At 64.0% G+C, this 55,933-nt stretch carries 60 protein-coding genes and 1 pseudogene (2 of these 61 cut by a window edge); 20 read left to right on the top strand and 41 right to left on the bottom strand.

Annotated features, from left to right (window positions below):
• From HKW67_RS17470 to HKW67_RS22840, 8 genes are all read right to left on the bottom strand, one after another.
• Positions 1–444: the 5' end (the start) of a xanthine dehydrogenase family protein molybdopterin-binding subunit gene (locus HKW67_RS17470; RefSeq protein ID WP_171226610.1), read on the bottom strand. The gene continues 1,713 nt to the left of window position 1, outside the view; only the first 444 of its 2,157 coding nucleotides appear in the window; its start codon is at positions 442–444; its stop codon lies beyond the left edge, outside the window.
• Positions 441–932, bottom strand: a complete 492-nt coding sequence (locus HKW67_RS17465) for a (2Fe-2S)-binding protein (protein ID WP_171226609.1) — start codon at positions 930–932, stop codon at positions 441–443. The genes HKW67_RS17470 and HKW67_RS17465 overlap by 4 nt, the downstream gene beginning before the upstream one ends.
• A 65-nt stretch (positions 933–997) precedes the next feature.
• Positions 998–2,044 carry an amidohydrolase family protein gene (locus HKW67_RS17460; protein ID WP_206044474.1) on the bottom strand — a complete coding sequence of 349 codons (1,047 nt, stop codon included), beginning with the start codon at positions 2,042–2,044 and terminating at the stop codon, positions 998–1,000.
• A 53-nt stretch (positions 2,045–2,097) separates the two neighbouring features.
• Entirely contained in the window at positions 2,098–2,595 is a 498-nt protein-coding gene (locus HKW67_RS17455; protein WP_171226607.1) for a hypothetical protein, read from the bottom strand.
• 30 nt (positions 2,596–2,625) lie between these two features.
• Positions 2,626–2,925, bottom strand: a complete 300-nt coding sequence (locus tag HKW67_RS17450) for an HIT family protein (protein WP_171226606.1) — start codon at positions 2,923–2,925, stop codon at positions 2,626–2,628.
• A 117-nt stretch (positions 2,926–3,042) separates the two neighbouring features.
• Positions 3,043–3,546 (bottom strand): hypothetical protein, encoded by a 504-nt coding sequence (locus HKW67_RS17445; protein WP_171226605.1) that lies wholly within the window; start codon positions 3,544–3,546, stop codon positions 3,043–3,045.
• Positions 3,547–3,713: 167 nt separating this feature from the next.
• Positions 3,714–3,848: a hypothetical protein gene (locus HKW67_RS22555; protein WP_269141201.1), complete on the bottom strand. Its 135-nt coding sequence runs from the start codon at positions 3,846–3,848 to the stop codon at positions 3,714–3,716.
• 143 nt (positions 3,849–3,991) lie between these two features.
• Positions 3,992–4,372 (bottom strand): carboxypeptidase-like regulatory domain-containing protein, encoded by a 381-nt coding sequence (locus HKW67_RS22840; RefSeq protein ID WP_171226604.1) that lies wholly within the window; start codon positions 4,370–4,372, stop codon positions 3,992–3,994.
• A gap of 640 nt (positions 4,373–5,012) precedes the next feature.
• On the opposite strand from HKW67_RS22840, the gene HKW67_RS17435 reads away from it, so the two are divergent.
• Positions 5,013–5,441: a hypothetical protein gene (locus HKW67_RS17435; protein ID WP_171226603.1), complete on the top strand. Its 429-nt coding sequence runs from the start codon at positions 5,013–5,015 to the stop codon at positions 5,439–5,441.
• Positions 5,442–5,826: 385 nt separating this feature from the next.
• Here the strand turns inward: HKW67_RS17435 and HKW67_RS17430 are convergent, their stop codons facing one another.
• The 3 genes from HKW67_RS17430 to HKW67_RS17420 form a co-directional block, all read right to left on the bottom strand.
• Positions 5,827–6,102: an Ada metal-binding domain-containing protein gene (locus HKW67_RS17430; protein ID WP_171226602.1), complete on the bottom strand. Its 276-nt coding sequence runs from the start codon at positions 6,100–6,102 to the stop codon at positions 5,827–5,829.
• Positions 6,103–6,289: 187 nt separating this feature from the next.
• Positions 6,290–6,877 carry a hypothetical protein gene (locus HKW67_RS17425; RefSeq protein ID WP_171226601.1) on the bottom strand — a complete coding sequence of 196 codons (588 nt, stop codon included), beginning with the start codon at positions 6,875–6,877 and terminating at the stop codon, positions 6,290–6,292.
• Complete coding sequence (locus HKW67_RS17420) at positions 6,867–7,412, bottom strand: RNA polymerase sigma factor (RefSeq protein ID WP_206044473.1); 546 nt, start codon at positions 7,410–7,412, stop codon at positions 6,867–6,869. Before HKW67_RS17420 ends, HKW67_RS17425 begins: the two co-directional genes overlap by 11 nt.
• Before the next feature lie 237 nt (positions 7,413–7,649).
• On the opposite strand from HKW67_RS17420, the gene HKW67_RS17415 reads away from it, so the two are divergent.
• The gene (locus tag HKW67_RS17415) at positions 7,650–9,176 is read left to right on the top strand and encodes a transposase (RefSeq protein WP_171226600.1); all 1,527 of its coding nucleotides are present in this window, start codon (positions 7,650–7,652) and stop codon (positions 9,174–9,176) included.
• Positions 9,177–9,433: 257 nt separating this feature from the next.
• Here HKW67_RS17415 and HKW67_RS17410 read toward each other — a convergent pair whose 3' ends face one another.
• From HKW67_RS17410 to HKW67_RS17345, 13 genes and pseudogenes are all read right to left on the bottom strand, one after another.
• Positions 9,434–9,724: a type II toxin-antitoxin system RelE/ParE family toxin gene (locus HKW67_RS17410; RefSeq protein ID WP_269141419.1), complete on the bottom strand. Its 291-nt coding sequence runs from the start codon at positions 9,722–9,724 to the stop codon at positions 9,434–9,436.
• Between the two features lie 8 nt (positions 9,725–9,732).
• The gene (locus HKW67_RS17405) at positions 9,733–9,951 is read right to left on the bottom strand and encodes an addiction module protein (RefSeq protein ID WP_171226599.1); all 219 of its coding nucleotides are present in this window, start codon (positions 9,949–9,951) and stop codon (positions 9,733–9,735) included.
• A 164-nt stretch (positions 9,952–10,115) separates the two neighbouring features.
• Positions 10,116–10,430, bottom strand: coding sequence for a HigA family addiction module antitoxin (locus tag HKW67_RS17400; RefSeq protein WP_171226598.1), 315 nt, complete (start codon positions 10,428–10,430; stop codon positions 10,116–10,118).
• Between the two features lie 12 nt (positions 10,431–10,442).
• A pseudogene (locus HKW67_RS17395) lies at positions 10,443–10,723 on the bottom strand (type II toxin-antitoxin system RelE/ParE family toxin).
• Between the two features lie 140 nt (positions 10,724–10,863).
• On the bottom strand, positions 10,864–11,094 hold the full coding sequence (locus HKW67_RS17390) for a BrnA antitoxin family protein (RefSeq protein WP_171226597.1): 231 nt from the start codon (positions 11,092–11,094) through the stop codon (positions 10,864–10,866).
• Positions 11,091–11,384 carry a BrnT family toxin gene (locus HKW67_RS17385; RefSeq protein WP_171226596.1) on the bottom strand — a complete coding sequence of 98 codons (294 nt, stop codon included), beginning with the start codon at positions 11,382–11,384 and terminating at the stop codon, positions 11,091–11,093. The genes HKW67_RS17390 and HKW67_RS17385 overlap by 4 nt, the downstream gene beginning before the upstream one ends.
• A gap of 625 nt (positions 11,385–12,009) precedes the next feature.
• Positions 12,010–12,813 (bottom strand): carboxypeptidase-like regulatory domain-containing protein, encoded by an 804-nt coding sequence (locus tag HKW67_RS22470; RefSeq protein ID WP_230981187.1) that lies wholly within the window; start codon positions 12,811–12,813, stop codon positions 12,010–12,012.
• A 2,401-nt stretch (positions 12,814–15,214) separates the two neighbouring features.
• Positions 15,215–15,634 (bottom strand): M23 family metallopeptidase, encoded by a 420-nt coding sequence (locus tag HKW67_RS17370; protein WP_171226593.1) that lies wholly within the window; start codon positions 15,632–15,634, stop codon positions 15,215–15,217.
• 454 nt (positions 15,635–16,088) lie between these two features.
• Positions 16,089–16,508, bottom strand: a complete 420-nt coding sequence (locus tag HKW67_RS17365) for a hypothetical protein (protein WP_171226592.1) — start codon at positions 16,506–16,508, stop codon at positions 16,089–16,091.
• A gap of 1,087 nt (positions 16,509–17,595) precedes the next feature.
• Entirely contained in the window at positions 17,596–18,288 is a 693-nt protein-coding gene (locus tag HKW67_RS17360) for a carboxypeptidase regulatory-like domain-containing protein (RefSeq protein WP_206044472.1), read from the bottom strand.
• 71 nt (positions 18,289–18,359) lie between these two features.
• The gene (locus tag HKW67_RS17355) at positions 18,360–18,497 is read right to left on the bottom strand and encodes a hypothetical protein (RefSeq protein WP_171226590.1); all 138 of its coding nucleotides are present in this window, start codon (positions 18,495–18,497) and stop codon (positions 18,360–18,362) included.
• A 142-nt stretch (positions 18,498–18,639) separates the two neighbouring features.
• Positions 18,640–19,092, bottom strand: coding sequence for a hypothetical protein (locus tag HKW67_RS17350; RefSeq protein WP_171226589.1), 453 nt, complete (start codon positions 19,090–19,092; stop codon positions 18,640–18,642).
• A 183-nt stretch (positions 19,093–19,275) separates the two neighbouring features.
• Entirely contained in the window at positions 19,276–19,890 is a 615-nt protein-coding gene (locus HKW67_RS17345) for a hypothetical protein (protein WP_171226588.1), read from the bottom strand.
• A gap of 262 nt (positions 19,891–20,152) precedes the next feature.
• Here HKW67_RS17345 and HKW67_RS17340 point away from each other — a divergent pair, with 262 nt between their 5' ends.
• Positions 20,153–21,112, top strand: coding sequence for an IS110 family RNA-guided transposase (locus HKW67_RS17340; RefSeq protein ID WP_171226587.1), 960 nt, complete (start codon positions 20,153–20,155; stop codon positions 21,110–21,112).
• Between the two features lie 185 nt (positions 21,113–21,297).
• On the opposite strand, the gene HKW67_RS17335 is transcribed toward HKW67_RS17340, so the two are convergent.
• The 4 genes from HKW67_RS17335 to HKW67_RS17320 form a co-directional block, all read right to left on the bottom strand.
• Complete coding sequence (locus HKW67_RS17335) at positions 21,298–22,842, bottom strand: M28 family peptidase (RefSeq protein WP_171226586.1); 1,545 nt, start codon at positions 22,840–22,842, stop codon at positions 21,298–21,300.
• 253 nt (positions 22,843–23,095) lie between these two features.
• Positions 23,096–24,316 (bottom strand): NHL repeat-containing protein, encoded by a 1,221-nt coding sequence (locus HKW67_RS17330; RefSeq protein WP_206044471.1) that lies wholly within the window; start codon positions 24,314–24,316, stop codon positions 23,096–23,098.
• A gap of 270 nt (positions 24,317–24,586) precedes the next feature.
• The gene (locus tag HKW67_RS17325) at positions 24,587–25,057 is read right to left on the bottom strand and encodes a hypothetical protein (RefSeq protein WP_171226584.1); all 471 of its coding nucleotides are present in this window, start codon (positions 25,055–25,057) and stop codon (positions 24,587–24,589) included.
• 1,092 nt (positions 25,058–26,149) lie between these two features.
• On the bottom strand, positions 26,150–27,088 hold the full coding sequence (locus tag HKW67_RS17320) for an integron integrase (protein WP_343212857.1): 939 nt from the start codon (positions 27,086–27,088) through the stop codon (positions 26,150–26,152).
• A 187-nt stretch (positions 27,089–27,275) separates the two neighbouring features.
• Between HKW67_RS17320 and HKW67_RS17315 the strand changes: the two genes are divergently transcribed.
• A complete protein-coding gene (locus HKW67_RS17315; RefSeq protein ID WP_171226583.1) occupies positions 27,276–27,746 on the top strand; it encodes a hypothetical protein in 471 nt (156 codons plus the stop codon).
• Positions 27,737–28,321: a VOC family protein gene (locus tag HKW67_RS17310; RefSeq protein ID WP_171226582.1), complete on the top strand. Its 585-nt coding sequence runs from the start codon at positions 27,737–27,739 to the stop codon at positions 28,319–28,321. Before HKW67_RS17315 ends, HKW67_RS17310 begins: the two co-directional genes overlap by 10 nt.
• A gap of 27 nt (positions 28,322–28,348) precedes the next feature.
• Here HKW67_RS17310 and HKW67_RS17305 read toward each other — a convergent pair whose 3' ends face one another.
• Both HKW67_RS17305 and HKW67_RS17300 read right to left on the bottom strand, forming a co-directional pair.
• A complete protein-coding gene (locus tag HKW67_RS17305; RefSeq protein WP_171226581.1) occupies positions 28,349–30,790 on the bottom strand; it encodes a YbcC family protein in 2,442 nt (813 codons plus the stop codon).
• Entirely contained in the window at positions 30,790–32,238 is a 1,449-nt protein-coding gene (locus HKW67_RS17300) for an NADH-quinone oxidoreductase subunit L (RefSeq protein ID WP_171226580.1), read from the bottom strand. The genes HKW67_RS17305 and HKW67_RS17300 overlap by 1 nt, the downstream gene beginning before the upstream one ends.
• 94 nt (positions 32,239–32,332) lie before the next feature.
• Here HKW67_RS17300 and HKW67_RS17295 point away from each other — a divergent pair, with 94 nt between their 5' ends.
• The 3 genes from HKW67_RS17295 (at position 32,333) to HKW67_RS17285 (ending at position 36,567) form a co-directional block, all read left to right on the top strand.
• On the top strand, positions 32,333–33,241 hold the full coding sequence (locus tag HKW67_RS17295) for a LysR family transcriptional regulator (RefSeq protein ID WP_171226579.1): 909 nt from the start codon (positions 32,333–32,335) through the stop codon (positions 33,239–33,241).
• A 76-nt stretch (positions 33,242–33,317) separates the two neighbouring features.
• Complete coding sequence (locus HKW67_RS17290) at positions 33,318–33,902, top strand: ECF-type sigma factor (RefSeq protein ID WP_171226578.1); 585 nt, start codon at positions 33,318–33,320, stop codon at positions 33,900–33,902.
• A gap of 34 nt (positions 33,903–33,936) precedes the next feature.
• Entirely contained in the window at positions 33,937–36,567 is a 2,631-nt protein-coding gene (locus HKW67_RS17285; protein ID WP_171226577.1) for a serine/threonine protein kinase, read from the top strand.
• A gap of 74 nt (positions 36,568–36,641) precedes the next feature.
• Here HKW67_RS17285 and HKW67_RS17280 read toward each other — a convergent pair whose 3' ends face one another.
• On the bottom strand, positions 36,642–37,283 hold the full coding sequence (locus tag HKW67_RS17280; protein ID WP_171226576.1) for a PEP-CTERM sorting domain-containing protein: 642 nt from the start codon (positions 37,281–37,283) through the stop codon (positions 36,642–36,644).
• 238 nt (positions 37,284–37,521) lie between these two features.
• Between HKW67_RS17280 and HKW67_RS22340 the strand changes: the two genes are divergently transcribed.
• Genes HKW67_RS22340 through HKW67_RS17260 form a run of 3 tightly spaced genes read left to right on the top strand, consistent with a single transcriptional unit; the run spans position 37,522 to position 39,787 of the window.
• Complete coding sequence (locus HKW67_RS22340) at positions 37,522–38,394, top strand: SRPBCC domain-containing protein (RefSeq protein ID WP_206044470.1); 873 nt, start codon at positions 37,522–37,524, stop codon at positions 38,392–38,394.
• A gap of 36 nt (positions 38,395–38,430) precedes the next feature.
• The gene (locus HKW67_RS17265) at positions 38,431–39,009 is read left to right on the top strand and encodes a phosphorylase family protein (protein WP_171226575.1); all 579 of its coding nucleotides are present in this window, start codon (positions 38,431–38,433) and stop codon (positions 39,007–39,009) included.
• Positions 39,002–39,787 (top strand): 1,4-dihydroxy-6-naphtoate synthase, encoded by a 786-nt coding sequence (locus HKW67_RS17260; RefSeq protein WP_171226574.1) that lies wholly within the window; start codon positions 39,002–39,004, stop codon positions 39,785–39,787. Before HKW67_RS17265 ends, HKW67_RS17260 begins: the two co-directional genes overlap by 8 nt.
• Before the next feature lie 10 nt (positions 39,788–39,797).
• Here HKW67_RS17260 and HKW67_RS17255 read toward each other — a convergent pair whose 3' ends face one another.
• Both HKW67_RS17255 and HKW67_RS17250 read right to left on the bottom strand, forming a co-directional pair.
• Positions 39,798–40,259: a tRNA (cytidine(34)-2'-O)-methyltransferase gene (locus HKW67_RS17255; RefSeq protein WP_171226573.1), complete on the bottom strand. Its 462-nt coding sequence runs from the start codon at positions 40,257–40,259 to the stop codon at positions 39,798–39,800.
• A gap of 116 nt (positions 40,260–40,375) precedes the next feature.
• A complete protein-coding gene (locus HKW67_RS17250; RefSeq protein WP_171226572.1) occupies positions 40,376–42,718 on the bottom strand; it encodes a catalase in 2,343 nt (780 codons plus the stop codon).
• A 33-nt stretch (positions 42,719–42,751) separates the two neighbouring features.
• On the opposite strand from HKW67_RS17250, the gene HKW67_RS22550 reads away from it, so the two are divergent.
• Positions 42,752–42,880 carry a hypothetical protein gene (locus HKW67_RS22550; protein ID WP_269141200.1) on the top strand — a complete coding sequence of 43 codons (129 nt, stop codon included), beginning with the start codon at positions 42,752–42,754 and terminating at the stop codon, positions 42,878–42,880.
• Positions 42,881–42,954: 74 nt separating this feature from the next.
• On the opposite strand, the gene HKW67_RS17245 is transcribed toward HKW67_RS22550, so the two are convergent.
• Positions 42,955–43,422 (bottom strand): MarR family winged helix-turn-helix transcriptional regulator, encoded by a 468-nt coding sequence (locus HKW67_RS17245; protein ID WP_230981186.1) that lies wholly within the window; start codon positions 43,420–43,422, stop codon positions 42,955–42,957.
• Between the two features lie 54 nt (positions 43,423–43,476).
• Here HKW67_RS17245 and HKW67_RS17240 point away from each other — a divergent pair, with 54 nt between their 5' ends.
• The 3 genes from HKW67_RS17240 to HKW67_RS17230 all read left to right on the top strand — a co-directional run bounded on the left by HKW67_RS17240 (position 43,477) and on the right by HKW67_RS17230 (position 45,725).
• Positions 43,477–43,851, top strand: coding sequence for a cupin domain-containing protein (locus tag HKW67_RS17240; protein WP_171226570.1), 375 nt, complete (start codon positions 43,477–43,479; stop codon positions 43,849–43,851).
• Positions 43,852–43,933: 82 nt separating this feature from the next.
• Complete coding sequence (locus HKW67_RS17235) at positions 43,934–45,457, top strand: amidase (RefSeq protein ID WP_206044469.1); 1,524 nt, start codon at positions 43,934–43,936, stop codon at positions 45,455–45,457.
• 7 nt (positions 45,458–45,464) lie between these two features.
• Complete coding sequence (locus tag HKW67_RS17230; protein ID WP_171226569.1) at positions 45,465–45,725, top strand: DUF3253 domain-containing protein; 261 nt, start codon at positions 45,465–45,467, stop codon at positions 45,723–45,725.
• A gap of 28 nt (positions 45,726–45,753) precedes the next feature.
• On the opposite strand, the gene rlmN is transcribed toward HKW67_RS17230, so the two are convergent.
• Positions 45,754–46,854, bottom strand: coding sequence for a dual-specificity RNA methyltransferase RlmN (gene rlmN / locus HKW67_RS17225; protein ID WP_171226568.1), 1,101 nt, complete (start codon positions 46,852–46,854; stop codon positions 45,754–45,756).
• Between the two features lie 67 nt (positions 46,855–46,921).
• A complete protein-coding gene (locus HKW67_RS17220) occupies positions 46,922–47,509 on the bottom strand; it encodes a TetR/AcrR family transcriptional regulator (RefSeq protein WP_171226567.1) in 588 nt (195 codons plus the stop codon).
• A gap of 45 nt (positions 47,510–47,554) precedes the next feature.
• On the opposite strand from HKW67_RS17220, the gene HKW67_RS17215 reads away from it, so the two are divergent.
• Both HKW67_RS17215 and HKW67_RS17210 read left to right on the top strand, forming a co-directional pair.
• Positions 47,555–47,959, top strand: coding sequence for a VOC family protein (locus tag HKW67_RS17215; protein ID WP_171226566.1), 405 nt, complete (start codon positions 47,555–47,557; stop codon positions 47,957–47,959).
• Positions 47,956–48,714 (top strand): SDR family oxidoreductase, encoded by a 759-nt coding sequence (locus HKW67_RS17210; protein WP_171226565.1) that lies wholly within the window; start codon positions 47,956–47,958, stop codon positions 48,712–48,714. Before HKW67_RS17215 ends, HKW67_RS17210 begins: the two co-directional genes overlap by 4 nt.
• 150 nt (positions 48,715–48,864) lie before the next feature.
• On the opposite strand, the gene HKW67_RS22700 is transcribed toward HKW67_RS17210, so the two are convergent.
• Positions 48,865–49,191, bottom strand: coding sequence for a four-helix bundle copper-binding protein (locus HKW67_RS22700; RefSeq protein ID WP_484494493.1), 327 nt, complete (start codon positions 49,189–49,191; stop codon positions 48,865–48,867).
• 337 nt (positions 49,192–49,528) lie between these two features.
• On the opposite strand from HKW67_RS22700, the gene HKW67_RS17200 reads away from it, so the two are divergent.
• Positions 49,529–50,113 (top strand): Spy/CpxP family protein refolding chaperone, encoded by a 585-nt coding sequence (locus HKW67_RS17200; RefSeq protein WP_171226564.1) that lies wholly within the window; start codon positions 49,529–49,531, stop codon positions 50,111–50,113.
• 231 nt (positions 50,114–50,344) lie between these two features.
• Here HKW67_RS17200 and ettA read toward each other — a convergent pair whose 3' ends face one another.
• The 3 genes from ettA to HKW67_RS17185 form a co-directional block, all read right to left on the bottom strand.
• Positions 50,345–52,015 carry an energy-dependent translational throttle protein EttA gene (ettA, locus tag HKW67_RS17195; RefSeq protein ID WP_171226563.1) on the bottom strand — a complete coding sequence of 557 codons (1,671 nt, stop codon included), beginning with the start codon at positions 52,013–52,015 and terminating at the stop codon, positions 50,345–50,347.
• A 64-nt stretch (positions 52,016–52,079) separates the two neighbouring features.
• Complete coding sequence (locus tag HKW67_RS17190) at positions 52,080–52,916, bottom strand: Type 1 glutamine amidotransferase-like domain-containing protein (protein WP_171226562.1); 837 nt, start codon at positions 52,914–52,916, stop codon at positions 52,080–52,082.
• A 38-nt stretch (positions 52,917–52,954) separates the two neighbouring features.
• Positions 52,955–54,337, bottom strand: a complete 1,383-nt coding sequence (locus HKW67_RS17185) for a M20/M25/M40 family metallo-hydrolase (protein ID WP_171226561.1) — start codon at positions 54,335–54,337, stop codon at positions 52,955–52,957.
• 118 nt (positions 54,338–54,455) lie between these two features.
• On the opposite strand from HKW67_RS17185, the gene HKW67_RS17180 reads away from it, so the two are divergent.
• A complete protein-coding gene (locus HKW67_RS17180) occupies positions 54,456–55,196 on the top strand; it encodes a cytochrome c biogenesis protein CcdA (protein WP_171226560.1) in 741 nt (246 codons plus the stop codon).
• 97 nt (positions 55,197–55,293) lie between these two features.
• The gene (locus HKW67_RS17175) at positions 55,294–55,788 is read left to right on the top strand and encodes a TlpA family protein disulfide reductase (RefSeq protein ID WP_171226559.1); all 495 of its coding nucleotides are present in this window, start codon (positions 55,294–55,296) and stop codon (positions 55,786–55,788) included.
• Here HKW67_RS17175 and HKW67_RS17170 read toward each other — a convergent pair.
• A protein-coding gene (locus HKW67_RS17170) for an OPT family oligopeptide transporter (RefSeq protein ID WP_171226558.1) crosses the window boundary here: on the bottom strand, positions 55,772–55,933 show its final stretch. Its footprint extends 2,154 nt past the window's final position; only the last 162 of its 2,316 coding nucleotides appear in the window; the start codon falls outside the window, past its right edge; its stop codon occupies positions 55,772–55,774. The two genes, HKW67_RS17175 and HKW67_RS17170, sit on opposite strands and share 17 nt — an antisense overlap.

Raw genomic sequence — 55,933 nt, 5'->3', positions numbered from 1 at the left:
CGACGCGGCTTCGACGAGCACCGCACGAGCGGCCGCGCCGGCGCGTCGCATCGCCACGTAGTTCGCCACCGTCGATCCGCTCCCGACGCTGAATTGCCGACCATACGCCGGATTCAGGTCACCCTGCACCACGGTCACCTGCTCCCACTTCACATCGAGCTCTTCGGCGATGATCATCGGCAACGACGTTTTGATACCTTGCCCCATCTCCGAATTGGGCGCGATGAGGGTGACCACGCCGCTCGGTGCGATGCTGACGAAGACGTTCGGTGCAAAGTCCGCCACGGGCGCGAGCCCGGTCGTGGGCGCCGCTTGGGCGATGGCGCTATGCTCTGCCGTGTCAAACCCGCTCGCGACCAGCAACCCCCCGCCGGCCAGCGCGCTGATCTTGAGGAACTGGCGTCGATCCATCGTCGACGTACCGGCATTCTCGTCGTGTGTCATGTGCGCTGCCCTTTGGCTGGGGTGGCGGTCGCGGCCAACTCGGCGGCGCGCTTGATGCCGGCGCGAATGCGCGTGTATGACGCGCAGCGACACAGATTTCTTGCCATCGCCGTGTCGATATCGGCGTCGGTAGGACGCGGATTGGCCTTGAGTAACGCGGAGGCCGCCAGGATCTGTCCGCCTTGACAGTACCCACACTGCGGGACATCGAGTTCGCACCAGGCATCTTGCAATGCGCGCGCCTGTGGTGTGTCGATGCCTTCGATTGTGGTGACGGTGGCCGTGCCGACGGTCGATATGGGCGTTCGACACGAGCGCGTGGGAACGCCATTCACGTGCACGGTACAGGCACCGCATTGGGCGATGCCGCAGCCGAACTTGGTGCCGGTCAGATTCAGCGAATCCCGCAACACCCACAACAAAGGCGTGTCGGATTCGACTTCCACCGTCCGCGACGCGCCGTTCACGTTGAGTGTGTACTTGCCCATATAAAGCTCCGCAAAATCGTTCAGATCATCTTCCGTAGATTCGGTCCTACGGCTTGGCGGGCCGGCTACCGCATATGATGCCGCGCGATCGCCGCCGGCGAGAGCCGCAGAAACCGCGCCGCATTGTTGTACAGAATATCGCGCTTCTGCCGCGCATTCAGAAATGGGGCCGCCTCGATCGACCGTACACCCGCGTCAATGAGGCCGGGCCACACCATCTGGTCGGAACCGAACATGATCCGGTCTCCGTACCCCGCGTCGACCAGCTCGCGCAGAAACCGGTAGAACGCCGGCCGCGCCTCCACGTTGACCGCCATACTCAGCTCGACGTACACCTGCGGATGCGTAAAGAGCAGCGCCTGAAGGTCTTCGCGAAGCGGGTACCCCGCATGCATCACATACAGGCGCAGCTTCGGGTGGCGCACCAGCACCTCCTCCAACGTCAGCGCGCTTTGGAGGCGCGCCCGAAACGCGGGCGAGCCCGTGTACGGTTCCGCCGGACCGCCGCCGCCCACGTGAATCCCCACCGGGATGTTGCGGGCTTCCGCGAAGGCCCAGTACGGCTCGAGGCGCGGATCGTCGGGGGCCATCCCTGCGTACTGATTCATCACCTCGGCGAGCACCGTGAACGCCCCGGCGTCGTAGAGCGCGCGCACCGTATCAATCGGCAGGAGCCGCGGTGCGACCCCCTCGGCGGTCGCCGCCCGCGCCGCGCCGGTGCTGGCATCAAAGCGGAGATCGAGGCCCGAGATGAACCGACCCGGCGCCGCGCGCTGCCATGCTGCGACGAGCTCCGGCGTACCGCCCAACACGCCGATCACGTTGAAGCGTGCCATGCTGGCGAGCGTGGCGCGAAGGAGCGCCGCATCGGTGGTGGGGGAAACCAGCGGCAATGAGCAGGCTGCGGGCGCCGTCGAGTCGCTCCCGAACGGGGTCCGTTGATCCCACCGTGGCATGCGGATCACCGGCGCGCATATCGGGAGCCCGGTCGCTCCATAGTGGGCGGCCTCGCGCGCATGCATGTGCATGTCGAGCACTGGCAGCCGACGCTGCGCCTCGAGCGGCCGACTGCTCGCGCTGAGCACCAGCCAGAGGCTGATGAGAGGACCCACGATCGTCCGTGCGTACACTTTCAATCCTCGGCGTAAAAGAACGACCGAACGCCTCAGCGTATGAGTGCAGCTACGCCGGCGCTAGCGGCCGTCACGCTGGCGAATACAAACGGTGCGCCCCACCAAGGGGCGCGGTTGCACTCAACCGGCGGCAGTCCACGCTCTGCACGCTTCCGCCGTTCCTGCTCAGCATGGTAGAGGACTCCCGCCATAGCTATCGCGGTTGCGACGAGCATCGCGAGCAGCACTGCGCTGAATCGCACCGGAAATGAAATCCCGGGAAATTGCGCGAACGTGAGCGAGGCGACGAACAGGATCGCGGCGTAGATAGGAAGAATGATCGGGCCACGAGTACTGAATCGATACCCCAGCACCAACCCAACTCCGCCGAGGCAACCCACGAGGATCGCACGTGCAAACAGCGGTGACCCTGCGGCAATCAGGATGCTCATCGCGAATTCCTCAGTGTGTCTAGGCGATGCTGCGGATTTGATCAGGCGCTCGGCTTTGCGCGCCTTCTGCAGGGTGCAGACAGTTTCCGGTGCCGGCAAGCGTGGCGTGTTAACAAGCCGGTTACATGATCATGAGGGAGCGGTTAACAGCGCGAGGCAGGCGACGCCATATCCATGTACGACCATGCCCACCCGCTGGGGCTGAAACACCTCCCGCATGCGGCGCCCGATGCGTTGCGCCACACGCATGATTCGCTCGGCCGTTCCGTCCTCGACGTCCGTAAAATGGTCGACATGAGCAATCGGAATTACGGTGCACTCCCCAGGCGAGGAGGGATGGATCGTCATGAACGCGATGACGATCTCGTCCCGATAGATGATGCTGGCGGGTGAAGTCCCTTCGATGATCGCGCAGAATGCACACGCCATGAGCCTCGCCGTTCTGGAAGTTTTGGATCTGCGTAACGCCTGAGTGCAGCAGTGGGCGGACGACAACCGTTGCGGCGTAGCCGACTTCGCGGCCCGCCCGTCTGCTGCAACGCTACGTTACGCGACGTCGCCGGCGCCGCCGGCTTCGGGCACACGGACGGCGAGGGATGCCGCGAGGACAATGCCCGTGCTGAGCGTCATCGCCCAAGCAGCCCAATCGAGCAAGTGCCAACGCGCGGCTCGAATCCGCAGTGCCTCGTCAACGGTATCGCTGTATCCAACCCCGACGACTGCCTCTTGGACAGGGCCCATCACAAACACGCTGAAGATACCAGCGGCGATGAAGAGGGCAGCAGCAACGAGAACAAGGCGACGTCTTGGCGTCCGCCAGTTGCCCGCGAGCGCGATGAGGAGGAGGCCGAACGTCACCGTCGGCATCACCTCCCAGAACGGGCCGCTGTTGTACCCGTACTCGCCGGCGTACATCGCCAGTGACCGAGGCGGCGCCGCCGTAACCGTCCCCACGATGACAGCGATGGCGAAGAGTTGGGCACCGGCCTGAAGGAGAGCGCCGACGACAGCTGGGATCAGCGAGAGGTTTGCGATCGTGCGTGTTCTCATGATCAAGTATGCAAGGTGAGGCGCCTGCAGTCAGGAACGCCGCCCGACGCTTTACGCTTTGCTGCAGCGCTCCAACCAAAATGCGGCCGGACGGGCGACGTGCGCCAGCACGGCGCCCGCGAGCCAGACGCCGCCTCGCGCTGCCCGCAGCAAGGGTTCGTGAGACATCAGCGACGACCACACGCGCGGACGGCGGTCACCAGCGCGAGTGCCTGCGCCGTATCTGTCGGAAGCAGGTCACCACGACGATCCTCGCTCAGTCGCGCCGGCACTCCGGTGGTTGCCGCGATTCTCGTCCCCATGACCACTCTCCCGGCGGCATCAAAGAACACCGTTGCCGTCTCCAACTCGCGTCGCCGCACGCCCGTAGCGACCGAGTGCGGAATCGCTCGCCATGGCGATGAGAAGTCCCAGTCGCGCGCCGTATGCGGGTCGCATGAAGGAGTCAGCCAATCGGCTGTAAGTCGCTCGTAAGCGCGACATTCTTCAGGTAATTGCAACTACCACTACGAACAACGCTGACGTTGTCTCGGGTCCATCTCGCGTAGCCGGGCGCCTCAACAGTGATCGAGTATGTTCCCGGCCGTTCGATGGCACCGCTATAGACGCCTCCACGCCCTATCAGCGTCTCCCGGTAGTCGCCATCCGTCAACGTCACGATCGCCCCGCTCGGTGATTGCCGTGTTCGCTGATCCAATACCGTTACCTGGATGCCAGACACGCCGATATCGACGCAATCACCTCGTGTTATCAGCGAGCATCCTGATGTCAGGATGGCAGTGATTGTCAAAGCGACGGTGGAGCGCACCACACTTCCGATTTTCATTCTTCCTCGTAGATGAAGGCCTTCCTGCTACCGCCTCGCGCTGACAGCAGTAACGATTGGTGAGACCGCTACTTCATCAGGCGCGGATTGCCACGGTCGATGAACGTCCATCGAATCGCTGCGCACCTGCACCGACTGTGTCGGCGGCGACGACCTGTCCGAATTCGTGCAGCCGGCGAAAAGTGCCGTCCACGCGCCGACTGCCGCGATGACGCTTAGCCGCTGCCCGTGCCGGTCAGCTGCACGGGGGATCGCCGACCGCAGCCGGATGCCCTTGCACCGCGACCGTCGCCGTCGCCACGAGTGACGAGTCCGCCACCGACACCGCCGTGACCGTTCCGAGAAGTAAGTAGCGCCGGCGATGTAGCGCCGGTCGGTAGGACCGCTCTCCATTGCGCTGCTTCTGGAGTGTAGTCACCGAACGCAGGCGCCGTGCCCCGAACGGCCAACCGCAACGCCTCGTCCTGACGGTGGCACAGCAGGCCTCGCTTGTCCGCTTCATGCGTGCGCTTTCCGCCCTCGCTGATCCGTAGAGGTAAAAGCGTGAGCTGCTTCACGTAGCCGCCCTGCTGAGCGCCCCGCTGGCCCTTCGCTTGCAACGGAGTATGCCAAAGGGTTCACACTCTCTGGGAGAAACAATATGAAGACTTCATTTGCAAGCGGGATGTTTGGTATCGCGGCCGCCACCGTCCTCGCTGGCTGCGGCGTCAAGACCACCACGACCAGCGTGGTGCCATCAGGAGCGATGCGGACTGCCACCTGCGAGGCCGTCGTGAAAACATACGATAGCCGCGCCGAGATTCCATCGGATTACTACGAACTGGCGTTCATTCAAGCCGAAGCCAACTCGGTGTATACGTCCGACCGGAAGATCGAGGCGACCATCATCAAGCGCGCGGCCGAAGCTGGCGCCACGGCGATCATCGCCAATCCGGTTACCGAGTCCAAGGTGGGCGTGAAGGTGCTCGGTGAGGCGCTCGGCACCGGAAGTGCAAGCTCCAAGGCATCCGCGCTCGCGATCTACTTGCCGGCCGATGCGCCGCGCGTGACGCAGATGTGCGGCCGGTAGTTCGGCGCCATCCGCTCGACAGTGTGTCCATGGCGCGCTCGCGGAAGAATGTGCTCTGCTTAGAGAACGACGGCATCAAGGGCAGGTGCGGGGTAGACGGACACGCTGCTAAGCCTGCGTAAAGCTGCGCTCCGCTGCAAACGCACGCACGCGGACCAGCAGGGCGTTCGTACGTGAGATGAAGGAGACCGTCATCCAGCGTCTGACTGGCCGTAAGGCGCAGGCGACCTGGAATGATGCGTCCCATCGATGTCGTTGATTGGAAGGTTGGTCAGCCGTCAAACGCCCCAGCTAGGCTTCGAGCGACCGCTTCGATCCGAGCGCAGAGAGGCCACCGACGATCGCGTGTCCGCTCCAGCGCACGTTCGACACCGGACGCGCTGCGCTATAAGCGTCCCGAGCGCATGGCTTCCTCAACCCAGGTGCCGTATTCGGCCTGCATGCATGTGCCACACGGTCGGTAGCCGGCCGCGATGGCCGTCGCCTCGTCTGCGAAGAAGACACGATGCTTCGCATATCCCGTCGGTAGCGAGCCGACCGCGCTCCGGCAGTCGAGGCGCCCATAGATCTTCCGCCGACGGTTCCCGCCAAGAGTGCCCGGTACCGCACTAAGCACTTCCTTTCCGTCTGGGCCAATCAGCTTGTAGTGTTTTTCGGTCATAGCCCAAAGATGAGACGGTGCTCGGGAGGTGTCCAACGCTCGCGTTCTCTTGCAGGGCCCTTCCATCAAACGCGACCCGTGAGCGCAGCGAACAGGGAGCAATCCGAAACGGCCCTGTCAAGAGCAACGCAAGGTTCGCGAGCAACGGGCAGGCGCGCACCAGAGTGCCCGATGGAGCCCGCGCGGGTCACGTCGCATCGGCGTGTAGTTGATCGAGCGTGTCGATCTCGCGCTGATAGCGCCGTGCCTGCTCGCGACCGTTGAAGAATACGCCGACCGGTAGCGCGAGGCACAGCGCCGCGAAGAGGACGGCGTCCCGGTCCCACCCCTCAATCGCGGCACTGCCCGCGAGGAAGAGCTGGAGGCCCACTGTCATGGTGAGCAAGCGGGCCCACGCCCCGCCGCCGCCATGGAACGCGCGCTGCGTTTCGAGGAGGGCTCGGTAGGCCACGATGGATGGCGTGCTGCTCATCGGCCCCGTCGCGGCTTGCGTGCTGACGACGAGCGCCCACACCTGACGGATGTACAGCGCCACCGCCAACAGCACGAGCCCCCCGCCCAGGCGCTGGAGCGGGTTCGGAAACGTGTAGAGCAGCCAGCCACACGCCAGCACGGCCAGGCTGCCGCCGCCGACGACGGCAGCGCGAGCGCGACGCATCAGGGCATCGAGCTGCCGCGTGCGCGTCCGCAGGAGTTCGCTGGACAGCGACAACGCCGGTGCCGACTGGCTTTGCCAGCGCGCGCGGGTCGTGGCCAGCTCGGATTCATCGAACATGGGGGGCTCCGGTTTGATGGGTACGGGCAAGGAACTGTTTGATGCGGCCGATCTTCGTCGCGACGTGGCCGGCCGACAGCCCGGTGATCTCGCTCATCGCTTTGGCGTCGCAGTCGTCGAGGTAGAGCAGCAAGAGCTGGCGATCGAGCGGGCGCAAGTGCTGGATGAGCAGGTGCAGGCGCTCCACCATCAGCGTCCGGTGCGCGTCGCCCTCCACGTCACTGCGGGACGCGGGCAATGCGAGCTCATCGAGGCCGACGAATCGCGCGCGCGTCCGGCGGTGTCGGATGACGTGCGTCGTGGCCACATTGTGCGCGACCCGATACACCCACGTGCGAAGAGAACATCGTGCGTCGAACCCGGCGAAGCTCCGCCAGAGCGCGAGGTGGATGTCTTGATGCAGATCCTCACGCGTGTCCGGATCGGCCTCGTAGGCCCGCGCGACCCGGTGGATCGCCGTCCCGTACGCGGCGATGGCGTGTTCGTACAGAGCCTCTTGGGTGCGCGGCATGGCGTCCGGCGGCGGCGTAGTCATATCTCTAGATAGTCACGCGACCCCGGACTTTCTCACCGCGTCGGGCTCCCTGCGGCAGCAGCGCCGTCGCCATCGCGTCCAATTCCGCGATCAACACGTCGCAATGGCATGAGTTGCTCGCCAACGAGGCTGTAGGAAAAGTCCGCGCGACGAATGTGGAAACGGAACTCTCCACGCGTCGAGCCGTTGGCCTCATAGGAAATCTGCGGTCTCTTTCGTCTCTCGTCGAGATCTGCCATGGCCCGCTACAAGCCGGTGGACACGCAGCCCAAGTTCGTCGCGATCGACCTCGCCGCGCAGCTGCTCCCTGGGACGTTCGAGCACGCGCTGCACCATCTGCTCGAGCAGGCGATTGACCTGACGCCGTTCGATGCCCGGTATCGTAATGACGTGACCGGTGCGCCGGCTTACGCGCCTGCGATGCTCCTGCGGGTCGTGCTGTTCGCCTACTCCCGGGGCATCATCAGTAGTCGCGCCATCGCGCGGGCGTGTGAGGAGCAGGTGACGTTCATGGCCCTGAGCGGCGACTCGCTCCCGCACTTCACGACCATCGCGCACTTCGTCAGCACCCTAGGCGATCAGATTACGCCGATCTTTGCGGCCGTGCTCGCGGTCTGTGATCGACAGGGGCTGATCGGGCGCGAGATGTTTGCCATCGATGGGGTCAAGCTCCCAAGCAATGCGTCCAAGCATCGGAGCGGCACGCGCGCCGACTTCGAGCGGCAAGCGGAGAAGATGGAGCGCGCCGCTGAGGCGATGCTCGCGCGGCATCGAGCGGAGGACGCACGCCCCACCAAGCCGACGCTGTCGGCGAAGGATCACGCTCGCGTGGAGCAGTTGCAGGCCGACGCAGCGGAGCTGCGGACGTGGCTCACGCGACATCCCACCGACCGACGGGGAGCGAAGGGTGCCGTGCGCAAGAGCAATCGCACCGACAACGAGAGTGCGAAGATGGCGACCGCAAAGGGTGTCATTCAAGGCTACACCGGGGTCGCCACGGTGGATCAGGCGCATCAGATCATTGTAGACGCGCAGGCACATGGCACCGGCGCGGAACAGGAGCTGCTCGTACCGGTGGTCATGGCCACCGCTGTGCTGCGCACACCAGACACGCTCATCACGGCGGATGCCGGCTACCACAGCGAGGCGAATCTGCAGGCGCTCGCGCGCGCTGAGGTGCCCGCGCTGATCGCGGACAACGCCATGCGGCAGCGCGATACGCGTTTCGCGACGCAGGGGCGATACACCACGCTTCCCAATCCCCTACACGACAAATCGCGACCCGCGAAGAAGTCGGCCTCCGTGTTCGCGCCCGAAGACCTTCGCTACGATTCGATCGCGTGCACCTGCGTGTGTCCGGCTGGCACATCGCTATATCGGAAGGGAGCGAGCAACATCACGCGCGACCACATCGGCGAGCACCTCCGCGGCGCCAAGCGTGATTGTGGACCGTGCCCACTGCGTGCGCAGTGCCTGCGAACGCCGAACACCACACCCGTGCGCAACGTCGCGTTCTTCCGCGATCGCGTAGGTCGCACCGTCAACTACTCGGCGTTGATGCGTGAGCGGATCGACAGCGCCACCGGTCGCGCGCAGTACGCGCAGCGGTTCGCCACGGTGGAGCCCGTGTTCGCCAATCTACGCGCCAACAAGCGACTCGATCGCTTCACGCTACGCGGGCGCGTGAAAGTCGACACGCAATGGAAGCTATACTGCCTCGTGCACAACATCGAAAAGCTCGCGAAGAGCGGTTACGCGGCATGAAACGATGCTGCGCCGCACGGCACTCAGGCGTCTGCAACGACGCACAGACGCGAATTTCACGATTCATTCGCCCGGTGTCCCCTCGCGCATCTGATCGCTCGCGTTGAAGCGCACGCGAACCTTTGAAAACGCCTTTTTCTACAGCTTCAACGCTGCGCTCTGCTGCAGCGACTATCAACAAATAGCCGTGAACGAAGGCGCGCCAGCGCCGCAGTTACACGGCGCACCGCATCGTCGCTGGCAGAAGCAGCGAAACGTTATGGCCCGGCACGCGAGAGCCAGGTGTCCGGATGACGATGCCCGTGAATGACGCCAACGATGCTGACGGTGCGCGGAAAGATCTTGTAGTACACCGCGTACGGAAAGCGCCGAAGCACGATGCGGCGCAGGCGACCATGCACCACGGGAAATCGCTCGGGGTCCTCCGCAATTTCGCGGAGGGCATCATCGACGACCGCCAGGAAGTCTGCAGCCGCCTGTGGTGACCGCTCGCGATACCATTCAAATGCATCATCAATTTCGGCGCGCGCTTGGGCGCGGACGACCAGCGCGGCGCTCAGCGAAGTCGCGCCTGCAGCTCGTCGCGGAGCGCGTCCCAGGGAATGCCCGCATCTGGGTCCGCGTCGGCATCCGCCTCGCGGCGCGCGAGCTCAGCCACAAGCGCGGGCGACAGCGGCGCGGCCGCAGCGGCATCGAGACTATCCCACAGACGCCCCATGAGCACAATGCGCTCCTGTGCCGTGAGCGATTCGAGGGCGGGAGATTTGTTGACCATACGAACTACGATGGCGATTTCGGCGGATTTCGGCAATACCGGACTGCGTGGGCGTAACGCTGCGCTCTGCTGCAGCGACTATCAACAAATAGCCGTGAACGAAGGCGCGCCAGCGCCGCAGTTACACGGCCCACCGCATCGTCGCTGACGCCAGCAGCGAAACGTTATACGACCCGGAGCGGCTTAATCGACGCCCTCTCCACCTTGAGCAGTTGCGCCGCATCCCACAGATCGACCGCGCGCTGTGCATTCAGCCAAAACTCGGGCGCGTTCCCGAAGAGACGCCCCAGGCGCAAGGCCATCTCGGGACTGAGCGCCCGGCGACCGCGCAGCAACTCGTTGATCGACTGTCGCGACACGCCGGCGGCTTCGGCAAGTCCCGTCACGGTGAGGCCGAAATCCGGGAGGAAATCCTCACGGAGCATTTCGCCAGGATGTGTCGGGCGTCGCCGCACGGGCTTGGAATTGGGGATGCTCATCGCGGCGTCCTCTTAGTGATAGTCACAAATCTCCACGTCATATGCGCGCCATCAACAAAGCGAAAGCAGATGCGCCACTGATCGTTCACCGCGATCGCGTGGTGCCCCTTCCGATCGCCCTTCAGGGCATGCAGGCGATTGCCCGGTGGTACCCGCAAGTCCTCGACGCTGGTCGCCAACGCCACGTACTCCAGCTTGCGGACCGCTCGCGAAGCAAGCTCTGGTGGAAACCGCTTGGCGACACCGTCGACGTAGAGGCTCTGCGTGCGCTTATCCGCAAACGACTTGATCATAGGACCATGTAACGCGTCACGTGACGCACGTCAAATACCGCCTCGCTGGATCGCATAGCGCCTCAGCTAAGCTGCGAGCGACTGCAATGAAATGCGAGCGCAGCGAGCTTCCACAGCTCGCTCGGCAGCTTCAGCGCACGTTATACGGCACCGGATCGAACGGGCCGCCACGACATCGAGAGACGGCGGCCGGACGCCGCACAATCACGCAAGTAGAGATTGATCAGACTCTGGTAGGGCAGCTCCACTTCCGCGGCTAGGTCGCGGAAATACTCGACGGTGGACTCATCGAGCCGAATCGTCACCGACCGCTTCAACCGCTTGGCGTACGGATTCTTCGTCGCCGCAGAAAAATCGTAGCGTGCTTTCATCGGGCTCTCCGCGAGAGATACGCCGCGCGCTCGGTACGTTCCGCCTTACGCGCAGAGATGAGACGAACAAGGTCGGGGCCACGCTCACAGTGAATCACGATCAGCAGTCGCGATGCCCCGCTAACGCCCAGGAGAACAAAACGCTCCTCACCCACCGAGTGCTCGGGATCGGGAATGAGCAGCGCCTCCTCATCCTCGAACGCGGTGCGCGCTTCCTCGAAGCTCACGCCATGCTTCTTGAGATTCGAAGCGGCTTTGGCCGGGCTCCACTCAAACTCGAGGTGGCTCATCCATTAAATGTACGTACACTGTACAGAATCTCAAGGTCCGCGCCGGAGTCTGCAGTGGCCTATAACGCCCACGCTCTGCAGCGGGGCCGCTCCGATAAAATGCGGCGAGCGCGCGAAGCGAGCCAGCCGCCATCCGCAAAATTGCCCCGTCGGCAGCAGCGACCCGTTAGACGCCGAACTCCGGTAGCTTCGGGCAGGATATGCGCTTTGCGCTTGCCGCTCCCATCGACGTCGAGAACGGCGGTCCGGCATCGTAAAACTCGTAAGCCCGACCATAAAGCCTTCTGACGTGCCCGGTCGCGCTCCGGCATCGCGAGGACGAACACCGAAACGCTAAACGCATTGCTGAGGAGCCCAGTAGAAATTGCTCTCAGCTGAGCGATCAAACCGTAGACGCAGGGCCCAGCACCCGACGGCATCCCGTCGAAGGGTCACGCGTGCAGGATGCTCCACAGAATCGGGCGCATCTGAGCAGCTCGTACAGGCGAGTATTGAGCTGCAAAGCACAAGTGCGATTCGAGAGCAGTGGCGCATCGTTCGATTTCGATCGAGATGATACGGAGTGTCCAAGTTCGGGGTTGTACGCTTCCCCCAGAAGGACACCGTGTTAGCAAGTCATCGGCGCTTACTTGCGCCAGATTAGCAACGCACCGCACTCCGTTGGCGCGTCGAACTGTTGCGGGACTTCCCAGCCCCAGCGGTACAGTTCAATTGTTCGGATCTCTTGCACGTCCACTAGCGCGTCGACGTCACCGGTGGTGGTGACGCGTTGGCGCACGCCGTCAACAAACACGGCTGGTTCGCACGATTTGCGCGGTGTACCGAGCATGATGCGATCACCGAAAGTGCCGGGATCGGTGGCGCGGCTGGCAAACGCGCGGCGTTCACTGAATGTCCCGCGCGAAGCATCCGCGTTGATGAGTAGAACGCCGGGCATACCGCGCACAGCATCGGCAATATGGCCGGGACGACGTCGCGCGATCGTCGAGTCGTCGAGAAACGATGCCAGGTGCTTGTTGCGTCGCTCGTTGATCGCCGTCATCCTTGCTGTGACGCGAACGGTCGCCAGTGTTGGCAGGTGCGGCGACAACTCAATGTTCAGCGCCGCAACGTCTCCACTGAGAATGTTGATCGGAATGTGTTGCGACTGAAAGCCAACGGCTTCAATGTCGAGCATGCGCGTGCCAAGCGGCGAGGCAGGAAGCGCAAAGGCACCACTCGCGTCACTGGTCACAGTTGAAGCATTGCCGCGCACGCTGAGTCGCGCGCCGGCGATGGGCTTCTCTTCGACAGAACGTACCGTGCCGCGCGTGATCGCGCGCGCACTCGATTCGCGTGGACTCACCCAGAGGCTGTGTAACAAGAGCCCAGACGACGGCGCGTCGATTGCCAGGGCTGGCGACGAATCGCGTCCAACACTCGCACGCATATACAGCCGGACGTCCGGCGGCAGTCCACAGAGAGCAAACGCGCCGTCTTGTCCGGCACGTGCGGTCGCCGATCGTGGCGATGTCGATATTGATTGCGCCGTCATCGCGAGCTCCGACCATTCTGCGCGGATTGACGCGTCCGCGCGCACACGCGATGCGTCAGTAGAGCGCACGCGACCGAGCATGACGGTTGGTGAGGCAGCGTTGGCTCCGCAGAACGTCATCAGCAGCGTGGCTTCACTGGGAATCGCAAGCGCAACCGGTTGCGTAGACGCGCCTCCGATGACGACCAGCCGCAACGACGGTGCGAGCAATAGCGAATCGAGTCGCGGATGCAGAAACCCAATCAGGTACGAGCCTGTGCGAAGTGAGTCAAACACAAACTCACCACGCGCATTGCTGCGCGACGAGATCGCGTACGCGCGCTCATTGGTGGCACTAATCTGCACCAGCGCATCTGCCAGCGGCGCTCCCCGCACACTGTCAAACACCACGCCGCGCAACGAATGACTGCCCGCCGGTGCTTGCGCTGCCAATCGCATTGCCGACGTCGTCAGCGTCAGCGTCAGCGCGAGGATGACTCGTGCTCCGTTTAATGTGCTTGACGTGACATGTCCTGCTCTAGCCACACTGACGATGACTGCCCGTACAACTCCCAGGATCCATATCTCGCCAAACTCGAAGGTTCCGAAATTCATGCACGCTCCGAAACTGAGAACTGGTTGTCAGCGGCGGTAAGGTTCCGCCGGATCGAGCGCATCGTTGACGCAAGCGGCCCTCTGAACTCGCGTCATTCAATGGGGTCCGCGTTGTATGAGGCACTGCCCGCAAGATGGGAACGATCCAACAACGGATGCAGACGTCTAGCGCTTTAGCTCTGCTGCGAACGCATGCACGAATGGAAGCGGGGCGTTCGCGATCGATAGTCAAACAGTGGAACGGACGCCCCGCGCTCGTCAAACCAAACTCCGTGCGTTCGTCAGCAGTAGCGTAAGTCAGACCGTCCCTGCGCGACGCACTAGCGTTTGGTGTTTGGACGCAATATTACGTCGGCTGAATCTACGGGTGACGGACAAGCAATTCGACTTCCCAGTATTCGCGACGTGCCGGTTTTGGTGTCACCCGAAAACCGAACGTACCCGCGAACGCTGTCTGTGCTTACGGTCGACAGGTCCATCGCATAACTCCAATCAACGTCGAAAAACCGAAGCTGCAACACGTTGCCAGACGTATACTGCCAATTCGAATAGCCTGGCTCAGATCTGTTCGGAATCCCCTCGAACATCTGCACCCAATCGTCCACGCGACGCGGACGTTCGTTCGCCGCCGCAAGCCAAAACTTTGCCGTTTGCTTAGTATCGGGCTGCCGTAACCATGCGCGTGGTCGCCAGAACGATCGCGCGCCGGTGGCGATCGCCCAACAGCCGCCAGGTTCCGGAACATGAATGGCAACATCTCGATCGCATCCGAGCGTTGCGCTGCAAATCATCGCAAACGCAAATCGATTCAGTCTCATGATGGGTCAGTATTTCGGCGTAACGCAAAGATCTGCCGCGGGGCCTCATAACAATGCGACAGGCGAACGTAGTGAGCCAGTCGCACTCCTTGATCAGCCCCGTCGGCAGCAGCGATCCGCTATGCCTTGCGGAGGCCGCTGCGGTTAACGACTGCGATTCTCCACGCTGCTCCTGCTTCGGATTTCGTACGTTCTTCCGATCGAGTCTCGCACCCGCTCCACTGTACCCACGACTGAACCTGGACTGGGATCACTCGCTGGGTTGATCCACCTAAGGAACGCTTCTGTATCGCCTCCAGTCACAGTGTTCAAGATTGCAAGAATCTCCCGATCGAGCAGAGGACGATTGAGATCGTCGTCCCAAATGTGCCCTACCACCTTATTGCGAAACTCCACAACTTGGCGCGATTGGATCTCTCTTTGAAGCGACTTGAATTGCTTCGAAACGTCTTGAGGAATCAGTGCCTTGTACCTTCTATAGACTTCGTTGATCTTGCTGAGCGTGAGTATCAAGTGCGACAGTGTCATTCGCGTGACACCCAGTTCAACATCCGAAGTAATGACGGATTGAATACGAGGTGAGTTGTAGAGATCAATGACTCCCGTGCCGCACACTAGATCTAGCACTGCCGAGTTGAGGAGTTGATACGCCTCTCTCGCTCTTTCTGCTGTCATGATTGATCTCGCAAGGGCAGCGTTCAGTTTGGCGGCGCGGGCTTGGTAGACCTTTCGACGCGAGAGCTAGGACGACACTGAATGCCTTAGAGATGGCGCAGCGGCACTGGGTCAGCATAACGCCAAAGTTCAGCTGCGGGCGAATGAAATAGAATGCGAGCGCAGCGAGCTTCCAAGGACCGCCCGTCTGCTGCAACGCACGTTAGACCTCAACGGCTCCGGACCCATAGACCGGAAAGCATGGGCCACTCAACCTCTTCGAACACTTTACCCGACAACTCGGCTCTCATCGGTCCGAACACCAGGTTGATGCCCATGCCCTCGCCGAATCGCGGGGAAGCTGTGGCGTGTAGATGAATATGCGGAAAATCAGAATTGCCAGAGTTACCGCACCGCCCAATTGAGTCGCCAGCTTCGACCGTACTGCCGATTCGAACCGTGATGCTGCCGCGGCGGAAGTGGGCGAGATAGTAAAATCGATCTGCGCTGCGAATGACGACGTGATTGCCCAGCGGGTTTATGGTATCGTGCGTCCCGAGCGGGTTGTCCGGTAGCGAATCCATAGTTTGAACGACCTGACCGCTCGCCGGCGAGATAACGGGTGTATCCCAGCAGTAGAACTCTTCCACGCGACGCCCCCCCCGGCGGCGCCAACTCGCGCCCTGAGCTACCGCCGACGACCGCGAAGTCAACTCCGAATGCTTGGGCAGCCACCGTCATGTGATGGTTCACGTTCGGAGTGTCTCCGCCCTGCAGCACGAAAAGCGACTGACGCGAGGGAAGACGAACCGTTTGCGCGCCCAACGGGCTCACGAGAGTGCTCAAGAACACGAAGCAGGCAATCCGAAACATTTGATTGGGTTTGAGGGCTAACGCCTTACGTTCTGCTGCAGCGCATCAAACAAAATGCGGCCGGACGGGCGACGTGCGCCAGCACGGCGACCGCCTGCCGCACACCGAAGAGCGCTTTCGGCAGCAACGTTTCGTTAGGCATAGGCGGCCTATCTCAAGCAGTCGACTGGCGTGGGACGAACGGGCATTTCTTGAACAGCACCCGATTAGCATCGGCGCTGGCATGTCGGGTCATACAGCCGGCGGCATGTGTGGCGAATCCGTTCGTGCTCTCATGCGTAGGCGAAGCACCAGGGCCCCCGCGATCACGCCGAGCGTTGCGCCCTCGAGGGCAAGTATCGGATTCCAACTTGATCCCCAGAAGGCGAGTGCTCCTCCGACAAGGGCGCCGCCTCCCGTATGCGCGACGGTTCGCCAAACGGGCACGTCTCGCAGCCTAGTCCACACGACCAGCGGACCAACCAGTCCGCCCACGACTGCGCCGACCACACTCGCCAGCCATTGGACTTGCCAAGCCTGCGGAATGCCACGCACTGGGTGCATGAAGAATTCGAGGATACCGAGGAGGTACATGCCGAAGTACCCACCGAGGGCAGCGCCGCCAACGATGAGCCCCGCAGTAACCGCTGCCGATCGCGCAATCTTTGCCATTCGTATTGCGGTGAGTATTGGGGAAATTGCCTAACGCCCACGTTCAGCAGCGGGCGAAGAAAATAAAGTGCGAGCGTAGCGAGCTACTATCGCTCGCCCGTCTGCTGCAACGTTTCGTTCGGCGGTGAGGAACCGAGATCAACAGATCATTCGCGGCGTTCCCAGCCCCGACGGTCTTGCCAACGCACTGCTTCGCCCGTGCTCCAACCTGCAAACGCGAGAAAGATCCCGACACTGATGGCGGAATCCGCTGGCAAGACGCCAGCGACGGCTGCCCCAACGACGATCGGTATCGCTGCGAGGAATCCCCCAAAGAAGACCATGGCGGCACGGCGTGACGGTACTCCGCTAAGACACACGCGCACCCAAAGCGGCGGCGTAGATCGAATGCCCTGGCCTCCATTACGAAGCGCTTGTTCAAAAGCAGGGGAGCTAATGCCGGCTTCTTCCGCGGCTTCGCGCAAGTGCGAGACGCGATACGGTGATTCCGTTTCAGCATCGAGTTTCGCAGCGCGCGACAAGATGTCGTGAGCGACTTGTGGCTCTACCGATCGGGCTTGTTCACTAGGACGGCGTGACATGTGCGCTCCCTTTGAGAGAATCCTCCGGGAACGCTACCGAAGGATCTGATCGGCGTCCACCGAATTTTGCACAGTGGACACCTTGGCTACATCTGCCGAACGCCCGGTTCTGCAGCGGGCGTCTAGATAAAATGCGCGCGCAGCGCGCTTCCGAAAACGCCCGACTGCAGCAAGCATCGTTAGGCTCGCGCCACGCGAAGGGTCGCCGCCGTTTCGGTAGGTGCCGTGTACGCGACCTACCAGAATCGAAGTTCCTATCTCGTCAATGACAAGCTCGCTGAGTGGGGAGCCCGTGACCTGCGGTGTGGCACCAAAGAGTGCCAACTCGTGGCGGAAAAGGCGGTGTTACTGCCCCCCATGTTGGAGCCGGCGGATCGATTGGCACCGGCGTGAAGACTCGATGCGACGGTTATGGCAACTGTTGTGGGGGCTTCATGAAGGGTGAACGAACTGAAGACGAAGAGAAGGACGAGACGAGACGAGTGTCGAACACCATGGCGACCGCACTACCAGCGCGACCAGAGAAGGAGTGTGCCGCACGGCGAATTCCCGCCAAAATTGAACTGTGCCGGTAAAGTCGCGGGCGTATAGTACTCGGCGGCGGCGATCGTTGAGGGCTCGATAGAGTCCAAATCCAGCGGTGCCGCGTCGGGGATCCCGTCGAAGATCACGCGTATAGGGCACTGCGACCGCGAAAAGCTGATGACACCACGACTTGAGACCAGCGTCCGACGGCCGGTGCCGACGATGCGCACCCCGGGGATTCGACTGGTGAGGACATTCAGCATGTTTCGGCCTTCGGCCTTTGCAAAGTCTTCCTGCGTCAGGAACTCGCCGAATCCGATCTTCCGCCTCTCGTCGAACTCTGCAATTCGCGGGTTATTGCCCGACGCCTTAGGAGCCACGACGTCAACGGGTGACAATCGTTGCGCGGGCGCGGTGAGTAACACGTCGATCGTGAGCGTTTCGCCTCGACGAAACAGGACCGGCATCGACAGGTCGCCGTAGCCAATGGCGCGCACCACGACCACATGTCGGCCGGCCGTCACACCACGTAGCGTGAAGACGCCCATCGAATCGCTTCGTGTGCGCAATCGTAGCGCCGGCAAGGCCACCTCCGCGTCCGCAATCGGACGCTCAGTCGAATCGGCCAACACCGCGCCCGCCAGTACACCCGTCGCACCCGCTTGCGACTGCAAGCGGAGCGGTAGGATCAGACCAGTCAGCGCCAGCGCGACACGCAGGCACAAGAGGTCAAGCCGCGCAAACGCTACTTGCACTTGCGAGCGACCTTTTCGGTGAGCGCTTCACCATCCGGCTGATCGTCATGCTGGTTCTCCGCTTCGACGGTGACGACGCTGCGATAGCGCGTGCTGGCGAACCGCTTGGCTTCGATTGAGTTTTTCATGTTGACTTAGAGCGATCGAGCAACCTAACGCCTCAGCGTTCTGCTGCAGCGCATCATATAAAGTGCGGCCGGACGGGCGACGTGCGCCAGCACGGCGACCGCCTGCCGCACACCGCTTCGCGCTGCCAGCAGCAACGGTTCGTTAGGTGCGCGGTCCGTCTGTGTTGAGCTTGTGGCGTGTCGCTGCTAACCGTGCCTTCATCGAACTCCATTCGGCGAGAGCTTGCGCTTCCGCTTCATCCAGTGTCGGCAGCACATCCGGCATCAGCTGTTGACTCCAAGCCTTTCGGTTTAGTGCGCGCCAGCCCGCCAAGAGCGCTTCCACACGTTGTTCGGTTGTCGGATCACTTACCGCCAACGCCGCGTAAAGCTCGGTAGGCAGCGAGAGCACGGCATCGTTGATGTCCTCCGGCTCTATGCTCCCCCGCAGGCGAGCTTCAGTGGCGCGAGCGTTCTCGCTACGAACCGACGCGCAAGCATCGAGCACGGCATGAAACAACTCCTCTCCGCTTGCTCCCGGGGCGAGCAGAAAGACCGCGGCACGCAACTCTTTCTCGGTGAACGGAAACGCTTGGGGATCCAAGAAGTTGCTCATATGGTGATTCGATTGGGCAGCCCACCTAACGCTCGCGTTCGGCAGCAAACGCCCACACCGAGGCAAGCGGGGCGTTCGCACCGGCCCTTGACGCTATCGCGAACGCCCCGCGCTCGCCACGCTGATCTTCGCAGCGTTTGACTGCAGCAACGCAAGGTTAGACGGCGGGCAGGACACCGTCCCTTAGCGCGGCACTGGGTTGATCGCGACCAGATAGCATGGCAGCTCGAGTGGCCGGAGCGCGGCCTCTAGCGCGGCGCGATCCGCCGCCGTCGAGACGGTATACTCAAGCCGATTTTGCGCCTCTTGGATATCGGCCGTCGCGAACCCAGTCATGCGCGGCAGGTACCCGCGCACATAGCTGAACCAATCCGTCAGTTGCGCGAAGTCCCATCGCCCCCGTCGCACGCGGACCTTCTCCACACCCAAGGGCGCATTTAAGAGCTGGCGCGTCGCTAAGGCGGCGAAGGCCGCATCTCGCTGCGACGGATCGACGAGAAAGATCGTGGAGGTGCCGTTGTCGTTGTACCCACCGCCCCACCCACCGGGCACGACGCGCGCCGCATCCGCCCAATCATCGTCGATCACGCGGCGATCGCCATGGGAGAACGGTGGCAGTGTCGCGCGCTGGGCGGCGGACAGGACCGCGGCTGGCGCATCGGGCGTACACACCCGACCTAGGGCCATCCACGCCGGATCGTTCGCGCTGGCCGGGATGGGATCGTCCAGTCGCACTTCCGTGGGGCTATGGCACCCCGACACGCTCAGGGCGGCGAACAACAGTGCAAAGAGGCGCATCGGCAGAACCTCCGTCATTCATGGGATCGGCAGTGTGTAGATTCGCCGTCTTGTATCTAGCGATCAGTTGATTCTGGCGTAGTTCTGATCAGGGCGCCAGCTCGATGCCGTCTGGGTGGCAAACACCGTGCGTTAGCCAGAGCGGCGTACCTGATCATTCGTCGTGAGAGCCCGAACAGTTGCGGGGGCCGGCCACCGCGTCGAGCCCGAATTCTTACAAGGACGGGCGCGGACGACGCTTCCTGAGCGGTCGGAGGGGCAGATGTTTGTCGGCATCGATGTGGCGAAAGCCGAGTTGGTGATCAGCGTGCTGCCGAGTGCAGAGCGATTCACCGTGGAGAACGATGAACGGGGCGTGCGTACGTTAGTGCAGCGCGTCGCCTCGAACAGACCGCAGTTGATCGTGCTGGAGGCGACCGGCGGATACGAGCTGCTCGCCGTTGCCGCGCTCGCCGCGGCGTCACTGCCCGTGGTGGTGGTGAATCCACGCCAGGTGCGGGACTTTGCGAAGGCGACGGGGCAGCTGGCGAAAACAGATCGCATTGACGCCGACATCCTCGCGCGCTTCGCCGACGTCGTCCGACCGGAAGTGCGCCTCATTCCGGACGCCGCCGCGCACGAGCTGGATGCGCTGCTTACGCGACGGCGGCAGCTGTTGGAGATGCTGCAGGCGGAGCGCAATCGCGTGGGCCAAGTGTTCGGCACGGGCAAAAAGCAGGTGCGCAAAAGTCTCAAGTCGCACATCACATTCCTTGAGCGCGAGTTGCGCTCGACGGACACGGATCTTGGCGAGATGGTGCGGCAGAGTCCCGTCTGGCGTGAGCGCGATGAGCTCCTGCGCAGTGTGCCCGGTGTCGGCCCCGTGCTGTCACGGACGCTCCTCGCGGACCTACCAGAACTCGGTCGCTTGTCCCGTCGCGCCATTGCGAAGCTCGTCGGCGTTGCACCACTGAGTCGAGACTCCGGCACCATGCGGGGTCGTCGATTCGTGCAAGGCGGTCGCGCGACGGTGCGTGGTGTGCTGTACATGGCGGCCCTCGTCGCTAGCCGTCGCAACACGGTCATTCGCGAGTTCTACCTGCGATTGGTCGCCGCCGGAAAGCCCAAGAAGCTCGCGCTCGTCGCGTGTATGCGGAAACTGCTCACCATCCTCAATACGATGATGCGAACCAAAACCACGTGGAGCGCGAAAGCCGCGACAGCGATACTCGTAGTCGCTTGACTTTCAAGACAGTTGCTAACGCTGCGTTCTGTTGCAACGGCCCTCAATAGGTTGTGGCCAGCGACCGCAGGGAGCAAGGCCGCTACCTTGAAGCCGTTGTCAACAGCAACGCAAGGTTCGGCAGCGGAGCTATGGACAGCGAATCGCAGGCCTCGTCGCAATCGGCGACTTCGCGTTGGTGGTGACTATCGAACACGCAGCACCTGTTCGTTTGCGACGCGCCACGCGATCACATATACACTTCGTACAATGCGTTCAAAGCCGGCGTAGTCAATGCGCGATACGTCATCTGTCACCGCGTGCTTGTCGTCTCCGCCGTCAGCCTCGAACGCGAGATATGGGATCTGCTTTCCTTCGAACGCGTCGCGGTCGGAGCCACCCTTCAAGCGCCCATCGACCGGCCCGACGAAGGCGACACTGGCGTAAGCCTTATTTGTCGTCAGCGCCAGGTCCCGTAGTGCGGTATTCGAAAAACCCAGCCCCACGGTACCGTCCTTGTCCGGCCCGATCATGTCGAGGTTCACCATGACTTTGATGCTGCGCAGCGGAACCGGAGGCCGTGCGACGAAGAAATCAGCGCCAGAAATCTGCGTCTCTTCCCCGGCAAACCACGTGAAGATGATCGAACGCCTCGGACGGGGGCCGCTCGCGAAGGCGCGCGCGATCGCCATCAATCCAACAGCGCCCGACGCATTGTCGTTTGCAGAATTCAAGACGGAGTCGCCGTTGACTGGCGGGAACTGGAGCCCTTGCCCGTCATAGTGCGCACCCATGACGATGTATTCATGCTTCAGGAGTGGATCGCTCCCCTCGACCATTGCCACGACATTTTGCGTACTGTCGGTTCGCGCAGGTCTGCAGACTTCGAAGCGGAGCTCGCGCGCAGGACCGAGGGCAAAACTGGCAATCGAATCGCCACGTGTGGCTGCAGCAATCAGCTCCATCGCCGACCACCGCTCTCCAGTGAAGATCGCATCGGCGAGCCGGCTCGAGACGGCGACACGTGGCAACGGTGATGGCGTTGCCTGCTGAATCCACTCCGCTTTCACCGTCACGTCACTGCCCTGACGATTTCGCGGCCGGTCCGGAGTGACTTGCCACGTAGCGAATCCCGAAATCTCGACCTGAGCAACGGCCCCGCGTTCGGCGGCGGCGTTCCATGGAAGGACGAACTGACCGCCACGGGCGCGATCTGCTTGAAGACGCTGCGGCCCACCCGGATAGCCAGTTACCACGGCGATTTTCCCGCGGAGGTCAAGACCGGCGTAGGGGTCAATTCCTAGCGCCTTATTCACCCATCCGTGCTGCACGTAGACCAGCGGCCCCTGTGCCGCAACGGGGTCCGTACTGCTGGCGCCCCGCGTGGGAAGCCGCACATCGTTGGGCATCGCAAACCGCGCTCCGTCAAGCGCCGCGAATGAGCAACGAGAATCCGCGCGTATCACATCAAAGCGCACATGTTGCAGGTAAGAGCCTCCATCCCCGAATGGACGCACTCGGCTCGTCGACAACGCGTGAGCGATATACGTCGCAGCTTGGTCGAGTTCCGGGGACGGGGTGAGTCTTCCAAGCATCGAGTCAGCAGCGAGGACTCCGATCTGACGCTCCAAGTCCGCTCGTTTAATCCCGCTCGCGGCTTGCCGAACGGCAACCGGAACTTGGCCCCGCGAATCCGTTGGTGAAACGATCGCGGCGACCAGCACTGCTCCGACTATCGTGAATTGACGCATGGTTTGCCGCTCCTCTGACACGATCTGCGATTTTATCTCTCGGCACCGCGTGAAGTTTGGTCGCTGCTGAACGCCTTGCGTTCTGCTGCAGCGCTCCAAACAAAATGCGGCCGGACGGGCGGCGTGCGCCAGCACGGCGACCGCCTGCCGCACACCGCCTCGCGCTGCCAGCAGCAACGTTTCGTTAGGCAGACGGGAACTGTGGCACCGTCGTATGAGATCGGCAGACGCGCCCTAAATCATCACCGAGCGGTCACCGGTCTCCTTTGCCAGAACCACCTGCACTGTGCGACAGAGAGCCACCAAGCGCTGGCGTAACGCGACGCAACTGGACGGACTCCACGCCATCGACATCCCAGAGAAGCAGCAACACGAGATCTTCGACAGCGTCCAGCACGGTTGCCTCCTGGACTGACGTAACCCGCCCGAGCTGCTTGCCGCGAGCATCTAGCACACTCCACGAGACATGGGAATCATTGATCCCACCGAACTCAGTGATCCACAGGTGACCGGACGTGGTTGGGGCGAGCAGGCGAACTGAGTGTGGCCCTGCCCATCCCAATTGCGGTCTCGTGCGGGGAATCGGCATCCGGTCAAACACTTCGCCCCACTTCAGCCTAGGGGGCGCGTCCTCCGTAAAGATTCTACGCGCGGCGGCCTTGTCCGCAGCGGTCACAGGATCGGCGCGCGAAGAGAGCGCTAGCGAGCGAACGGTCTGTACCTTGCCGGATGCGTCCAAGATGCGCAGAAGCGAGTCCAATTCCACCATGGCAATTCCATCCGCCGTGACCGCGATATCGCTCTGCAGTCCGAAGGGAAGCTCTGCAACCGAGCGCCCACCTCGAGGCCGCGGCTCTTCGTACTTCTCACCCTCTGCAAATTCTCCAATGCGTTCTGCCGACGCTTCGGTGGTGAACGCATACCGCATCAGTGAGGAACGCCGTGTCACGAGGCGCGGCGCCACCGGCGGCGGTATCAACAACTGGGAGCGGGCCAGCAACATCCCGTTTGGCAGCACGCCAACAGCTCGGATTGCCTCACCCTCGGGTGGCCGGACAGTAGTGGCACGAACGAAGTCACCTGCAACCGTGAACTCCGACAAGCGGCGTTCGCTCTGGTCAAATGCAAGCAGCAGTGAGCCGCGCCGCTGGATCCAAGCCAAATGTGTAAACTCGCCGGGCCCGTTACCCAGCCGACCAACTGTGCGTAGATGTGCACCGCGCCTCGAAAAGAAGTGAATCTCGCCACGGCTGCGCTCCGCGATGATCAAAATGTCACCGGCGATTAGGCCACCGACTACTTGGAATAGCGGTTCAGCGCGGTGGCTCAGTACGGCGAGGGGTACGGCGTCAAGCGACGACGTGGCCGCGAGCGCCGCGGGCGCCGCCTCACGACACGATGTGGCAAGTGCCATCGCGATAAGTCCAACCGCAGCAAGCGAAAAGAGACGCCGACCATCGATTGCCTGTTTCAATATTTGAAGACTAGCGTGAGCGATAATTCGTGGGCTGCGCTCGACTCCGACCGAAGTGCCGGCGCCGGATCCTTGTCTGGCACGAAGGCGCCTTTCGCGCTGGCCCGAGCTTCAACACTGGTACATCACCATAGTTCGCGGCAATAGCTACCACACGCGTGAGCATTGGACGCTCGCGAGCCGCCTCGTCTCCTCTCCCCAAGTCCTCTCCCGCGTCCCGGCCATCGGAGCGCCGAACGCCTATTAGGCAACGACCGCGACCTAGATGCCTCAGCGAACGCGGATCGCGATGATCTCGGCGCTCGGATTCGGCGGATCGTCGGTCGAGATGTCGTCATGAAACGTAGTCGCGTGTCCCGCGAGAGTGTCGCCGCGCGCGCCCAACCGCAGTACCACACCCACGAAGCCGGTAGACCACACGACGCGGACGGAATCGTTGGGCAGTGGTTGCCATGCGGTCAGCGTTCGTGTGCTCGCGACCAGATTGGTGGGGATGACGACGGAGCCAGTACCGCCACGCGCCGCGACAGTCAGGGTGTCGAGCCGAAAGGTCGATGGTGGCGTTTGAGCCTTCGACACACGCGCCGCGTCCACGCCCGCGGACCAGCGAACGCGCGACACGGTGTAGCATCCTGCATACGATGAAACGCGCGGATCGAGCAAAGCCGTTTGCGCGATCAGTGCTCGCGGCGCGGCGGCGACCAAACCCAGGGCAAGTATCCACTGGGCAGGGCGAATCATAGGCTCCCTCATCGAATGATCCATTGAATGCTTCGTTGCCTAACGCCTTGCGTTCTGCTGCAGCGCATCAAACAAAATGCGGCCGGACGGGCGACGTGCGCCAGCACGGCGACCGCCTGCCGCACACCGCCGCGCGCTGCCAGCAGCAACGTTTCGTTAGACCAAACCTGGGACCAGTCGAGCCGCTCATCAACGTTCATCCTCCGTAGAGCGGGAGCTCACAGAAGTTGTCGGTTGCGTGGGCAACTCAAACGACGCCAACACGCGCGCGAGTAGTGGCAAGTCGCTTCCCTTACGTAGCCGCGCCATCTCGCGTGCCGCCGCCAACTTGTTGGCAAGCCGACCGAGTCCAATTGCGGTCGCGGCGGTAGCGAAGACCGTCAAGGCAGGGATGACCACGACCCAGGCGCGCGAGTTCTTGGTCCACCATCGCCATGCCGGCCCCCCATCGATGAGTAGATCAGCCACGAACGCAGTCGATGAGACCAGTAGCAGGGCGGAGACCATTACGGCAGCGCCAAGCATCCACCCGCCCAATTTGCGACGGAGCCCATTCGCGCACGAACGGCACACAGGGATACCCGTCACGTTGTACGTCGCCGTGAATCCGAGGCTGCTTCCACACGATCCGCAGCATCCGGCGACCATTCGGGCTGTGGCGGTTCGACGCCACAGCAAGTAGCGCACGAGGGCGATCGATGACCCGACGCCTAGGGACAGCGTAACCGCAAAGAACGGAATGAAAACAAAGGGCGACGCGTCAAACGCCATTGAGTTCTCCGATTGAAACCGCAGCCAGCAGCAAAACTACTTTGGGGGTCTAACGCCTATTCGCTCGACCGACATACCGCCGGCGACGCAGTCGAGTTCCAGCACTAAACTCACGATCTCACCACGCCCGCCGCACCGCAACCCCACGACTTCACACCAGCCATTCGTCTCGTTCCGGAGCGTATTCCGCCCGCGGTGTTTGCTCGACCGATCTAACGCGCCGACCTGCGCCTCCCGCACCGACGGGCCCGACGCATAACGACGCCGTCCACTCGCGCCGGCAATCCCCCGACTCCCCACTCCCTACCCCCTACTTCGCCGTTACGAATCCAACGGACTCCGCACCCCCAACCCACCCCGGTTCAGCACGTGCGTGTAGATCATCGTCGTCCGCACATCCTTGTGTCCCAGCAATTCCTGAATGGTGCGGATGTCCGACCCCGACGCCAGCAGATGCGTCGCGAAGCTGTGACGGAAGGTGTGGCACGTGGCCCGCTTGCCGATCTGCGCCTCCCGCACGGCGTTGGTCACGTCGCGCTGCACTACGCTCTCATGCAGATGATGTCGGCGACGTTCCCCGGTCGCGGCGTCGCGATAGCTCCGCGTGGCCGGAAAGATCCATTGCCACGGCCAACTCTTCGACGCGCGATCACCGAGTTTTCGGCGCAGCGCGTCGGGGAGCGCCACATACCCGCCTCCGGCTACCACGTCCTTCGCGTGCTGCGCTGCCGCGCGATCGAGGTGTACCCGCAACGCCGGCAGCACGCGCTGCGGCAGCATCGTCACCCGATCTTTCTGCCCCTTCCCCGATCGGATCACGATCTCGCCGCGCGTCAGATCCACGTCCTTCACCCGCAACGTGCAGCACTCCATCAGCCGCATGCCGCTGCCGTACATCAGCGACGCCATCAGTCGCGTCGTGCCGCGCATCGCCTGCAGCACGCGTTGCGTTTCGTCGCGCGTCATCACGACGGGCAGTCGTTCGGGGCGCTTCGCATGCAGGTGCTGCATCATCCCCGAGATCGGCAACGCCAGCACCTCGCGATACAGGAACAGCAGCGCCGCTAACGCCTGATTCTGCGTGCTCGCACTCACCTGCTCGTCGCGCGCCAGATGCGTCAGGAAATCGCGCACCTGCACCTCCCCCAGCTCACGTGGATGCCGACGTCCGTGAAACCGCACGTACCGCCGCACCCACTGCGCGTACGCCTGCTCCGTGCGCGCGCTGTAGTGCTTGGCCGTGATCCGATCATGCAGCACACTCAAAAGGGTCTCGCCGTTCGCCATCACGCACGGTGCAACGCTTTCCGCGCCCCCGCGTAACCGCCTCTGTGCACCCGCGATCATTTCGACGCACCGACTCGGCTTGCCCAGCGGTCGGCCGCGTCGCATGTTCGCGCTCCCACCCGTCGCGTCCCGCCGTGATTCCCCCGCTCACGGAGTTGTGATGTCACCCGCTGTTCGTTGGCCCGCGCGCCGGACCGCGTGCTTCGGCGCGCTCGCCGCCCTCGCCACCGCCGCCGCGCTCGCCGTTCCCGCCACACACGCCGCCGCCCAAGGCCGCTGCGGCTGTGACCGCGCCGGCACGCCGGCCTGCGATACGTCGGCCATCAAGGCGCCCTTCGCCCCTACCGGCTGGAAGACGGTCGCCCTCGACCACTTCGCCATCCAGGCCACCGACTACAAGCGCGAAGCCGCCTACTATTCGGCCCTCATGAATTGGACGCTGCGCAGCGACGACGGCACCCAGGCGACGCTCGACGTCGGCAACGTGGGCAGCGTCGTGATCCGCGGCGGCTTCCAGGCCGCGCCCGCGCCCCGCGCAAGGTGGCGTGGGATTCGTTCGCGTGGGTCATCGAACCGTGGAACGCGAAGAAGGTCGAGGCCGAACTCACCAAGCGCGGACTCATGCCCGTAGCCGACAACGACGGCAAGGGCTTCGAAAGCTTTCACGTGAAGGACCCCGACGGCTTCGACGTGCAACTCTGCAACGACGCCCATCGCAAGACGCGCGCATCGCAGCCCGCCACCGCCACGCACTCGGTGCCCGCGCCGTTCGAGCACACGAACTGGCAGACGGTGTGGCTCGATCACATCTCCTTCGAAGTCACCAACTACAAAGAGACCACCGCCTTCTACGCCGCCCTCCTCGGCTGGAAGCCCACCGGCGACGAAGCCAGTCAGAACGAAGTGGAAATCGGTGACCTCGGCAACATCATCATCCGCGGCGGCAACCCGCTCGCGCCGAACGCCACCACGCCCGCCGTGCGACGCGCCACGATGGGACACGTGTCCTTCGGCATCGCCCCGTGGGACACCGATCCGATCAAGGCCGAACTCACCAAGCGTGGTCTCACCAGCCGCGATGACACCGGTGGTAAAGGCGACATCCACGATCCCGCCGCCAAGTACAAGAGCTATCACACCACTACGCCCGACGGCTACGACCTGCAGATCAGCAACGCCACCAAAGCAAATCGCACCGTGCGCTGATCCGCGGCTGTGCGCGTGCACGGTCGTTCATGATCGTGCACGCACCAACTGCCAGTCGTGTGCGCGGCGCGCGTAGATCTGCCCATCGAACGGATCGATACGGTACAGGTACAGCCAGCCGTTCGTGACGAGTTGACGCACCACCGCGTGCGCGCTGATGATGCCATCGATCGCGGCGGCCGGAGCCTCGACGAACACCGACAGGCGCAGGGGTTCGTGCACCCAGTCCGCCCCATCGTGCACGGACTGCAGCGCAAGACCGATGCGAAGATCCCCCCCGGCGCCCTCGACGACACCCACGTTGCCGCCCACCACGTTGTGCAGCACCTTGTCACCGCTGCCATACCGCACCGGATCGACGGTGGATGCGTAGTATTGCAGATTGATCCAGTTCGTGACGACCATCGGGGCGGTAAGAATCAGCGTGAGCACCGCGAACCCGATATCGTCTTGCCACCGATACTCGTGCAGGAACGAGCGGCCGTCCAGGACCAGACCGCGTGTCCGCTCGCGCGGCGCGACGACGAACGCCGCGTTCCGTGCGAGCCCCCATTCCGGTCGCACCTCCGACCAGTCGGCCGCTCGACGACGGAGCGCACCAAGCAGCGCGTCATCATCGGCGTGCGCAAGGCCGAGCCGAGGGGCGCGCTCGCGACGCGCTAGCCGGCCGGCTTCAGCGAGTGCGCGTTCGAAGGCAATCACGTCGTCGCGATGCGTTGCGGGCACGTCGGCCAGGTCGAATAGCGATACCGTGTCGGTCACCGTGTCGTGCAGCGCGGGCACGAAGTGCGTCGTGCCCGGAATGCGGATGTCATGCGCGAGGAGCGCGTCGCGCACGTCTGCATCGTTCAAGAGCGCGGCGGCCACGCGCGCGTTGACTTCTCCGCTCTGTCCGCCGCACGCGCCGCACGCGAGTCCGGCCGCCTGCGGGTTGTTGCACGTCGCCGCACCATGACCCACCAGCGCCACCAAGCGCGCAAAGTCGCGCGTGAGGCTCATCCCGCGCAGGGCGTTCGCCGCAAGTTGCGTGCGTTCGGCGAGTGTCGGCACGTGGCCGTCGGCGATGGATGCACCGAGCCGCGGCGAGAGCGGGCTGTCACTCGTGGCGAGCGCATCACGCAGGGGATCGAGCGCGGGGGCCGTCGGCGCGAAGGTCATGCGCAGCAACGACACAGCGGCCCCGAGTCCAGTGGCTTCCACGGCGGTGAACGTCGACGCCGCGCTTCCCGCGAACGACGTCCACGCGCCCGCGAGCGCCGCCCCGTCGCTCCGCTCGCGCTGCACTGCGGAGACGCGCGCGCCGCTGTCGGCCACCGCGAGGGCCGGCGACAGCAGGCCGGGCAGCTGCGGACGTAACACGCCCTCAGCAGCCTGATAGGCGATCGGCATCCCGAAGAATCCGGCGAAGCCGAGCGTCTGCGCGGTCGGCTGCGCAGCCTCCAGCGCGCGACGCATCACCTCGGAGCGCACATCGATGCAGAACACCGCTTGTACCGACGGCGTGGTCGACGCAGCGTGCCGCGGCCCGGCGAGCTGCCCCGCCAGCGGTTCCTGATACGCCAGCTCGAGAGCGCGCTGCAAAACCCAGTCCACCGACTGCGCCACGCGCACGGCATCGGCCAGTCCGACCCACTCCCGTCGTGCGTCTGTCCAGCGCTGCGCGAGACCCGGCGCGCCGCTCGTGCGATACAGCACGAGCTCCCAGGCCAGACGTGTCGCCAGCAGATGCACAATCTGATCGTCATCACCCCCGGCAAGTCGGGCGTCCCACCGCTGAAACGCGCACGCCGCGGCCCAACCGGATACGCTCTGGAGCAGTGCGGTGAAATACGCCGCCTGCAACGCCGATGGTACCGCGAGCTCATCGACGGCGCACGCGATCAGCTGCTGCGGCTCCTGTGGCAATGCCGCCACCGCGCGGCGAAAACCCGGCAGTCCCATGAGCAGCCGCACACCTGCGTCGCGCTGACCCATGTCCGACCACAGCCCGTACAATCCGCCGTCGCGATCGGCCGACCACGCGGCTTGCCCGTCACCGAACCACGCACCACACGCGTGGCTCACATGCTCCACCACGAAGTCGCGCCACGCCGCATGGCGTTGTGTCTCACGCGTGGCATCGACCAGGTCGGTCACCAATAGACCGACTGGCAACGTGGGCGCGTCGAACTGCAAGGCGCTGCGCACGTCGTTCAGGGAGAGCGACGACCCGAGTTCCTCGAGTGCGCGGACGAGATGCGCATCGGTCAACGCGCTGGATGCGTAGCGCGCACGAAACCACGAACGCGGCATCGTGAGACGCGCGCCGCTGAGTGCGGCCAGCTCGGCTGCCGCTTCGTCGATGGGCCGATCCACATACCCCCACCACGGGTTGACCGCGATGAGCCGGTCGAGCGGCCAGGCCGGCGCGATCCGCGCGGACGCCGTTTCGACCGCACGCATCACGCTGTCGGACACAGTATCGGACATCAGGCAGCCCTCGGCATGGATGGTGTGCGCGCCGCTGGAATCGGCGAGGGCGGACGGCGTTCGTGACGGGGCGGCCACACGAAGCACGTCGCGCGCGTGAACAGTTCGTCGAGATGGAATCCGGCGAAGGCCCACGTATGCAGGGTGCGAAGCGCGCGGGCGCGCGGACGCACCGACACCATCAGCTGCACCACATACAGCGCGATGAAGGCGCCGAGTGCGATCAGCAGCGACATCGTGCCGGGCACGAAGGCCACCGGCGTCGGCAGCAACGCCGTGAACGCGACGTGCCACACGGCGTACAGCGCGGTCACGACGAGCGCTGAGCCAAGGAGCTTGGCATTGACACTCCACGAGCCGGACGGCGAGATGCGCGCCAGAAAGGGCGCCAGCGCGAGCGCCAGCACGGTCGTGACCACCCAGGTGCGAGGATCGACGCCGCTCGTCGGCCAGGTCACGGTGGCGAAACCGGCCGCGATAGCCGCACTGCCCAGCGTCGCGCCGAGCCATCGCGCGACGGTTGGTCGTGACGTCACCGGTATCAGGGCGCGGCGTGCCTGCAGGGCGACCACACCACCCGATCCCAGAAACGCGTGCGCCTTGTAGCAGGAGTGCGCCACCAGATGCAGCAGCGCCAGTTCCCAGGCGCCGAGGCCGCACTCGAGGAGCATGAAGCCCATCTGCGCCGCCGTCGACCACGCGAGCGCCACCTTCACCGTCACCCGCGTCATCATCACCAGCGCCGCCAGCACTGCGGTCGTCGCCCCGATGATCACCATGGCATTCATGACGCCAGGGAGGAGTGCGGTCAGCCCGGCGAGGCGGATCAAGACGTAGCCGCCGATGTTCACCACACCGGCGTGCAGGAGCGCCGACACCGGCGTCGGCGCCTCCATGACCTGGATGAGCCAGCCGTGAAAGGGCAGCTGCGCCGAGCGGAGCGCTACGCCAGCGACCAAGAGATAGCCGGCCACGTGCACGCTCATAGGAAGTGTCTCGAGAGCGGAGGCCGTCGCCTGCAGGGCCGCCAGGTCATAGCTCCCGAGCGCTCGACCAAGCAGAATCACGGCCGCATAGATGACCACGTCGGCCAGCCGGCTCAGCAGGAACTTCTTGTGCGCCGCCACCTGCGCTTGTGGTCGATCGGCGAAGAACGTGAGCAGCTGATGCAGCGACAGACTCGACGCGGTCCAGGCGAGGGCCAGCACGCGCAGGTCGCCTGCCGTAACCAGCACCGATGATGCAGCCACGGCGGCCACGAACCAGCGACGGAAATGCCGCGCCGCCGGCTGCCCATCCAGATAGCGATGGGCGAACCGATGGATGACCGTCGCAATGAAGGTGACAAGACCCAGCATGACCCCCGCCAGCGCATCAAGCCGCGGGGCAGCGGCGAGCGCGAGCAAGGGAATTGTGAAGAGCGCAGCGGAAGCAAGCACAGGGGACATGGAGCACTCCGGAAGAGGACCCCCACATGTTGGTCGCCACCAGGTCTTCCGCAAAATACATATATTAGACCCAATCGTTCTGTATATTAGAACAATGACCAACGTTGCGGCTCGGCTCAATTATCACCACCTGCACTACTTCTGGGCCGTGGCGAGAGAGGGAAATCTCACGCGCGCGGCGCAGCGCCTGCACGTGTCGCAGTCGGCTCTGTCCACGCAGATCCGTCAGCTGGAAAGCCAGCTTGGCCAGCAGCTCTTCGAGCGGCGCGGACGCACGCTGGAGTTGACGGAGGCCGGCCGGATCGCCCTCGACTACGCCGACTCGATCGTCACCGCCGGCAATGAGCTGGTCGGCACGCTGCGGGATGGTCGACGCGACGAGCGGCACGTGCTGCGGGTCGGGTCGGTGGCGACCCTGTCAAGAAATTTCCAGCGGGCATTCCTGGCGCCGATCCTGAAGGATCCGTCGCTGTCACTGGTGTTGCAGTCAGGATCGCTGGCGGAGTTGCTGTCACGATTGCGCGCGCACACGCTCGATGTCGTGCTTTCCAATCGTCGCGTGCCGGAAGACGCCGATCACGCGTGGCGCAGCAGCCGCATTGCGCGCCAGCAGGTCAGTCTGGTCGGCCCCCCTCGTTCGTCGCCGTTTCGCTATCCCGACGAGCTGGCCGACGTGCCCCTGCTGCTTCCGTCCCGCGACCACGAATTTCGCACCGCCTTCGACGTGCTGTGCGATGAACGCGGGCTGCGCCCCACGGTGATTGCCGAAGCCGACGACATGGCGATGCTGCGTGTCCTCACCCGCGAACTCAACGCCGTCGCGCTCGTCCCGGCCGTCGTCGTGCAGGATGAACTGCGCGATGGCCGGCTGCAGGAGTACTGCGCCGTGCCCGATCTCTTCGAAGAGTTCCACGCCATCAGCGTGACTCGACGCTACCAACCCTCGTTGCTGCGCACCTTGCTGGCGCGGCGCACGGCGGATGTGCTCAACACCATCGAGTAGCGCGCACTCCCCTTCGGTCAGATTGGCCATGCACGGCCTAGCCGATCCATGACGGCGGCTTCACCTTATACCGGCTGTGACCAACCTCCCCCTCTCCGACCAGTCGTCCCTGACCGAACTGCTGGCCGCCGCCCAACAGGGTGACGCGTCGGTGCAGGATATGGCCGCCCGACGCGTCTACGCCGAGTTGCACCAGCTGGCGGAGATCTACCTCGGGCGGGAGCGGGCCGATCACACGCTCCAGCCGACCGCGTTGGTTCACGAGGCCTATCTCCGCCTGATGGGCCAGGACGCGCCGTGGAAGAGCCGCGCGCATTTCTTCGGTATTGCGGCCACGATGATGCGCCGCATCCTCGTGGACCACGCCCGACGCACCGCCGCCGAGCGTCGCGATCGTGGTCTGCAGGTGACGCTCGATCCGCACACGGCTGACGCAACACCCGCCGCGCCGGATGCGGTCACCGATGTCCTCGGTGTGCACGAAGCGCTCACGCGACTCGAGGAGGTCGACGCGCGACAAGCGAAGATCGTGGAGCTCAAGTTCTTCGTCGGCCTCACACTCGACGAGATCGCCGAACTCCTGTCGATCTCGGCAGCCACGGTGTCGCGCGAGTGGACCATGGCGCGCGCCTGGCTCCAGGCCGAGCTGCGTGACGGATGAGGGACATCACACCGCCACGACGCGTGTAAGGTCGATGCCCGAACGTTCTCCCCATCCGCCCCCACCCTCGACCACAACGGACGAGTGGTCGACGCTCAAGTCGCTCTGGTTCGAGCTGGCCGACCTGTCGATCGACGAACAGCGTCGTCGACTCGAGGCGTGCGGCGCGTCACCGGCGATAGTGGCGCGCCTCGGACAGATGATCGAAGCGGTCCCACTGGTCGGTGATCGATTCGATGCCCCCGCGCACGTCGCCCTGGGTTTCGCCGGGTCGACGCCGGCTGATGTGCCGGCCGCGAGCTTGATCGGCGAACGCCTCGGGCCGTATCGCGTGCTTCGACTCGTCGGCCGCGGCGGCATGGGCGCTGTGTACGAGGCATCGCGCGACGACGCGGAGTACCATCAGCGGGTCGCCATCAAGTCGTTGTGGCGCGGCGCCGACAGCGACGTGCTGCTGCATCGCTTCCGCGCGGAACGACAGATCCTCGCCGCGCTCCAGCATCCGAACATCGCGCAGCTGATCGACGGAGGCGCCACGGCGTCCGGCACACCGTGGCTCGCGATGGAATATGTGGACGGCGTGGCCATCGACGAATATTGCGATGCCCGTTCGCTGTCCATCCCGGCGCGACTCGATCTGTTTCGCACGGTCTGCCACGCTGTGCAGCATGCGCATCAGCGCTTGGTTGTGCATCGTGACCTCAAGCCCGGCAACGTGCTCGTCACCGCCGATGGCACGGTCAAGTTGCTCGACTTCGGAGTCGCCAAGCTCCTCGACGAGAATGGTGCCGGTACGTCCGTCACCGCGGATGGCATGTCGCCGTTCACCGCGGCCTATGCCGCTCCGGAGCAGGCTAACGGCGAACTCGCCTCGACGGCCACTGATGTGTACGCCCTCGGCGCGCTTCTGTGCACGTTGCTGACCGGCGAGCCGCCTCTCGACCTGGTGGGTCGCGACGCATTCGCGCGACTGCTGGAAGTGCGCAGCGGCACCCCGCGCGTCCCGAGCTCGATCGCGCGCGCGTCATCGGACGCCGTGGCTCGCCATCGCGGTGTCGAGAGTGCGCGAAAGCTCGGGGCTGCGCTCAACGGCGAACTCGACGCCATCATGCTGCAGGCGCTACAGCGCGATCCCGGGAAACGATACGCCAGTGCACTCGCGCTCAGCGACGACGTGCACCGGTTCCTCCGGCGAGACCGCGTGCTGGCGCGTCAAGGCACGATCGGCTATCGCGTATGGGCGTTCACGAGACGGCATCGGCCGCTGGTCTTCGGCACCACGCTCGCGCTGCTCACCGCGCTCGGCGTCAGCCTGCTGTCACTGCAACAAGCGCGCAATTTGCGCTTCGAAGCCGCTCGCACCGAACGGGCGGCGAATTTCATGGCCGGCATCATGAACGGCACGTCAACGGTGTCGCAAGATCCGCTCATCAGCGTGGGACCGGCCGGCACCATCGGACAACTGCTCGACAGCGCAGTCACGCGGGTCTCCCGTGAATTCGCCGACGACGCGCGCATCCGGGCACGCCTGTACACGGCGTTCGGTGCCAACTACGCCGCACAATCCCGCTACGCGAATGCGCACGCCGTGCTCGATTCGGCGCGCGTACTGGCATTGCGGGCGTACGGTCCCACCAGTGACGAGTACGCGCGCGCGTCCATCGAATACGCGACGCTCGAGCTCACCTTTCACGGCGCTGAAGCCGCCAACGAAGCGATAGACGCGGCAGCCCGGAGCGAGGGCATGAACGACCTCGATGGTGTGCTGAGCGCCCAGATCTTGCTGTTGCGCGCCACGCAGGCGATGCAGAGGGGGCAACTGCATACCGCCGATTCGCTGGCCGCGCGGGTCGTCGACATCGAACGACGCGTACGCGGGCTGACTCGCATCGTAGCGGCAGCGGAGAATGTTCGCATGGTCACGACGTCGTGGATAACACGCGATCCGCGCGCGTATCTCCGAAAGGCGCGTATGATCGAGCGCATCACCGACTCACTCGCCATGCCCGTCTCGAAAGAACGGGACGGCGCGGCCGATGCGGCCATCGAGTCGATGCTGGTGTTGGGTCGCGCGGATAGTGCCGAGGTACTCACACGGCTTCAGGGCGAACGACTGCAGCGCAGCTTCGGGGCCCAGCCGTGGGTACAAGTGTGGGCCGCAAAGTCGGCGGCGCTGTTGGCAAGCCTTCGCGGTGATACGGTCACGCGTCGCCTTGAACTGGCGAAAGGTCGGGCGATTATCGACTCGATCGCCGAGTTCCCGCTGGTGCTGCGCATGGTATTCAACAGTGGATACGTCGATGACGCGCTGGTCCGAAAAGACGACGTCTCCGCGCTGAGCATGGCCCTCTCCACGCGAGATGCCATTGTGCCGACACACTCACCATTCCTGCTGAGCTTCGCCTACCTGTATTCCGGCACAGCCTACCTCGCCAGCGGCGACCCGGTGTCGGCCGAGTCAGAGCTGCGCGCGGGTTTGACCATGATTGCACCGACGCCGGATCTCGCGTCGATGGGTCCGCGCCTGCGTCGACCCTTGGTCGAGGCATTGACGAAGCAGGGGAAGCTGGCCGCCGCCGACAGCATACGCCGCATCGACCCGCCCAAGGGCGCGATGCCACCGTGCACGCCGGGTGGCAAGTGGACGGGATGCCCGGATACATGACGTACAGGCCCCGCAACGAGCTGCGGGGCCTGTACCGACGACGCCTCGAAGCGCAGGTCGAGCCAACGTGGAGACTATGTCGCTGAGGACCTCCGTCGACGCGACATGACTCCCACCGCCATGAGACCCGTCGCCATCAGCAGGTAGGTCGACGGCTCGGGAACGGTCGATACCGGCGGAGTGCCCGCGGTTAGATCAACCACGTTCAGCACCAAGCGACCGACATTGTTCGCCACCGGCGACTGAAGATCCCCCACGCCGAAATTTTGGATCGACACGTTGCGCGTGACGACCGCGGGACGCCAGTCGGTAATCGTCAGCTGGAAGTTCCCGAGAATAGCTGAGAGGCCAACGCCGTCGAGCTGCGGGCCGAACGGGTTGGGATCACCGTACACTTTGATGCCGACGCCGCTGTTCGTGTTCGTGGTGGCGTCCCAGTACGATGACACGGTGAGCGCGCTGCTTCCGGTGAAGAGCGCCACGGCGTAGTTGGGGGTTCCGACGAGCCCCGTACTGCCCCATAAGTAGAACGTGTTGATACCGGTGGCGAGCGTGATGCCCGCAGGAAACAACGAGCCGGCATCGTTTCCGGTATACAGGAAGGCGTCGGTGGTCGGGTTCGTTCCGCGCGTGATGTAGGTGTTCGCACAGCAGGATCCCGAGCCTTGTGCGTCGGTGTAGGCGCCATTCGGCTGCTTATTGGTGCCCAGGCTCATCGTCGTGACGCTCGTCAGCACAACCTGCGCACCGACCTCCGAGCTGCCTATAGATGCCAAAGCACCGATCATCCATAATCCAAGCCGTGTTGCACGTGTCCACTGTGTCATGAGATCTCCCGTACGAGTGAAGGGGTGGGCCCAACCGGACTCCCACCGATACACGCGCAGCGGGCATGAAAACTCCCTCACGCGCCGAGACGATCACGGCATACCCTACGCTCTGGCGAGACCTCGCATGCACACCCTGACCATCACCCGCACCTCACCACGATCCGCCGCCACGCTCTATCGCGCGTGGACCACCGGATGGGCCTCGTGGTTTGCCGAGGCCGACAGCGCGCGCGTACGGGCCGACGTCGGCGAGCCGTTCTTCTTCGAAGTCGCGCAACGATTCACCGACGGACGTGAGACTGTGCGCCATCCGCACTATGGTCGTTTCCTCCGACTTGTGCCCGAAGCGCTGGTATCACTCACCTGGGTGACCGGCGCAGGCGGGACTGGCGGCGCCGAGACCACGCTCACCGTACACCTCGACGCGATCGCTGGTGACTATACCCAGGTCACGCTCACGCACGCGGGGTTCGCGACCGCGGAAGCCCGCGACGCGCACGAAGCCGCGTGGCCGATGATTCTCGCCCATCAGGACGCCGTGCTCGCGAATGCCGTAATGCCCGGCGGTGCGCCGCCGCTCCGTAATCGCTCCATCCCCGACGCCACGTTCATTCCGGTGCGCAGCTATCCCGATCTCGACGCCGCCGTGACTTGGCTGCGCGACGTACTCGGCGCCCGCGAACGACTCCGTATTCCGCACCATCGGGTGCAGCTGAGTATCGGCAATGGTGCCATGGTCGTGGCAGCATGGGACGCAGCCGCAGTACCGGCAACCGGTGGACGCCCGCCGGCGGTCCTCATGGTACGTGTGCCCGACGTGCATGCGGCGTACGCCCGCGCCATCGCGCTTGGCGCGACCGGACTCACGCCGCCCGCCGATCATCCTTACGGCGAGCGGCAGGCCTCCGTCCGCGACCCGGCCGGGCATGCGTGGACGCTCACGCAAACCATCGCCGACGTCGACCCGGCCAGCTGGGGCGGCGAACTCGTGGAGTGACGTGCGATTGTGTAGACTACGCGCTATGAGGGACGCATGAGCGAACGCGCACGAATTCTGGTGGTGGCGGCCACCGCGCGCGAACTCGCGTCGCCCGAAGGATGGCACACGCTGCAGTGTGGTGTGGGCCCGGTCGAGGCGGCCGCACGCACCGCCGCCGCCATTGCCGAACTCCGCCCCGCAGCCATTCTGCATGTCGGCATCGCCGGCGCCCGTCGGGCGCGCGCACTGGCCCCGGCGTCACTCGTGATCGGTGCCGAATCCCGGTATTGCGACTCGACTGTGCCTGAGGAGTGGGCGCCGACTGTGGTGCAGGCATCAGCGACGCTGTTGCACGTCGTGCAGGGCGCACTCCCGGGCGCGGCCACGCTTTCCATTGGCACCAGTGCCCGCGTGGGTGGCACGTCAGATTGTGAGGTGGAAGCGATGGAAGGATTCGGCGTGCTTCGTGCCGCCCAACTCTCCGGTGTACCCGCCATCGAAGTGCGTGCGATTTCGAACGAGATCGAAGAAGCCGATCGCGCGCGGTGGCATTTCGATGCAGCGTTCGCGGCCATCACCGGCGTCACACCACTACTGGTACGCGCGCTGCACGAGAGTCTGACCAATGCGTGAGCTGACCTTCGGCTATTCGCCTTGCCCCAACGATACGTTCGCTTTTCATGCGCTCACCTTCGGACTGATCGACACGTCGGTGCGCATTGTACCGGTGCTGCTCGATATCGAGGAGCTCAACCGACGCGCCCACCACGGAGAGTTCGATCTCACCAAACTTAGTGTGGGTGCCTTCGCCGGCGTCGGCAGCAGCTATCAGTTGCTGCGCAGTGGTGCCGCACTCGGGCACGGAGTCGGTCCGCTGGTGGTCACCCGTATACCGATGTCGCTGGAGCAAGCGGTGAGCGCCCGCGTGGCGATCCCTGGTCGCGAAACCACCGCGTATCGCTTGCTGCGTCTCGCTGCGCCGCAGCTCGAGGACGTGGTCGAAATGCGCTACGATCGCATTCTGCACGCCGTGAGCAGTGGAGAGGTGCACGCGGGGCTCATCATTCACGAGAGCCGGTTCACGTACGCCGAGCACGGGCTGCACAAGACGATCGATCTGGGCGACTGGTGGGAACGCGAAACGCATTTGCCCGTGCCCCTCGCCGGCATCTGTGCGCGCGCCGACATCGACGCGGCCACGACGGCCGAAGTGGAGCGCGCCATACGCGCGTCGGTGCAGTATGCCTTCGACCACCCCGAAGCGAGTCGCGACTACGTACGTGCCAACGCCCAGGAGATGTCCGATGCGGTGTGTGCACAGCATATCGCGCTCTACGTGAACGAGCACAGTCTCGACATCGGCGACGACGGCATGCGGGCGATCACGCGACTGGTATCCGACGCGCGCTGACGCACGCAACCTACCGCTGCTGTCGTAACACCTCGTACACGGCGATCGCCACCGTCGTCGACAAGTTCAGCGACCGCACGCGTTCCGACAAGATCGGTAGACTCACGAACCGATCGGCGTAGCGCTCGTGCAACTCCGCCGGCAATCCGCCGGTCTCGCGACCGAACACCAGCACCGTGCCCTCGACCGGTGCCAACGGCGCATCCCAGAACAGCTGCGTTGCCTTCGTCGAGAAGAAGTACGGCTGCCCCAGCCGCGGCAGCTCTGCTTCGAACGCCTCCCAGCTCGGCCACACGCGCACATCCACGTGCTCCCAGTAGTCGAGCCCCGCGCGCTTCACCTGCGCCTCATCGAGCGAAAAGCCCAGCGGCTCGATGAGGTGCAGCGTGGCTCCGGTGGCGAGGCACGTGCGGCCCGCGTTGCCGGTATTCCAGTGAATCTCCGGATGCACCAACACTACGTGAATACTCATCAATCGCGTCTCGAAGGTCTGGCGTCACGACGATGGGCGATCACCGATCATCGAGAAGAAGATGTCGAGTCACCGACGAGGATGGAAGCGTAGAGTTCGCCTACGACAGGCGCCGCTTACACACGTGGTGGATCGGTCTCGCGCTCGGGGAAGCGATGACGGGAAAGTGCGCCCATGAATGCGGATGTGAGCTCTCCGGTATCATCACCCAGAAACACGCCGAGGGCCGTCAGCTTCTCGCGGCGTGCCACCGGGATTCCCGCTCGTTCCAGCAGTACCGACGATCCGGGCAACGCCAGAATCGGCTTGTTGTGACGGAACTGGTTCATCACATACTCGACCGTCTGACCAAGCATGCCCAACGCCTCGATGCCCGTGGCGCCGGACGGTAGAACTATGGCGTCGAACAGGACCGATGGTGAATTCTCGAGCGATGCGTCGGCGGTCATCATCTCACCTTCGGTCGTCGTGAACGTGCCCAGCCGGGGGCCAACGAATCGCGGTGCGGCGCCCGATTCCGTGAGCAAGGCGTGAAGGGCACGCAGCGGCGCACCATCAACGCCATCGGCGATCAGCAGCGCGATCTGTCGAGCGCGGATCTCCCCGTTCCCCGGGCGGGCGGTCAGCGACAACGCCGCCGAACGGGTGACCTCCGGCGGCTGCGGACTTTCGATCGCCTTCGGCATCGCCGCGGGCAGCGGCATGCCAAGTCCTTCAGCCACGCGCGACGCGAGGTCTTCGCTCACGTTTCGAAGCTGCGAGAGTACACGCGTGCGGATGGCCGGTACGGTGAGCTTCGACAACTCGAACCGGAATGCACCAACGATATGCGCCTGTTCCCATGTCGTCTGGCTTTCGTAGAACAGCGTTGCCTGATGGTAGTGTTCAGCGAATCGTTCGGGCGTTCCGCGCAGCTTGTCCTCGCGTACCGGATCGGGGAAAGAAACGAACCCTCGTGCGCCTGCCTGAAATGGACATCCGCCCGCGAGTGAGTTCGGCTCGTAGTTCACGCGCCCGCGATGGATCGCCTGCTGGTGCATGCCATCACGCTGATTGTTGAATGGCATGTGGATGGGTGCATTGATCGGAATCTGATGAAAGTTCGCTCCCCCCAGCCGCGTGATCTGCGTATCCACGTACGAGTGAATGCGACCGGCAAGCAGCGGATCATTCGAGAAGTCGATACCCGGAATCACATGTGCCGTGCAGAAAGCCACCTGCTCCGTCTCGGCGAAGAAGTTGTCCGGATTGCGATTGAGCACCATCCGGCCGAGCGGCGTGACGGGGATCAGCTCCTCAGGAATGAGCTTGGTGGCGTCGAGCACATCGAAGCTGAACCGCTCGGCGTCCTCTTCGGTAAAGAGCTGTACTCCCAGCTCCCACTCGGGGAAGACGCCGGCTTCGATTGCCTCCCACAGATCACGTCGATGATAGTCGGGATCCGCCCCGCCCAACTTGGCCGCTTCATCCCACACCAGCGAGTGCGTCCCCAGCTTCGGACTCCAGTGGAACTTCACGAAGCGGGACTCGCCGTCCGCAGTCACAAAGCGATAGCTGTGCACGCCGAACCCCTGCATCATGCGATAGCTGCGAGGAATGCCACGGTCGGACATGACCCACATCAGCATATGCGTGGACTCGGGCATGAGCGACACGAAGTCCCAGAACGTATCGTGTGCCGATGCCGCCTGCGGCATTTGATGATGCGGCTCCGGCTTCACGGAATGGACGAGGTCTGGGAACTTCATCGCGTCCTGAATGAAGAACACGGGAATATTGTTGCCGACCAGATCCCAGTTCCCCTCGTCCGAGTAGAACTTCACCGCGAACCCACGTGCATCGCGCGCCGTGTCCATCGACCCGCGTTCGCCCGCCACGGTCGAGAAGCGCACGAACACCGGCGTCCGCTTGCCGAGGCCCTGAAAGGGAGCGGCGCGTGTGAGGTCCGGCCGCGGCTCATAGCATTCGAAGTACCCGTGTGCACCGGAGCCGCGCGCGTGCACGATTCGCTCGGGAATACGCTCGTGGTCGAAGTGCGTGATCTTCTCGCGAAGAATGAAGTCCTCGAGTAGCGTCGGTCCGCGAAGGCCCGCCTTGAGCGAGTGCTGATTGTCGGCAATCATCACACCTTGATTCGTCGTGAGCGTCTGCCCGCTCGCATCCACGCGAAAGGCATCAAGGGTGTCGATGGTCCGGTTCACACCGAGCGGCGGCGTGCCGTTGCCAACCTTGTCATTTGCGATACGCTCCGACCGTGTGCTCGCCGTGACATCGGCATTGTCCACGGCTCGACGAAGGCCCTCTGGTGGCGCGACTGCGTGCGTGCGGCCGTGTTCGGCCTGCTTGGTCTCGTTGTACGGAACCGATGCGACGAGCGCATCTGTGTCGGCTGACTGCTGAGCGGAGCGCACCGCTGGCGTGCGCTCGGCGACAGTGGGACGCTGGGATTTCTTTGGCATGTGATGGGCGTGGGTTAGGGGAGACCCACGGCTGTGGCAAATTCTGTGCGCGTGGCCCGCCGACGATCTGACGTCGCGCGCGACCGCCCCTCGCTCTTCGAGGGCACGGTGAAGTGGGAGATCGTCGAAGCCGAGCGACAGGGCGCAATGCTGGGGCGATGAGCGGGAGCGTTATCGCCGCGATGATCATGCAGCTCCTCGATGCGCGCACCGCGCACGAGGCGCCGGTCACGCGATCAGGACGGGCGTGCCGTGAGCTCGATGCCGTCGTCCGTGGCGTTTGAGACGATCCGCTCGAGCGTGCTGCGCAGGATGGCCGCGTGCGATGCGCCGACGTGGGTCGCGAGCTGCGCTTCGAAAGTCGCGTGGAAGCGTCGCGCGGTCTGCAACGCCTTTCGGCCGCGGGACGTGAGCGCCACCGTCCGCACGCGCGCATCGTCGGGATCGTGGCGCCGTTCCACGTAGCCCTTCGCCTCCATGTCGGCCACGATCTTGAGCGCGCCCTGCGACGTCATCTGCAATCGCGTGGCGACGGTCACGAGGCTCGCCGGACCCTCGTCGAGCACGCGAAACACGTAGCCGAACGACGGGCCCAGATCCTGAAATCCGGCTTTCGCCATGGCCGTCTGCAGTCGGGCCACGAACGCGCCGTACGCGAGGTTGAGGAGGACACCGAGGTCGATCGCCGGATGGGGGCTTGTCATATGCTTCACCGTGGTTTATAATCTTTAGTGAACATTAACCTCATGGAGGCGTTTATGCCACTGCTTCACGCGACGGACCACCAATCGTTCGACATCCCCGGCACCCGATTCACCGGACTCGCGGCACCCAGTCGCGGGGCGTCGGAGACCGCCACCTGGCGGCTGAACGTACAGCCCGGCACAGCCGGCACGCCTCACCGCGTCACGCGCGAGGAAATCTTTGTCGCGCTTTCTGGTACGGCGCAGGCGACGCTGAACGGAGAAGTGCTGGACATCCCCGCCGGCGACACGCTGATCGTGCCCGCGTCCAGTACGTTCGCGCTCGCGAATCCCTACGACGCCCCGTTCGAGGCGATCGCGATCTTCCCCGTCGGCGGCGAGTTCGTCGTCGGCGACGCGGCGCCATTCACGCTGCCCTGGGCACGATGACGCGTACGGTCCGTTCAAGGGCTCAGAGTCGTTGAACGCGCCCGCCTCTCGCGGACTCCGTCGCGCAACGCATATTCACGCCATGACCGACCCACTCTCCCGCCGCGCCTTCACCCAACTCGTCGGTGCCGCGGCCGTCACCGGCGCGCTACCAAGCGTACTCTCCGCGAACACACCCGCCATGACCGCACCACACGCCATGCCCGCCGACGAACTCACGTCGCTCTCGGCCACCGAGCTCGCCGCGCGCATTCGTCGCAAAAGCGTGTCGGCCCGCGAAGTGCTCGAAGCGCACCTGGCGCGTATCGAGCGCGTGAACCCGACGGTGAATGCCATCGTCACGCTGGTCCCGGAGCAGGCACGCGCGTGGGCCAAGGCGGCGGACGAACGTCAGGCGCGCGGTGAGCCGCTCGGGCCGCTGCACGGATTGCCGGTCGCACACAAGGATCTCGTCGACACGGCAGGCATCCGCACCACCAAGGGTTCGTTGTTGTACAAGGACAACGTGCCGACGACCGATGCGCTGATCGTGCAGCGCATCCGTTCCGCCGGAGCCATCACCCTCGGCAAGACGAACACACCGGAATTCGGCGCCGGCTCGAACACCTTCAACGCGGTATTCGGCGCCACAAAGAACGGGTTCAACCTGCAGAAAACCGTGGGCGGCTCGAGTGGCGGCGCGGCCTGCGCACTCAACTGTAACTTGCTGCCGATTGCCGATGGCAGCGACACCGGCGGCTCACTGCGTAATCCGGGGGCATGGAACAACATCGTCGGCTTTCGTCCGTCTCCGGGGCGCGTACCCGATGACGACGGCTCGTGGTCGCCGCTCTCCACCAGTGGCCCGATGGCGCGCTCCGTTGAAGACGTGGCACTCTTTCTGAGCGCTATCGCCGGTGTGCACGCACCCGACCCTTCGTCGCTCAGCGATGATCCGGCCGGCTTCCGCCGACCGCTCGCCGCCAACATGAAGGGCAAGCGTATCGCGTGGTTCACGAACATGGGCGGACTGCCGTTCGAGCCGGAGATCACACGGGTGCTCAACGCCAACCGCCAAGCGTTCATCGACATGGGCTGCATCGTGGAAGACGCCGAGCCTGATTTCAGCGGCGTCGACGAGGCATTCCCGGCGCTGCGGCATCTGACTTACCACACCGGCTACGCGAAGCTATCGCGCGACAATCCCTCGCTGTTCAAGGACACCGTGAAGTGGGAGATCGCCGAAGCCGAACGGCAGGGCGCCGTGGACGTGGCCAGGGCCAACGCGCGGCAAGCACAGATGTACCGGCACGTGTCGCAGTTCTTCGCGAAGTACGATGCGTACGTGTGTCCCGTCACGCAGGTAGAGCCGTTCGACATCACCACCGAGTATCCCACCACCGTCGCCGGCGTCACGATGCCGACCTACATCGACTGGATGCGCAGCGCGTGGTACGTGACCTTCATGCAGTGCCCGGCCATCAGCGTTCCTGCTGGCTTCAGCGCCAACGGCCTCCCCGTCGGCGCACAGATCGTCGGCAAACCGCGCGGCGACTGGGCATTGCTACAGTTGGCGCATGCCTTCGAGCAGGCCACGGGGCACGGCAAGCAGCGCCCGGTGTTCTAGCCATCGCATGACGAACGACGCCATCACCGACATGATCGCGCAGCTGCTCAATGCGCGCGCTGCCGACGCCTCCATTTGCCCCAGCGAAGTCGCCCGCGCGCTGGCACCGGACCAGTGGCGCGCCCTTATGCCACAGGTTCGCGCCGTCGCCGCCGATCTGGCACTCGCGGGCGCACTCCGCATTACGCAAGGATCGGTGGAGATCGCACCAGGAGCGGTGTTGGCGGGTCTCACCCGAGGCCCGCTCCGGCTGCGCCGCGCGCCCTAACGTGCGCTCACAGCGCCGCTCGATCCACTCAGCGCGCCTGCACCGCCAGCTGCCCGCAGCCGGCCGCAATGTCGATCCCGCGCCGCTGGCGCACCGTACTCGGCAGCCCGAACTCCTCCGCCAACACCTGCTTAAAGCGAGTCGCCGCCTCGGTGCGCGTCGGCGCGCCGTCGTAGCCAGTGGTCGGATTGAGCGGAATGAGGTTCACGTGCGCCGGCAACCCGCGCAGCAGCGCACCCACGGCGCGCGCCTGGTCCACGCCGTCGTTCTGCCCCTCGATCAAGGTCCACTCGTAGAAGATGCGGCGACCGGTCGTCGCGCTGTACGTACGGCACGCGGCCATCAGTTCGTCGAGCGGCCACTTGCGCGCGGAAGGCACCAGCGCCGCCCGCTCGCCCTGGGTGGCCGCGTGAAGCGAGACAGCCAAATGCACCGGACGCTGTTCCGCTGCCATTCTAAGAATGCCCGGCACGACACCCACGGTGCTGAGCGTGATGCGTCCTGCGGCGAGCGAAGGACCATTGGGATCAAGCAGAATGTCGATCGCTTGCATCACCGCATCGTAGTTGTGCAACGGCTCGCCCATCCCCATCAGCACCACGTTGCGCAGGCGAGTGCCGAGCCCATGGCGCGTCTGGCGCCTCACCGCGCCAGCGGGCGCTTCGCCGCGCAGCACACGCGCCACATGCACGACCTGCGCGACGATCTCCCCCGGCGTGAGATGACGCGTGTACCCCATCTGTCCCGTCGCACAAAAAACGCACCCCATAGCGCAGCCCACCTGTGAACTCACGCAGGCGGTGACGCGCCCCGTGAAGCGCATCAGCACGGTCTCGATGGTGGCCGCGTCCGGGAGCGACAGCAGATACTTTCTCGTAAATCCATCGCTCGACGCCGTCTCGAGCGTCGTGGGCAGTACGCCCAGGGTCATTTCCGCTCGCAGACGCGCGGCCAACGCAGGCAACAGCTCGGGCATCTCGTCAAGCGACGACACGAGGTCGATGTACAAATACTTCCACAGCCGCGCGGCATGCACCGGCTTGAGGCCCCATTGCACCAGCTGCTGCTGGAGCTCAGCGCGCGTAAGGCTGTAGAGGTCGCGTCGCGAGGAGATGTCGGGCAAGGCCATGAGGGAATGTATCAGACCGCTTTGGCGCCAACAGGCGAGACCCCGTGACGTTGCCGCCACGACGACGCTACGGATCGGTGAAGATTCCGCGGCACGCAACGTCGAGATATGCCTGAACAGATTCGGCGTTTGGCACTTCACCACCGAACAGCAAAGGGGCATAGAGCGGCCCATAGAGCACGGCAAGGGCGGCGCCCGGTTGCACGTCTGCCCGCAGCTGGCCTTTCGATTCAGCGCGAAGCATACGAGCCATGCCCCAACGACGGCGCGGCTCTAACCATCGCTCGCCAAGGGCTCGCCCTAGTGCCGAATCGGTGCGTGCCCCGCCGAGCATGGCGGCCAAGGCTTGCCCGCGCTCACCGCGCAATAGCGTCGCGAGCTCCGTGATCTGCATGCGAAAATCAGCCTGCGCTGAAGCGCTCTCGGGCAGCTGCAGCTCTTCCGTGGTTGCATGAAAGAACGCCTCGGCGGCGAGATCGCCTTTCGTTGGCCACCACCGATACACCGTGGTTTTTCCCGAATTCGCCTCGGCGGCCACGGCCTCGATCGTGAAGCCCGCGTAGCCGCGCGCGACCAACACCCGAAAAGCGGCATCGAGAATAGCCTCGCGGGACTTTTCGCTACGCGGGCGTCCTATAACTCTTGACTTTGCCATACGATACGGTATCGTATCGAAACACATCCAGCAAGAGGAAAAAGCATGGCAATCGTTCCTCACACCATCGATCTCGTCGTTGCCGACATGACAGCGGCGATGGTCTTTTACCGGACGCTCGGCCTCGACGTGCCTGACGTCGGGCCCGAAGAAGCCCAGGTGCAGGTCTCAACCCTTGGTGGAGCGACCCTCGGCTTTGTCACCGAGGAGCTGATGAAGGGGCACAATCCGCACTGGGTACAGCCGGTGGGCCAGCGGGTCACCTTTGCATGCCGCTGTGACTCCGCGAATGAACTCGATGAAACGTACGCTCGCGTTGTGGCGGCGGGATATGAAGGACGGCAGGAACCATGGGACGCTCCGTGGGGCCAGCGGTACGCCATGGTCGGTGATCCAGACGGAAACCGAGTCGACCTTTTCGCCGCTATCAGTGAGGAGGGAGAAGAGTGAGCAAGAGCACGCCTGCATCAACTGTTCTTGTGACCGGCGGCGGCTCCGGCATCGGTGCCGGTCTTGCCGCTGCATTCCATGCGCGCGGCGCGAAAGTGATCATCGCTGGGCGCACACGTGAACGCCTTGTCGCAGTCGCCGCGAAACATCGCGGCATGGAAATCGAAGTCGTCGATGTGGCTGATCCCGATGAAGTGGGGGCGCTCGCGGCGCGCATCTCGACGGGATTTCCGACGCTGGATACCGTGATCAACAACGCCGGTATTCAGACGCAATTCGATTTCACGCGAGCAGAAGCGGCCGACCCTTCCCTATTGGGCCGAGAGGTTGACGTGAACTTGAAAGGTCTGATCTTCGTGGCGAATGCCTTCTTGCCGTTGTTGAAGCGGCAATCGAACGCGCGACTGATCCACATCGGGTCGGGACTCGGCTACGTGCCGCTGGCCTCTGTTCCTGTGTACTCAGCGACAAAAGCAGCCGTCCACAGCTTTACGATTTCATTGCGGCGTCAGCTCGCTGATTCGTCCGTGCACATCGTGGAAATCATTCCGCCTGTCGTCGAAACGGATCTCCACCGAAGCCAAAGCCTCAAGCCTCCCCGAGCCATGAAGCTCGACGCCTTCATTGCGGCCGCGATGGCAGGTCTTGACGCAGGTAGAACCGAGATCCCTGTCGGTCTGGCAAAAGTGCTCAGGATCACCAGTCGCATCGCACCCGGGCTGTTCCTGAACATCGTGAACAAGCGCCGAGGCTGAGGCGGCCAGCACCATCATCGTGCCCGCAAACGCGCAGTTGCTGCGTCGGGTGCGGCTCTAGCGAGCGCCGCGCTCACAAGGTGCTCCGGCGTACTCGACAGCCTACAGAGCTGTCAGGCGCGAGACGCGCGCCCGACACCCCTTCGCTGCTTACGCTGCCATCTGTCGGCAGGCGTCCGCGCACGTGCGGCACGCCTCGGCGCAGAGTCGGCAGTGTTCGGACATGCTCGCGTGCTTCTCGCATTCCATGGCACAGGCCTCGCACGCCTCGGCACAAGCCCGACACATTTCGGCCGACAGCGGACCGCCGCGACTCATCACGCGGATTGCCGCCACGCACGCGTCCGCGCAGTCGCGGTCGAGCCGGATGCATGAGCGCATCATGGCGATGTCCTTCTCATCCAAGCACGCGTCCGAACACATTTCGCACGCGACCAAGCACGCCACACACGCCTCGATACACTCGTGATACTGCACGCTCGTACCGCGAAGGTATGTACCTAACTCGATGTTGGCCACTGGACCGCTCCGTTCAATGAGAATGCTCTCGAGCGCTCAACGAGCGCATCTTCTACTGGTGCAGCGTATTCGTCGCACAAATCGAGCCATTTACGCTGTCATCACGGCAATCAATTGTCTCGTGTCGACCTGAGCAGGCGCCGAGATATTGAATATGTGCGCGATGTAGCCACGGCGTGCCGAAGCGGCAGCGGTGGTGCGATGCGGTGGCGCACGAAATGCAGGACTCTCCATGCAGTACCGGCATCGCCTGTATGGACGAGGCCGCGAGATCATTGTTCAGAGGGAGAGAGACATGAAGGCGATCTACGTGCTGGGAATGGGCGCCGCGCTACTTGCCGCGCCTCTGTACGCCCAGAGCACCGCCGCGCCGCGGAAGCCCGCGACTATGCCGATGAAGAAGATGCAGCCAATGCCGCCGTCGGAGGACATGATGGCGATGATGATGAGTGGCGGCATGAAGGCCAAGACGGACGTGGCGTCGATCAGCTTGTCGTTGCGCGAGTCGCTGGACCTCACGGCGGACCAGGTGGCACGATTCACCGCGCTGCAGGCATCCTCGCAAGCCGAGATGATGCAGCACATGGCGGCGCATGCAGAGGGGATGCAATCCGCGGCGGTCCTCACCGAAGCTGCCGCACCAGACCTCACGGCGTATGAGTCGGCGCTACGCGCGGCGGCGAATCACATGGTGCTGGAACACCTCGCCATGGCGCGCGCGGACGTCGAGGCACGAGCGGTACTGACGCCCATCCAACGGGACCGACTCGTGCTGGCCCGCCGCGTCATGAAAGAAATGCACGCCGGCATGATGAAAGAGATGAAGGCCGAGATGATGAAGGATGGGAAAGCAAAGATGGGAGCGATGCCGCCGGGCTAGCCCGACACGCGCTTGCCGTAGCACGTGAGCCAGCGACCCTCAGGTGCGTCAAAGGACTCGAAGACCTTTGAATGGCGCAAATCATCCAGCGCGCGCCTTGTCGCGACAGACGTTATGACAAACCAAACGCCCGACCGAGCAGGTGGCTGGGTCGGGCGTTTAGTCTCCATGACATCATCGACGGGGACCATGCATTGGCCAACCACCGTGAACCGTTGATGAATGAACGCGTTACGAGCGCACCAATTTCTTGTACTTGATCCGCGTGGGCATATCCGCATCCGGGCCCTTGCGGCGCTTCAAGTCTTCGATGTACGCGCCGTAGTTCCCCTCAAACCACACCGTCTCCGAATCGCCTTCGAACGCCAGAATGTGCGTCGCCACGCGATCCAGGAACCAGCGATCGTGGGAGATGATCACCGCGCAGCCGGAGAAATCCAGCACCGCGTCTTCCAGCGCGCGCAGCGTATCGACGTCGAGATCGTTCGTCGGTTCGTCGAGCAGCAGCAAGTTGCCACCCTGCAGCACCGTCTTCGCGAGGTGCAGTCGATTGCGCTCACCACCCGATAAGTTCGCCACCAGCTTCTGCTGGTCGGCGCCCTTGAAGTTGAAGCTCGCCGCATACGCGCGCGAATTCATTTCGCGCTTGCCCACGGCAATCGACTCGCGTCCGCCCGAGATCTCTTCCCACAGCGTGCGCTTGCCTTCGAGGGTGCGCGACTGATCCTGATACGAGATCTCGACCGTCTCACCAACCTTGAGCCCACCACCGTCGGGCGTCTCGAGCCCGTTGATCATGCGGAACAGCGTGGTCTTACCGGCACCGTTCGGGCCGATGATCCCCACGATGCCGGCGCGCGGCAGGTCGAACGACAGATTGTCGAACAGCAGCTTGTCGCCGTACGACTTCTTGAGCCCCTTCGCGATCACGACGTCGTTACCCAAGCGCGGCGCCGGCGGAATCACGATTTCATTCTGCATCGCGCGATCCTGCTGCGCTTCGCTGGCCAAGTCCTCGTACGCCGTCAAACGGGCCTTGTTCTTGGCCTGACGCGCTCGCGGTGACATACGCACCCACTCGAGCTCACGCTGCAACGTCTTCTGACGCGTGCTCGCCTGCTTCTCTTCGAGCGCCATGCGGGCCTGCTTCTGCTCCAGCCAGCCGGAGTAGTTGCCCTCGTACGGCACGCCCTTGCCACGATCGAGCTCGAGGATCCACTTCGCCACGTTGTCGAGGAAATATCGATCGTGGGTGATGGCGACCACGGTGCCGGTGTACCGCTCGAGATGGTGCTCCAGCCACGCCACGCTTTCGGCGTCGAGGTGGTTGGTGGGCTCGTCGAGCAACAGCATATCCGGCTCTTCCAGCAGGATCTTGCACAGCGCCACACGACGCTTCTCACCACCCGACAGCTTGGTGACGTCGGCGTCGCCCGGCGGCAGGCGCAGCGCATCCATGGCCACTTCGATCTTGTTGTCGAGGTTCCACAGATCGTGCTGGTCGATGTACTCCTGCAGCTTCCCCTGACGGTCGATCAACGCATCGAAGTCCGCATCGGGCTCGGCGAACTTGAGCGAGATCTCGTTGAACTCGTTCAACGCATCGCGCTGCGCCTTGAGCGCGAGTTCCACGTTGCCACGCACGTCAAGCGAGGCATCCAGCTCCGGCTCTTGCGCCAGATAGCCGATGCGCGTGCCCTTGTGGGCCCACGCCTCACCTTGAAACTCGGTATCGACACCCGCCATGATGCGCAGCAGCGACGACTTACCGGCACCGTTCGGACCGAGCACACCGATCTTCGCGCCAGGGTAGAACGACAACCAGATGTCATCGAGGATGATGCGCGAAGGCGGAACCACCTTGCGCAGCGCCTTCATGACGTAAATGAACTGCGGAGCCATATGTTGTGCCGAATCCGAAAAGCGGAAGTCGAAGAGCGGAGAAAAAGAGAACCTCGAAAACTAGCTAGATCGCGTCGGGTTCCAGAGTGCGTTCCGACACCTTTCCGTTCGTCACGCTCACGTAGTACACCTTGGCCTCCTTCCGCGTGGAAACCACGCGCTTCACGGCCGTTTCCTCGAAGTAGATGCCGGCATCGTTGTCGCAGGCATAGCCGGGCTTCATCTCGCCCGACCCGATCAGCTTCTGGTACAGCGGACGGCGCCCCGCCTCGGCGTCGTAGTGCGGCGAATGGCTGCCCGGCAGGAAGCCGAGGCACTTCACGATCGACAGTGCCTTGGGGCGCGAGTCGGTGGTCCCCTCCTCGAACCAGCACAGCGACCCGGCGCTCGCCCCACCCAGCACGATGCCGCGGTCCCACGCCGTGCGCAGCACCTGGTCGATGCCCTGTGCCTTCCAGATCGCCTGCTGATTCAGCGTATTGCCACCCGACGCCACGATCGCGTCCATCGACAGCAGCACCTCATCCCATCCCTGCTTCTGCGACAAGCTCTCGATGAACACGTTCTGCACGAACGGCTCGACGTTGAGCGGCGCACACGAGGCGTAGAAGCCGAGCGCCGACTGCGGACTGTCGGCCGACGCCGACGGCAGGTAGCAGATGCGCGGCCGCGCTTTGCCGGTGAGCTCGGCCATGTACTTGATGAAGCCCGTACGGAATCCGCCACCGGCGATCAGAATCTTGCGCGTGGCGCGCTCGGTGCGCATGGGTGCCATGGGCTCGTGGTCGTACTCGGTCACGCCGGTTGCGTCATGCACGAGTCGCTCCGCGCCGCCCATCGAATTGGCGAGCGCGCCCGCTGTTCCCAACGCTGAAGTCACGAGAAACTCCCGTCGAATCATGTCCGTCTCCGCCAGAGGTGTGAGTCACTGTCCGCCCGTCACTTCTTGAGTAGCACGTCGGTCATCTTGCGCACCGGGCTCACGTAGGCGCTGATCACGCTCTCGTTGCCGTCGGCACCGATGGCGGCCACGCCGAACACGTAGTCGTCGATCGACACGTTCGGCATGAGCAGCTTCGTCACGTTGCCCACCACCTGCGACTTCTGCCAGTCGTTGGTCCACGCGTCGCGCCAGTACACGCGGTACGCCACCGCACCCGCCGACGGCTGCCACTGCAAGCTGGCGTCGTAGCCCGACGTGCCGCGACCGATCGTGGCCGATCCACCGTTCGTGGTCACACGGGGCGCCGGAGGCGCCAGCGCCACCGACGCGGCCGACGCCGCGTTCACGCGCGTGTTCTGCGCGAGGTAGCGGAAGTCCATCCCTTCCAGCTTGTCGTCGGGCGAGTGCTGCCGCTCGTAGTTCTCGTTCGCCTCGCGGAACACGATGGCGGGGAAATCATTCGCCGTGAACGACGAGTGATCGCTGCCACGACCGAAGCGGTCTTCGCGCGCCATCAGCCGAATCGTGTGTGATGGCACATAGGTACCGGCCACCCGTTGGACATACCGCGCCAGCGAGCGGTTCGGCGAATCCTCCGGCCCGAGCGAGTAGATCTTCACGCTCTCGCCGTCGATGATGCCGTTGCCGCCGAGGCTGCTGCCCACGATGTCGTTGTTGAAGTTCGCTTCCACCACGCCCTTCGCGTTGCGCAGCGCCGTGGCATGCGCCATCGAGCCGATCAACCCCTGCTCTTCACCGGCCCACGTCACGAACACCAGTGTCGCATCGAATTCGATACCGCTCTCGGCGAATACCCGCGCCAGCTCCATCGTGAGCGACGTACCGCTGCCATCATCGTTCGCGCCGGGCGCATCGGAATCGTTGTCGATCGTCGGGCGCACCAACGGCGCACTCGGCGCCGCGCCGGCCGCCGTGGCCGTGGCATCGGCGCCCGCTGGACGACGCGAGTTCACGGTATCGTAGTGACCGGTGATGTACACGCGGCGCGCGCTCTTGCCCGGCAGCACCGCCACCACGTTCACCAGTTCCACCTCGCGCGAAATGCGTCCCTGCTGGGCCAGCATGTGCCGGTCGTACGACACCTGCAGCCGGGGGCTCATGCGCTTGAACTCGTCGTAGATCCAGCGCCGCGCCGCGCCGATGCCGCGCGTGGTCGATACGGTATCGGACAGCGTAGAACGCGTGCCGAAGCCGGCGAGCTTGGTGGCCGTGGCCTGCAGTCGCTGCTGCGACACCGATGCGACCAGCTTCTCGATGCGCGGGTCCGCGTCGGGACGTATCGCCTGCGCCTGCAATCCTAGGCTGGTCGAAAGACTGGCCACGGCCAGGAGCATCAGCGACTTCGTCGGTCGGTACATCAACACCTCAATCAGTGGGGGGGCGAGCCAAGCATGATCCCCTTAATCTGCCCCGTGCGCCAGAGCCCTTTTTCAACGAAGGGGAACGCTCACCCGCTCTCGGCTGTATCTTCCCCACATGATTGCTCTCACGCAGATCGCCGACGTCACCGCGCAGCTCTCGTCGAATCCCGCCGCCGCGCTCCCCCTGCTGTTCGGGGCCGGGGTCCTGACGTCGCTCACGCCCTGCGTGTATCCGATGATTCCGATCACCGCTGCTATCGTGGGCGGCCAATCATCATCAGAACAGTCAGGCGCCACTGTAGCGTCAAAGTGGCGTCCCTTGGGGCTTTCACTGACCTACGTGTTTGGATTGGCGTCTGTGTACGCCGGCCTCGGACTCCTCGCCGGACTCACCGGCACGATGTTCGGCACCGTCTCGGCCAACCCGTGGGCCTACTTCGCCATGGCGAATTTGCTCATGCTGGCCGCCCTGTCGATGTTCGACGTCATTCCCGTCCGCGTGCCCGCCGCCATCATGCAGCGCGCCGCCAACGCCGGAACCGGAGGGCGCGTCGCGGGTGCTTTCATCATGGGCGCCGCCTCAGGACTTGTCGCGGCCCCCTGCTCCGCCCCCGTCATGGCCGCCGTCCTCACCTGGGTCTCCACCACCGGCTCCGCCCTGCTCGGCTTTCTCTACCTGTTCACGTTCTCGCTCGGCATGTGCACGCTGCTGGTCGCGGTCGGGCTCTCAGCGGGCTCACTGTCGCGATTACCGCGCGCTGGTGCGTGGATGCTGACGGTAAAAAAGGTCTTCGCGTTCGTGATGCTCGGCATGGCCGAGTATTATCTGGTGAAGATGGGGCAGGTCTATTTCTGAACGACAAACAGTGAGTTGTGAGTTCTGAGTGAAAGTGACGAGTCAGGAGTCACCCAAACTCAAAACCCCCAACTTTTACTCACAACTCGAAACCCACATGCTCCGCACTCTCTTCACCGTCGCCGCCGCCGCCGCCCTGGCCGTCGCAAGTCCCGCCCTCGCACAGGACCTCGGCATCGCGGTCGGCGAAACGGCCCCAGCCGGCCCGCTCCAGACCCTCGACGGCAAGACGGTCGATCTCTCCGCCTACCTCGGCAAGACGCCGGTCGTGCTCGAGTTCTGGGCCACGTGGTGCGGCAACTGCAAGCAGCTCGAACCCGCCATGCGCGCCGCCATGACCAAGCACGGTGCCCAGGTGAAGTTCGTAACCGTCGCCGTGTCGGTGAACCAGTCCGTCGACCGCGTGAAGGGCTGGCAGAAGGCGAACAAGCTCGGCGGCGAGTTGTTGTACGACAAGAAGGGCACCGTGAGCGGCGCCTACGATGTGCCGGCCACCAGCTACGTCGTGGTCGTGAATAAGGCGGGCAAGATCGTCTACACCGGCGTCGGCGGCACGCAGAACCTCGAAGCGGCGATCAAGAAGGCCCTGTAGCAGGCCGCGCCAGCAGCTTCTCGCGCCCAGTCAGATACAGCACCGCGATCAACGCCACGAACGGCACCAGCGACAGCGCGTCGGCCATCGGCCCCGAGAACAGTGGGTTGTTCGCCGACATCGCTTCGATCGCACGATTGAGCCC

The organism is Gemmatimonas groenlandica (assembly GCF_013004105.1).
GTDB lineage: Bacteria > Gemmatimonadota > Gemmatimonadetes > Gemmatimonadales > Gemmatimonadaceae > Gemmatimonas > Gemmatimonas groenlandica.
Note: the sequence above shows the minus strand (reverse complement) of the source record. Positions and strands in the feature narration are given on the sequence as shown.

Coding starts and splice junctions, on each gene's coding strand:
- HKW67_RS17415 (WP_171226600.1), top strand. CDS start 7,650: ATGGCCCGCTACAAGCCGGTGGACACGCAGCCCAAGTTCGTCGCGATC.
- HKW67_RS22840 (WP_171226604.1), bottom strand. CDS start 4,372: ATGAAAATCGGAAGTGTGGTGCGCTCCACCGTCGCTTTGACAATCACT.
- HKW67_RS17340 (WP_171226587.1), top strand. CDS start 20,153: ATGTTTGTCGGCATCGATGTGGCGAAAGCCGAGTTGGTGATCAGCGTG.
- HKW67_RS17240 (WP_171226570.1), top strand. CDS start 43,477: ATGCCACTGCTTCACGCGACGGACCACCAATCGTTCGACATCCCCGGC.
- HKW67_RS17335 (WP_171226586.1), bottom strand. CDS start 22,842: ATGCGTCAATTCACGATAGTCGGAGCAGTGCTGGTCGCCGCGATCGTT.
- HKW67_RS17430 (WP_171226602.1), bottom strand. CDS start 6,102: ATGACCGAAAAACACTACAAGCTGATTGGCCCAGACGGAAAGGAAGTG.
- HKW67_RS17220 (WP_171226567.1), bottom strand. CDS start 47,509: ATGGCAAAGTCAAGAGTTATAGGACGCCCGCGTAGCGAAAAGTCCCGC.
- HKW67_RS17190 (WP_171226562.1), bottom strand. CDS start 52,916: ATGATTCGACGGGAGTTTCTCGTGACTTCAGCGTTGGGAACAGCGGGC.
- ettA (WP_171226563.1), bottom strand. CDS start 52,015: ATGGCTCCGCAGTTCATTTACGTCATGAAGGCGCTGCGCAAGGTGGTT.
- HKW67_RS17245 (WP_230981186.1), bottom strand. CDS start 43,422: ATGACAAGCCCCCATCCGGCGATCGACCTCGGTGTCCTCCTCAACCTC.
- HKW67_RS17400 (WP_171226598.1), bottom strand. CDS start 10,430: ATGAGCATCCCCAATTCCAAGCCCGTGCGGCGACGCCCGACACATCCT.
- HKW67_RS17295 (WP_171226579.1), top strand. CDS start 32,333: ATGACCAACGTTGCGGCTCGGCTCAATTATCACCACCTGCACTACTTC.
- HKW67_RS17405 (WP_171226599.1), bottom strand. CDS start 9,951: ATGGTCAACAAATCTCCCGCCCTCGAATCGCTCACGGCACAGGAGCGC.
- HKW67_RS17235 (WP_206044469.1), top strand. CDS start 43,934: ATGACCGACCCACTCTCCCGCCGCGCCTTCACCCAACTCGTCGGTGCC.
- HKW67_RS17230 (WP_171226569.1), top strand. CDS start 45,465: ATGACGAACGACGCCATCACCGACATGATCGCGCAGCTGCTCAATGCG.
- HKW67_RS17465 (WP_171226609.1), bottom strand. CDS start 932: ATGGGCAAGTACACACTCAACGTGAACGGCGCGTCGCGGACGGTGGAA.
- HKW67_RS17265 (WP_171226575.1), top strand. CDS start 38,431: ATGAGCGAACGCGCACGAATTCTGGTGGTGGCGGCCACCGCGCGCGAA.
- rlmN (WP_171226568.1), bottom strand. CDS start 46,854: ATGGCCTTGCCCGACATCTCCTCGCGACGCGACCTCTACAGCCTTACG.
- HKW67_RS17425 (WP_171226601.1), bottom strand. CDS start 6,877: ATGTTCGATGAATCCGAGCTGGCCACGACCCGCGCGCGCTGGCAAAGC.
- HKW67_RS17420 (WP_206044473.1), bottom strand. CDS start 7,412: ATGACTACGCCGCCGCCGGACGCCATGCCGCGCACCCAAGAGGCTCTG.
- HKW67_RS17325 (WP_171226584.1), bottom strand. CDS start 25,057: ATGATTCGCCCTGCCCAGTGGATACTTGCCCTGGGTTTGGTCGCCGCC.
- HKW67_RS17435 (WP_171226603.1), top strand. CDS start 5,013: ATGAAGACTTCATTTGCAAGCGGGATGTTTGGTATCGCGGCCGCCACC.
- HKW67_RS22470 (WP_230981187.1), bottom strand. CDS start 12,813: ATGCGTGCGAGTGTTGGACGCGATTCGTCGCCAGCCCTGGCAATCGAC.
- HKW67_RS17350 (WP_171226589.1), bottom strand. CDS start 19,092: ATGAGCAACTTCTTGGATCCCCAAGCGTTTCCGTTCACCGAGAAAGAG.
- HKW67_RS17450 (WP_171226606.1), bottom strand. CDS start 2,925: ATGGCGTGTGCATTCTGCGCGATCATCGAAGGGACTTCACCCGCCAGC.
- HKW67_RS17445 (WP_171226605.1), bottom strand. CDS start 3,546: ATGAGAACACGCACGATCGCAAACCTCTCGCTGATCCCAGCTGTCGTC.
- HKW67_RS17280 (WP_171226576.1), bottom strand. CDS start 37,283: ATGAGCCTGGGCACCAATAAGCAGCCGAATGGCGCCTACACCGACGCA.
- HKW67_RS22340 (WP_206044470.1), top strand. CDS start 37,522: ATGCACACCCTGACCATCACCCGCACCTCACCACGATCCGCCGCCACG.
- HKW67_RS17300 (WP_171226580.1), bottom strand. CDS start 32,238: ATGTCCCCTGTGCTTGCTTCCGCTGCGCTCTTCACAATTCCCTTGCTC.
- HKW67_RS17305 (WP_171226581.1), bottom strand. CDS start 30,790: ATGTCCGATACTGTGTCCGACAGCGTGATGCGTGCGGTCGAAACGGCG.
- HKW67_RS17200 (WP_171226564.1), top strand. CDS start 49,529: ATGAAGGCGATCTACGTGCTGGGAATGGGCGCCGCGCTACTTGCCGCG.
- HKW67_RS17260 (WP_171226574.1), top strand. CDS start 39,002: ATGCGTGAGCTGACCTTCGGCTATTCGCCTTGCCCCAACGATACGTTC.
- HKW67_RS17310 (WP_171226582.1), top strand. CDS start 27,737: ATGCCCGTAGCCGACAACGACGGCAAGGGCTTCGAAAGCTTTCACGTG.
- HKW67_RS17365 (WP_171226592.1), bottom strand. CDS start 16,508: ATGGCAAAGATTGCGCGATCGGCAGCGGTTACTGCGGGGCTCATCGTT.
- HKW67_RS17180 (WP_171226560.1), top strand. CDS start 54,456: ATGATTGCTCTCACGCAGATCGCCGACGTCACCGCGCAGCTCTCGTCG.
- HKW67_RS17285 (WP_171226577.1), top strand. CDS start 33,937: ATGCCCGAACGTTCTCCCCATCCGCCCCCACCCTCGACCACAACGGAC.
- HKW67_RS17175 (WP_171226559.1), top strand. CDS start 55,294: ATGCTCCGCACTCTCTTCACCGTCGCCGCCGCCGCCGCCCTGGCCGTC.
- HKW67_RS17255 (WP_171226573.1), bottom strand. CDS start 40,259: ATGAGTATTCACGTAGTGTTGGTGCATCCGGAGATTCACTGGAATACC.
- HKW67_RS17185 (WP_171226561.1), bottom strand. CDS start 54,337: ATGTACCGACCGACGAAGTCGCTGATGCTCCTGGCCGTGGCCAGTCTT.
- HKW67_RS17215 (WP_171226566.1), top strand. CDS start 47,555: ATGGCAATCGTTCCTCACACCATCGATCTCGTCGTTGCCGACATGACA.
- HKW67_RS17355 (WP_171226590.1), bottom strand. CDS start 18,497: ATGAAAAACTCAATCGAAGCCAAGCGGTTCGCCAGCACGCGCTATCGC.
- HKW67_RS17345 (WP_171226588.1), bottom strand. CDS start 19,890: ATGCGCCTCTTTGCACTGTTGTTCGCCGCCCTGAGCGTGTCGGGGTGC.
- HKW67_RS22555 (WP_269141201.1), bottom strand. CDS start 3,848: ATGGGGACGAGAATCGCGGCAACCACCGGAGTGCCGGCGCGACTGAGC.
- HKW67_RS17390 (WP_171226597.1), bottom strand. CDS start 11,094: ATGAAAGCACGCTACGATTTTTCTGCGGCGACGAAGAATCCGTACGCC.
- HKW67_RS17315 (WP_171226583.1), top strand. CDS start 27,276: ATGTCACCCGCTGTTCGTTGGCCCGCGCGCCGGACCGCGTGCTTCGGC.
- HKW67_RS17385 (WP_171226596.1), bottom strand. CDS start 11,384: ATGAGCCACCTCGAGTTTGAGTGGAGCCCGGCCAAAGCCGCTTCGAAT.
- HKW67_RS17250 (WP_171226572.1), bottom strand. CDS start 42,718: ATGCCAAAGAAATCCCAGCGTCCCACTGTCGCCGAGCGCACGCCAGCG.